This is a genomic window from Ligilactobacillus hayakitensis DSM 18933 = JCM 14209, from assembly GCF_000615845.1.
Lineage (GTDB): Bacteria > Bacillota > Bacilli > Lactobacillales > Lactobacillaceae > Ligilactobacillus > Ligilactobacillus hayakitensis.
This window is the reverse complement of the sequence record NZ_BAML01000012.1, coordinates 1-41,010: the sequence shown is the minus strand read 5'-3', so window position 1 is coordinate 41,010 and position 41,010 is coordinate 1. Positions and strand designations below refer to the sequence as shown.

Genomic DNA, 41,010 nt, shown 5'->3' with positions numbered 1-41,010 from the left:
GTTATTTTCAAATTTTAAATACTTAATTGTCTGACTAGCAGCAACATTTAAATAATATACACGAGTTTTTTTATTTCGTCAACAAAAAATTTTTATTTTTTTTATTTTTTTATTTCTTAGTTTTTAAGCTTCTTTTTTGTATACAAAAAAAAGACAGAAGCATAATTACTTCTGTCTTAATTTCTTATTTATTATCGTCTGGTCTTAATGTTGGGAATAATAAGACATCACGAATTGATGGTGCATCTGTTAATAACATAACTAAACGATCAATTCCGATACCTAAACCACCTGTTGGAGGCATCCCGTATTCCATTGCTTCAATGTAATCTTCATCGATTCCTTCAGCTTCATCGTTACCTGCTTGGCGTTCAGCAACTTGAGCTTCAAAACGTTCACGTTGATCAATTGGATCGTTTAATTCTGTAAAGGCGTTTGCATATTCACGACCTAAGATAAACATTTCAAAACGATCTGTAAAGCGAGGGTCATCTGCATTCTTCTTAGCTAACGGTGAAATTTCTACTGGGTGACCATAAATAAATGTTGGATCAATAATCTTATCTTCGCAGAATTCTTCGAAGAACGCATTAATAATGTGTCCAACCTTCCAGTATTCTTCATAGTGAACTTTGTGTTCGTCAGCCAATGCACGTGCTTCTTGGATTGTCATTTCTTTCCAGAAATCTACACCTGTAACTTCTTTAATCATGTCAACCATGTGTACACGTTTAAATGGTTTGTTAAAGTCAATTTCTTGATTTTGGTATGTCACTTTACCGTCATCTGAAACAACGGCAACTGCAGCCTTGAAAATACCTTCTGTTTCATCCATAACATCTTTAAAATCAAAATATGCTGCGTATGATTCTAACATAGTAAATTCTGGGTTATGACGAGTGTCAATCCCTTCATTACGGAATACACGACCGATTTCATAAACTCGTTCCATTCCACCAACAATTAAACGCTTCAAGTGTAATTCAAGCGCAATACGAAGATATTGGTCAATATCTAATGCATTGTGGTGTGTGATAAATGGACGTGCAGCAGCACCACCAGCTTGGTTGTGTAATACTGGTGTTTCGACTTCTAAGAAGCCATTTGTATCTAAATAATTACGCACAGCAGAAATAATCTTACTACGGTTTTGGAAACGAGCGTAACTTTCTTTGTTTGTAATCAAGTCTAAGTAACGTTGACGGTAAATTTGTTCAACGTTTGTCAAACCGTGGAACTTATCTGGTAATGGACGTAAAGCCTTTGATAAGAATGTTAATTTAGTAACCTTAATTGTAAGTTCACCCATATCTGATTTGAATAATTCACCTTCGATACCTAAGTGATCACCTAAATCAGAGCGCTTGAAGATGTGGTACATTTCTTCGCCCACTTCATCTTTACGAATATAAAGTTGCATTCTTCCTGTACGGTCTTGCAAGTCAGCAAAACCTACTTTCCCTTTACCACGTTTTGCAACCATACGACCTGCAATTGTAGCCTTAACATCTAATTCAATTAATTCTTCTTTTGTTTTTTCTCCAAATTGTTCATGAAGTTCTTGGTTCAAATAATTTCGTTCAAAACGGTGTCCAAAAGGATCAATACCTTCATCACGTAATTCTTGCAATTTTTGGCGACGAACTTTTAATTGATCGTTCATTGATTGTTGATTAGCCATTAATAATCCTCTCTTTCCAATAATATTAATATCCAATAATACATTATAGCATATAAATCTCTAGGACTCTTAGATTTATTTCATCCTATTTGCCTTCACGTTCTTTGATATCAGCAAGAAATGCATCAAAAATCTTAATCATTTCTTCTTGTGTATCAGCTTCATTTAAAGCTGCTTTCACGCGAGCTGAACGTGAAATTCCTTTTAGATAGTATGCAGCTTGTGAACGGAATTCTCTTGGTCCCATTTTTTCACCTTTTAAGTTTACTAAACGACCTAGGTGTTCCTTAGCCACTTTAATCTTTTCTTCAGGCGATGGTTCTTCAATTAATTCCCCTGTTTCAAGATATGTGTTGATTTGTTTAACAATCCATGGATTACCTAAAGCTGCCCGTCCAACCATGACAGCATCAGCACCAACTTCATCTAACATGTACTTAGCATCTTGCGGAGTTCTAACATCCCCATTTCCAATAAATGGAATTTCAGTTAAGTTACTTGCAACTTTTTTCAATAAATCCCAGTCAGAATGACCCGAATAAAGTTGTTTTCTAGTACGTCCGTGCATTGCTAATGCGCTTGCTCCTGCTTCTTGGGCTGCTAAAGCATTTTCCACTGCTAAAATGTGATCTTCATCCCATCCTGTTCTCATCTTAACAGTTACAGGTTTATCAACAGATGTACTTACAGCTTTAACCATTTCATAAACCTTATCTGGATCTAATAACCACTTAGCCCCAGCATCTGTTTTAGTAACTTTAGGAACAGGACAACCCATATTAATATCAATAATATCAGTGCGAGTATTTTCCGCTACGAATTGGGCAGCTTCAACTAATGTTTCTTTACTCCCACCAAAAATTTGGATACTTGCTGGATGCTCGCTTGGATCCACTAGAAGCATCCCTAATGTTTTTTTGTTTCTAAATTGGATTCCTTTGTCAGAAATCATTTCGTTGACCACCATTCCGGCGCCAAATTCACGTGCAATCATCCGGAAAGCAACGTTAGTAACCCCAGCCATCGGAGCTACTACAACTTGATTGGGGATTACAATATCTCCAATTTTCCATTCCATATTTTATTCCTCCATTAATTTCTTGCGTCTTGCATAATTGTTGTTAATTCTTCTTCGTTAAATTGATATTTTGAACCGCAGAAATGACATACAGCTTCTGCTCCGTGATCTTTATCAATCATTTCTTGAATATCTTCTTTAGGAAGACTTGCTAAGGCAGTTGCAAAACGATCCTTTGAACAATCACATTCATAAGCAACCGGCATCTTATCTAAAATCTTCACTTCTTCTTTAGGGAAGATTTCAAATAGGATTTCTTCAGGACTCTTGTTTTGTTCATGCATCATTTCTGAAACCATTGGAAGTTGTGCTAATTTCTTTTCTAAATCATTTAAAACTTCTTCGGTTGCATCTGGCATAACTTGAATAATGAATCCACCAGCAGATCCAATTGAATTATCATCTTCAACAAAAACTGATAATCCAACGGCAGAAGGAATTTGTTCTGATTTGGCAAGGTAGTAAGTGAAGTCTTCTCCTAATTCACCTGAAACCAATGGCACTTGCCCTGTAAATGGTTGCTTTAAGCCTAAATCTTTTGTTACTGAAAGAAAACCACTTGTTCCAACTGCACCTTTAACGTCGATTTTGTGACTATCATTTAATTTCAAATGAACATGCGGATTTTGGACATACCCTTTAACTGTCCCTTTCGCATTTCCATCAATCACGATGCCGCCAATTGGTCCATCACCATTGATTCGTACTGTCATTTTTTCTTCATCTGATAATTCACCCGCAGCAATCATTAACGTTGCTACTAAACTACGACCAAATGCAGCAGAGGCCGCACTCCAAGTATCATGAATTTCTTGGGCTTTTTTTACGGTTTCTGTCGCATCAACGGCATATGCACGTAGTTGACCACCGTAAACTAAACTTTTTACTAAATAATCAGCCATATTTCTAACTCCTCAAATATATATATACGTCTATTTTATAACAAATAACATAAAAAATACTAACAAATTGCAACTTAAATGTATATAGTAATCATTTTTAAACCTAAAAAAAGAACCAGCATTTGACTGGTTCTTTGAAAACTTAATTATTCTTCATTGTTTTCTTTTTTAGGATAAAAAGTAACAACTTGATTATTTTCTAATTCTTCTTGCTTTTGCGCTTCTTTTTTCTCAGCAGCCTTCTTAGTTTCTTCGTAAGTAGCTGCCTTTTCACTAGGAAATTCATCTTCGTTAGCTGCTGGCATCTTACCAGTCTTAAATAAGCTAAGAATTTGTTTTTCATCAAGTGTTTCGAATTCAAGCAAGGCTTTGGCAATTGCTTCATGTTGCTCACGGTGGCTTTCGATGATTTCATGTGCTTGTTTCATCGCTTCACCAGTAATGCGCTTAACTTCTTCATCAATTAAATCAGCAGTTTTTTCTGAGTATGGAGCATTTCCAGCATATTGACCTGGCATAATGCTTGCATCCCCTTCATATTGTACTTGACCTAATTTGTCACTCATCCCGTATTGAGTAACCATTGCACGGGCAATTTGAGTTGCTTGTTGGAAGTCATTTGAAGCGCCAGATGATTGTTGGTCAAAGATAATTTCTTCAGCGGCACGTCCACCCATCAAACCAGCAATTTGATCTAAGAAATTCTTCTTAGAAACAATCATTTCATCTTCTTTAGGAAGCATAATTGCATAACCGCCAGCACGTCCACGTGGAACAATCGTTACCTTATGAACTGTACGCGCTTCGTTTAAGACTAAACCAATGATTGCGTGTCCGGCTTCGTGGTAAGCAACCGTTTCACGTTGATGCTTGCTCATAACTTTATCGCGTTTAGCTGGACCAGCAATTACACGATCTTCAGCTTCATAAACATCAGAAAAATCAATTTCCTTTTTGTCACGGCGAGCAGCTAATAAAGCAGCTTCGTTAAGCAAGTTTTCAAGGTCAGCCCCAACAAAGCCTGGTGTTTGCTTGGCAATAAGTTTTAAATCAACGTCATCTGCAAGTGGCTTGTTTTTAGCGTGAACTTTCAAGATTGCTTCACGGCCTTTAACATCTGGACGACCAACTAAAATCTTACGGTCAAAACGTCCTGGACGTAAAAGCGCAGGATCTAACACATCAGCACGGTTAGTAGCTGCAATTACGATGATTCCTTCATCACCTGAGAAACCATCCATTTCAACTAACAATTGGTTAAGGGTTTGTTCACGTTCATCGTGACCCCCACCGCCACCAGCATTATTGCTACGACGACGACCCACAGCATCAATTTCATCAATAAAGATAATTGATGGGCTGATTTCTTAGCGTTTTCGAATAATTCACGAACACGAGATGCCCCAACCCCAACGAACATTTCAACGAAATCTGAACCTGAAATTGAGAAGAAAGGTACACCTGCTTCACCGGCAACGGCCTTAGCAAGTAAAGTTTTACCAGTTCCTGGAGGTCCTTCTAATAAGACCCCAGCTGGAATACGTGCGCCTAATGCTGCGAACTTACGTGGATTACGTAAGAATTCAACAACTTCAACCAATTCTTGTTTTTCTTCTTCGGCACCAGCTACATCAGAGAAACGAACTTTATTTTTAGAACCATCAACTGGTTTAGTTTTGCTACTTGCGCTTCCAAATAAACCACGAGGGCCTTTGTTTCCTTGACCAGCTTGTCCCATCATCATGTAAAAGAAGAAAATAATAAAGACTAATGGTAAGAAATTCAATAATAATTGAATCCAAATACTACTTGATTCTTCTTCTTTAGTATTATTTTTAACATTATTTTTTTGTGCATAAGTTTGAATTTGTTTAACAGCTGCGTCATTCGTTAAGACGTTAGTTGTAAATGCTGTCGCCTTACCTGTACCCCCTGCTAAAGCACCTAATGAACTATCTGCTTTAATCTTCTTAGCATGACGGTATGTCCCCGTTACTTTATAAGTGCTTCCTGAAGGTTGCATGGTAAAGTCTTTAACATTATTTTTCTTCAACTCAGTCACAAATTGACTAGATTGAATTTGTTGGGTTTGTGTACTTTGCTTATCACCAAATAGATAATACAACATACCCATAATTCCTAGGAAAACAACAATGTAAAATAAACTTTGTCGAATAATCCCATTTCCTTTATTTTTCATAGGATACCTCCCAGTTCATTATTTATAAAGACTATATAAGTACTAATAATAGCACAAAAGCTTAATTTTGACCATTATTGACTATCTTAATTATTTTCGTAAACTTCTGGTTTTAATACTCCCACGTATGGCAAGTTGCGATAGACACCAGCGTAATCTAAACCATAACCAACGATAAATTCATTTGGCACTTCAAAACCAACGTAATCAGCTTTAATATCACCTTCTGTACGACGAGCTGGCTTATCAAATAAAGTACATACTTTAATTGAGTTTGCTTCTCTCATTGAAAGGATTTCTGTAATTCGTTGTAATGTTTTACCAGTATCAATAATATCTTCAACAATTAAAACATCACGGCCCTTAACTGATTTGTCTAAATCTTTGATGATTTTAACGTCTCCAGTTGAAACGGTCCCATCACCATAACTTGAAACGTCCATAAAGTCCATTTCTAAATATGTATCAATTTCTCTTACAAGATCAGTCATAAATAAAACTGCTCCCGTTAAGATGCAGACTACCAAAGGCTTTTTATCCTTATAATCTTCAGTAATTTGCTTACCTAATTTTGTTGTCATTTCACGAATTGCTTCTTCACTATAAAGCACTGACTTGATATCGTTATTCATTTTTTTACCTCTTTTCTTAATTTTTATTTTTTCGATAAATGAGTATGTATTGCATTTTATCATTAAGATTAAAGTGTGACAAATCTGTCTTCTTTATTCCTAAGACCCACAGGATTTCGTTACTTTCATTGGCAACAACCCAACTTTGTTCTCGGAGATTTTGGGGAATTTTTTCATCAATCAACATTTTTTTTAGTTTCTTTGTTCCAAATGAAAATCGTATCTTATCACCTGGCATTCGATGGCGTAATTTTAACTGCACTGGTTTTTCAAACGCAAGATATTCATCATCAGGTTGCAAATGTTTGATATCTGAAAAATATCCAATTTTTCCGTGCGCAACTTTTTGCCATTTATCAACGGTAAGTGAAATTACCTCTTGTTTTATATTAACTTTTTTTGTGGTATTTGTGAAACCAAAAACTGAATATTCTTGATAAAATTTAATATTTTTTTGAATATCAATTTCACCTTGAGGTTTTTGCTTCATTTGTAATACTTTTTTGACAAGCGTTAATTTACTTTGCTTTAATTCAAGGGATTCTTTTTTGAAAATCGCCCGCAACACCAAATCTTGCCACCGCTCATCTAATTTTAAAAAGTCATCTTTGCGATATTGATGGGGCTTAATTTGTAGGTCCTCAACTTTTTGAGTAGCTTGTTCATCAATAATTGAGACCATCGTATCAATTTGTTCGATATAATGTTGCACATGTTCTTGCAGTTGTTCTTGTTCTTGTTTTAACTGCGGAATTACCATATGGCGGAGGCGATTTCTAAAATATTCATCCGTTTGATTTGTCTCATCTTCAAAGTATTTAATTTGCTTTTTTTGCGCGTAATCATAGATTTCTGTTTTAGAAAATGGCAGCAATAAACGAATTAATTTGCTATTTTTAAAGTCTCTTTGAAATTTCAAAGCTTCAAGTTGGCTAATATCACCGCCACGCGTTAGCTTCATTAAGAAAGTTTCTACTTGATCGTCACCATGATGGGCCGTTAGAAGATATTGCGCATGGTATTTGTCTAAGACTTGCGCAAAAAAATCATATCTAACTTTTCTAGCGGCCGCTTCAATCCCATTTTTAGGATGGTCGCCTTGATTCCAAGTAAATGTTTCTAGCGTTAACTTATGGTTTTGGCAATAAGCTTTAATGAAGGCCGTTTCTTTTTGACTTTGGCTTCGCAATTGATGATCAATATAAGCAACGATAATTTGATATTGATATTGTGCTTGAAATTTCTCCAATAACGTTAACAAAACCATGGAATCAACCCCAGTTGAAACCCCAATCACTAGTTTTTTTTGTTGGAGCGCTAACTTCTTTAATTCTGCCTTAAATTTTAATTCTAACTTTTTGACCATAACTAGTACCTCGATACAAAAAACGAGACGCCATACTTCAAGTACAGTGTCTCGTTATCTTTTTAACTACGGCGTCCGCCGCGGCCGCCACGTTTTCCTTCTGTATTACGTTTCAAGGAAGTTAAGCGTTCATCACTTTCCTTCAAGAATCCTGCTAATAAAGAATCAAAATCTTTTTTCTTATTGTCGTCATGCTTAGGTTTAAATGAGCCACCATTCGACTTGTTGTGCCCCTTATTACCGCCTTTAAAACCATCTTTTTTAAAACGACCATTTTCTTGGTTATCTTGGTTGCGTGGACGACTTTGACGTTGTGGTTTTTCTGAAGCTTGCTTAATTGATAAAGCTACCTTACCATCGTCACCAACTGAAAGTACTTTAACTTGCACTTCATCTCCCACTGATAAAACATCATTAATATCTTTAACGAAGCCATTTGAAACTTCACTAATATGAACTAAACCATTTTGCTTATCTCCTAAGTCAACAAATGCTCCGAAATTTGTAATTCCAGAAATCTTTCCGGGAAGTTTTGCCCCTACTTCAATAGACATAAAAAGTAATATCCTCCTTGATTCATCTACCATTCAGTATATCACGCACATCTTAATATTTATACCATTCTTTATAATTTTTATTTAATTAATTATTAGTATATGTGCTAATTTGATTATCTTTTTTTAATGCATCGGTCGGTAAATTATAAATTATTTCACCTTTTTTCGAATAAGAGTACTTATCACGAATGACCTTTTCAATATAATCCAGATTATTTAATTGTTTAACTTGCTCTTTTAAATCTTTTTGGCGATCTTTTTTATTTTCTAAACGTTTTTCTTGCTGAGCAATTTGTCGTTTCAAAACAACTGTTTGTCGATAATTAGTAACCATTTTTAAAATTGAAACTAAGGTTATAATCACCACAATCGTAAGTAATGCCTTCCGTCCAAAACGATAATTTTGGATAGCACGTTGTTGATTTTTAAGTTCTTTTTGCTTAGATTGTTGACTTCTGAAATATTCATTATCTAAAATCTTAATCTTACTATCTCGTTGTGGCCTCACCAATTGTTCTCCTTTCCGACGTGTGTTAAACGTTTTAATTATAGCAAAAATTTATTGATTTGATACTTTAGATTGCAAAATCTTCTTTGTATTCTTCTGCAATCACTTCAAATAAATCTTGGGCTTCATTTTTCTTCGTTGTATCTTTAATATCCAAGACTTTAACGGTTAAGGTCTTGTTTCCAAAATTAATTACCAACTCGTCGCCAATGCTAACATTCGTACTTGATTTAGCAACTTTACCGTTGACTGAAATCCGACCTTGATCAGAGATATCTTTGGCTACACTACGACGTTTGATAATGCGTGAAATTTTTAAATATTTATCTAATCTCATTTAATTCACTCATCCCTATTTAATCTATTCATTATTATACCTTGCTTACGACGGATTTAAAATAGCTTTAATCTTAATATTTTCTATAAATTATTGACTATCTTTAGAATTTTTTTGCCTCCTGGCATGTTAGAAATTTCTAGCGGCGTAAAAATTTTTAATTTCAAAGCCATATAAACAAAAACCCCTGCCCCAATGGGAATAGCTAACAATAACACTACTCCGCTTTGTAAGCGGCCTGGATTAATTACCATTTCAATTATGTTCGCCATCATTTTTGTTACCACAAACATTAAGCCACAACTGATGATTAACTTACTTAAAAAACGCTCTTCACCGATTAAATCTTTGACTGCAATCGAACTAGCCTTCATCAAATATATTACTGCAAAAAATAAACTCAAAACGGTCGCTTCACTTGCGGCGATAATCCCCAAGAAATGCAAACCGATTACATTCAAGCAATATTTGCTTACTAAACCGATAAATAAGGCCCACAACAAAACTTTAAATTCCTTTAAACTTTGTAACATCGAGCTGTAGGTATTGATAATTGTCATAAAAATCACACTTAACACATAAATTGCAATCACCTCACTCAAAGCTCGACTTCCAAACAATAAATGGTTGATTTGCGGCATCAAAGCCACCATTCCAATAGTTGCCGCGCTTCCGATTCCTAAGCTTACCTTCATTACCATCTTCGCTTTTTGCTTAAAATCATGCTGCTTATTTTGTTCCAAAGCCTGCGTTAAACTTGGCAATAGTGACGAAGCAAAACTCACTCCAATCACTAAACCTAACTGGACAAGCGGTTGAGCACGATCATAAGTTCCTTTTAAATTCTTAGCGACGGTTTCAGATAAGCCATAACTTTGCAGGCCATTTTTAATCGTAAACGAATCAATCAGCTGCATTAAAATCATTAACGAAACAAAAAAGCAAAGCATCATTCCTTCAGTTAAAAGCCGCTGAATTAAAATGCGGTACTTAACAACACTTTTAATTTTTGGCTTATTTAACTGCATGAAAAATTTCCCTAGATAAATAACTGCTGCTAATCCGCCTAAAAAAGAACTCGTCATCGCTAGCGTTCCCATTTTATAAACCGACCAGTGATATGTGACCGCCATTATCGCCACCATAATAATGACAAACACTCGGACGATTTGTTCAAGGACTTGTGAGATTGCGGTAGGCACCATTTGGAGATTGCCTTGGTAATAACCGCGACTTACAGATAAAAATGGCATCAATAAAAACATCCATGCCACACTTTTTATTAGCGCATCTAATTGTTTATCTCCCATTAAGGTTGCTAGAAAACTTGCTGATAACTGTAATCCTCCAAAAATTAGCACTGAAAAAAACGCCAATATTAAAAAAAGTTGTTTAGATATGGCTAACTTTTGTTCTTTAGATTCTTGTTCAGCAATTATCTTAGAAATAAAAATGGGAAAACCACTCAAAGCAAAGGTCATCCCAATACCATAAAGCGGATAAATTTGTTGATAAACATAAAAACCTTCATTACCAACTAAATTTTCTAAGGGAATCCGGTAGGTTGCGCTTAAAATTTTAGCAACCAAAGCGGCCACTGATAAAACAACTGCTCCTTGCATCATGTTATACGCGTTATTTTTCATTATTTTCATCCATTTCCTCAGCTAAAACCGCTAATAATTTTTGTAATTCAATTAAGATCTCTGAATCCCCCATTTTAGGTTGAATAACCAATTTTAATTTAAAACTCCCATTTTCTTCGCCCACAGTCGCATTATATTGGCTAGCTGCGGTCGCTTTTAATAACTGTTTTGCTGATAATTTTTGGCTCGCAACTTTTGATAAAGTAACTAAGATTTGATCTTTAGTTTGTTTTATCTTATCAACTAAAGCTAAATCTGCTTGCATTTTAACCACGCTAACTTCTAGTAAATTAGCTACTTCATCTGGATAATCTCCGAAACGATCGATTAAATCTTCTTGAATTTCAATATATTGTTCTTTATTTTCTAATTGGCGTAAACGCTTATAAATTTCAATTTTTTGCTTTGGATCTTCGATGTAACTTGTTGGCAAATAAGCTTCGATATCAAGGATAATTTCAGCATTACTCTTCTTGCGAACTTTCTTGCCTCGTTTTTTAGCAACGGCATCGTTCAGCATTTGGGTATACATGTCATATCCAACCGAATCAATAAAGCCATGTTGTTGCTTTCCAAGTAAATTACCCGCACCACGAATCGCTAAATCTCGCATGGCAATCTTAAAACCAGAACCCAATTCCGTGAAATCTTTAATTGCTTCTAAGCGTTTTTCGGCCACTTCTGTTAAAACTTTGTTTGGTTGATACATGAAATAAGCGTAGGCGATGCGGTTAGAACGGCCAACTCGCCCTCTTAATTGGTAAAGTTGTGAAAGTCCCATCCTATCGGCATTATCAACGAACAATGTATTTACATTTGGAATATCAACCCCAGTTTCTATGATTGTTGTGGTAACCAAAACATCATATTGTCCTTCGATAAATTCCATTAAGATCCGCTCTAGTTGTAATTCCGTCATGCGCCCATGAATGTATCCAATTCTAGCTTCTGGAACCATATCATTTAATTCAGCCGCAACACTTTCGATATCATCTACACGATTATGCAAGTAAAATACCTGCCCATCTCGTTTCATTTCCCGTCTAATCGCATCTGCAATCACCGCATAATTTTTCTCAATTACAAACGTTTGAATCGGATAGCGGTTTTGTGGTGCGGTTTCAATTACTGATAAATCACGTACCCCTAACATTGACATGTTTAAAGTTCTAGGAATTGGTGTTGCGGTTAACGTTAAGACATCCACGCTTGATTTTAATTCCTTCAAACGTTCTTTATGTTTTACACCAAAGCGTTGTTCTTCATCAATAATCAATAAACCAATATTATTGAATTTAACATCTTTTGATAATAATCGGTGCGTTCCCACAATAATATCAAGTTTCCCGTCTTTTAAAAGTTCAAGCGTTTGTTTAACTTCTTTTGCGGAATTGAAACGTGAAAGAATCCCAATTTCAACGGGAAAATCTTCAAATCTGCGCGCCATTGTATCGTAATGTTGTTGTGCTAAAACAGTGGTTGGTGCTAAAAATGCAACTTGTTTGCCATCTTGAACTGCTTTAAAGGCCGCCCTTAGCGCCACTTCAGTCTTTCCAAACCCAACGTCACCAATCAAAAGACGATCCATTGGCTTGGGTTTTTCCATGTCTTTTTTAATTTCTGCGGTACTGCGAAGTTGATCATCAGTTTCAGTATATGGAAAGGCATCTTCGAATTCGCGTTGATAAGCATCATCTTTTGAAAAAGCAAAGCCTTTTTCTGCTTCTCTTTTAGCATAAAGCTCTACTAATTCATCGGCGATATCTTCAATCTTACTTGCAACGCGACTCTTAGTTTTCTTCCATTCCGTCCCCCCTAATTTATTGATTCTTGGGGTTTTTGATTCTGAAGCCACATATTTTTGGACCTTATCGAGTTGATCAACTGGGATAAAAACTTTAGCATCGTTTTGATACATTAAAGTTAGATAATCGCGGTGTTTGCCGGAAACTTCAAGTGTTTGCAATCCCATGTAACGCCCAATCCCATGATTTTCATGAACAACATAATCGCCTTCTTTTAAATCGGTATAACTCTTCAAGCGTTCCGTATTACTCATCGTCATGCGTTTGGGTTGTTTTCTTTTGGCATGCGCAAATAATTCATTTTCCGTTAAGAAAATTAAATTCCCTAATGGAAATTCGAAGCCTTCGTTCAGATAGCCTTCAACTAATTGAGCGACTTTAGGCTTGATATCTTTTTGGGTTGTTAAAATGACATTCATATCAAAATCTAACAAGGTTTGTTCGATTTTATTAATTCGTTCTTTATCTCCCACTAAGATAACAACTGTTTGTCCTTGCTTTTCAAACCGGCTCATTTCCGTTTTTAAAAGTGGCATTTGTCCAAAGAATTTTTGAACTGAACGCGTCTTGACATCAATTAAAGAAGTAAACTTTAATCTCCCCATCCCTTTTTGAAGAAGTGTTAAAAAGACACGCGATTGCTTGATTTTCTTTTCGACATCTTTAATTTCTGGTAAAAACTCGACGTCATTTAATAATGAATTATTACTAATTTTTTCTTCAAACCATTGCTCTTTGGCCGCAGTTAATTCGCGTTGTTTTTCTAATAAATTGGGATAATCATCGAACATAATCAAAGCAGATTCCGGCACATAATCTAAAATTGTAGCGGGCTTTTCTAAAATTTCTGTTGCATATGGTAAATAATCCAACTTGATAAAGCCGGCTTCTAAATCTGCCAACATGGGTTGAACATGATTTTCTAAATTTTTTTGTTGTTCAGCAGATAACTTTTTAATTTGTTGTTGATAACGTTTTTGGAGGTTTGCTTTTGCAACTTGTAACTGTTCTTTTGATGCAATAAAGTCTGTTGCTGGAGTTAATCGTAAATGTTCAATGTTTTCAATACTTCTTTGATTGGCTAAATCAAAAGTTCTCATGGAATCAACTTCCACATCAAAAAAGTCAATCCGCACTGGATTTTCTTGGTCAAGTGGGTAAATATCAACAATTGATCCGCGAATCGCAAAATCTCCAGGCGCATCAACTAAATTATGGCGTTCATATCCCATTTCGGTTAATCTTTTTTCTAAATCTGATAACTCAAATTCATCACCTAAAACAAATTCAAGAACATGTTTTTGCCAAAATTCAACTTGTGGTAAAGGACGTTGAATAGCCGCAACTGTTGTCACGATAATGACCGGCTTTTCTTCTTTTAATGCCGTCATTGCTTGAATTCTTAATGACCGATTTTCAGGCGAACTTGTTGCCATTTGCGCTAACAACATGTCTTCAACAGGAAACAAATATACTTGATTTTCATCTAATAAATTACTTAAATCACTTACAAGGGCTTGCGCTTTATATAAGTCATCTTCGATCAATACCATTGTTGCTTGTTTTTCTTTAAAAATTGAAGCTAACAACATTGTTTTGGCTGACCCCATTAAGCCTGAAACTAAATGGCGGCCATTTTCATTTAAATTTCCAATCCAATCCTTAATTTCCGGAACTTCTAAAAAAATCTTTTGTAATTCCATACTTTTTCCTTCTATTTTTTGTTAAATTGATTCATTGTCTTCATAAAATCATCATTTTCAATCCAATGATTTAATGCGCCAATGGCTTGATCAATTCCTTCGTTTAAAGGTGCAATTTGATCGGCTTTAAATGGTGAAAGCACCCAATCAACCACTGACATTTTTTGTGGATGATCGATTCCGACACGTACACGCTTGAACTTATCTGTGCCTACATGCGCGATTAATGATTTAATTCCATTGTGACCGCCAGCAGAACCTTTTTGACGTAAACGTAATTTCCCAACTGCAAGATCCATATCATCGTAGCAAACAATAATATCTTCAACGTCAATGTCAAAATAGTCCATTAACGGACGGACACATTGCCCTGATTCATTCATATAAGTTGTAGGCTTAACGATTAAAACTTTTTGCCCATCAATAAATGTTTGGGCAACGAAGCCTTTAAATTTTTCTTTGTTTTCAAATGTGGCATTATGTTGCTTAGCAAATTCATCCACGACCATAAAACCAACATTATGTCTTGTTGCTTCATATTTTTTTCCAATATTTCCTAAACCGACAATCATTTTCATAAGTTTTCTTGTCCCTTCAAAAATTTTTCAAAATTAATTTAATACGCAAAAAAGGCTGGATAATCGCATTGTTTACCCAGTTTTCCTTCGCTTATTGGCCTCAGTATAACATATTTTAGGAAAAAATTATTTTTTAATGCCCCCTTTTTATCAAAAACATGTTATACTAAATTCGTAAAAAGCTTATTTATGAAAGGATGAAGTACTGTGTCAAAAACACAAAATCATCAAAAAGTTATTTTAGTCGGTGACGGCGCTGTAGGTTCAAGCTATGCATACGCAATGGCTTTACAAGGAATCGGTGAATCATTTGGTATCGTGGACGTTGTTAAAGAACGTACTGAAGGTGATGCCCTTGACTTAATCGATGCAACAGGTTTTAACCAACCAAAGAACATCTATGCTGCAGACTACTCAGACTGCGCTGATGCAGATTTAGTTGTTATTACTGCTGGTGCACCTCAAAAACCAGGTGAAACTCGTTTAGATCTTGTTAACAAGAACTTACGTATCTTATCAACAATCGTAAAACCAGTTGTTGACTCAGGTTTCGACGGTATCTTCTTAGTTGCTGCTAACCCAGTTGACATCTTAACTTACGCTACATGGAAATTCTCAGGATTCCCTAAGCACAAAGTTATTGGTTCAGGTCCATCATTAGATACTGCACGTTTACGTGTTGCTTTAGCAGACTTAACAGGTATCAAGGATCCTAAGTCAATGCACGCATACATCTTAGGTGAACACGGTGACTCAGAATTTGCAGCTTACTCAGCAGCAACAATCGGTGGTCGTCCATTCTTAGCATGGGCTGAAGAACACGGTGTTACTAAAGAACAATTAGACAAGATTGAAGATGACGTACGTCACAAAGCTTACGAAATCATCAACCGTAAAGGTGCTACTTTCTACGGTGTTGCTGCAGCTCTTGCACGTATTTCAAAAGCTATCTTACGTGATGAAAACACTGTATTACCTGTTTCAGCATACATGGAAGGTCAATATGGCTTAAACGATATCTACATCGGTACTCCAGGTGTTGTTAACGGTGAAGGTTTGAAGGAAATCATCGAAGTTCCTTTAAACGAAGAAGAACAAGCTAAGATGACTAAATCAGGAGAAACTTTGAAGAAAGTTTTAAACGATGGTTTAAAAGCTCTTGAAGAAGACAAATAATTAAGCTTTTGTTTTCACGAGGTCGGATTTATTCCGACCTTTTTTTATTGTCATCATTATTGAGCTTTGCCTAATTTTTATGGTATGATATTACATATGTTTTTCAGAAATAAGGGGGTAGAATTGATGATTTTAAAATCTCTAATCAAGCACAAAGAAGAGTTAGTTACAGTATCTGAAAATGAAACCATTTTAGATGCACTCAATAAATTAGAAAATGCTAATTTCCGTTGTGTTCCCATTCTTGATAAAAGTGGCAAAATCTTCCGCGGTAATATCTATAAGATGCATATTTACCGTCACCAAGCTCGGGGCGGGAATATGGATCTACCAGTTACTTATCTTTTGAAGAATGCGACAAAGTTCATTTCCATTAACGCGGCATTTTTCAATATCTTTTTTACAATTAAAGATCTCCCTTATATCTCTGTTTTAGACGAAGAAAATAACTTCTACGGGATTTTAACGCACAACTCCCTCATCAAAATGCTATCGCGCTCTTGGAATGTTGATGTTGGTAGTTATGTCCTTTCAGTTCTATCAAATGGCGAACGCGGTGATTTAATGAAAACCTCTAAAATTATTACCAAGTATACTGACATTGCATCATGTATTTCCCTTGGATTTCGTTCATGCGATCATATGCATCGCACCCTTTTTACCCTTCCATCAGGAGTTGAAGAAAGAACTTTGAATAGAATTGTTAATAACCTTGAACGTAAGGGATTCGAAGTTGAAGAAATCGAAAATTTATCTAGCAACTTTTAAATAACCATAAAAAAAAGGAACTCGGAAAAATCCGAGTTCCTTTTTACATTGCACGTAAACGTGCGATTCGTTTGTCGGTTGCTGGATGAGAATCAAATAGACTTTGCCATGACATTCCTTTAAAAGGATTAGCAAAATACATTGACGCACTACTTGGATCAGCTTGCGTCATTGGTTCTGAAGCCGTAATCTTCTCAAGTGCTCCAATTAAACCTTGGGGATTTCTTGTGAATTCTACGGCAGTTGCATCCGCTAAATATTCACGATTTCTTGATAATGCCATTTGTGCCATTGAAGCAGCAATAGGCCCTAAGATAATGGCTACAATGGCTAACACCATTGCAATAAGTTGTAAGCCGCCGTTATCACGGTCATCGTCACGATCACGGCGATATCCGCCCCACCATAAAGCATTTTGCCCCCAGTTAGCAAGAAAAGAAATTACTGCGGCTAAAGCCATGGCATAGGTTTGTAAGCGAATATCGTAATTACGGACGTGCGCCATTTCATGCGCCATCACCCCAGTTAATTCTTCGCGGTTTAAGCGTTCTAAAATCCCGGTTGTTGCGGCTACTGCAGCATGTTCAGGATTTGGCCCTGTGGCAAAAGCATTGGGACTGGGATCGTCAATGACAAAGACCCGCGGCATGGGAACATTTGCGACCATTGCCATTTCTTCTACCACATGATATAAGGTGGGGGCTTGTTGTTCGGTAATTTCAACGGCATTATTCATTGACATGACAACATCCGTTGATTGTCCTAACATGATTGCCATGTAGACTAAACCAACAACTAAAGCAATGATAACTCCAAGTTTAGCGCTTCCCATAAAAGCATAGCCCATTAGTGCTCCCAAAAATCCCACTAAAAAAATAAATCCAGCCATCACAACGACGGTTTTTCGTTTATTGCGGGCAATTTGTTGGTATAACATCTACTCACCTCATTAGAATTGTACTTTTGGTGCTACCTTTTCTTCTTGCGGTGTTTCTAAGTAGTTAACCTTAGTAAATTTGTGCATCTTAGCCACCATATTTGATGGGAAAGTCACAAGTTTTTGATTGTAAACAGCAGCTGAACTGTTAAATAATTGACGTGCATACGCAATCTTGTTTTCAGTTGTTGTTAATTCTTCTTGTAAATTCAAGAAGTTTTGGTTCGCCTTCAAGTCTGGATAACTTTCAGCAACCGCAAAAAGCGACTTCAATGAGCCAGAAAGTTGATCAGACATTTGCATTAATTGATTAGCGTCAACATTATCGGGTAAGTTAACCATTTGATTTCTTGCTTCAACCACTTGGCTTAATGTTTCTTGTTCGTGCTTAGCGTAACCTTTAACTGTTTCAACTAAGTTAGGAATCAAATCATTACGACGTTTTAATTGGACGTCAATTTGACTCCATGATTCTTCTGTATTAATCTTAGCTTTTTGTAAGCCGTTGTACATTCCGATATATACAAGGACTAAAACCACTAAGACTGCAATAACGATAATTGCTGTCATTATCAAAACCTCCTAATATTATATAAGCTTATCTTACCAAAATTATTTATTTGTTTAAAGAAATCGTCACTTTCTTTAAGAAAAATATAACTATTCTTTGGCAGCTTTCATCGCTTCCACATTAGCTTGTTTAAAATAAACTTTCTCAGCGTTACTATAAAAAATATCCGCTAATTCTGCAGCTGAAAAAATCCCACTTTCTTCTAACCATGAATAAAGCTGTTCATATTGATTAAAGGTCGCTGACCAAGGTGAGTCAGTGCCCCACATAATTCTTTTAACTCCTAAAATTTCTTTGGCTAACTTAACATCTTGTTGGCATTTAATAAATGGATAAGCCTCTGGTCCTTGTTCTTGTTCAATATCTTGAATTGCAGAAATATCCACATAGATGTTGGCATATGGAGCGAATTGATTCAAAGCACTGGTTAAAATTTGTGGATTATCAGCATCTGGAAACGATAAATGACAAACGACAAAATCCACATGTGGATAACGTTTAGCTAAAGCTACAATTGCTTCTGGTTGATAACTGACTTGTTGATAATTTCCATAATCAACCGTCACCACAAAGCCTTGATATTGGGCAATGTAGTGGATAATTTGTTGAATTTTAGGATTATTTGCCAATGAAAATGGCTGATGGAACCCATGTAAGCCCCCGCCTTGACTGATTTCAAATTTAATGGCGCGAAAGCTAATACTTCTACATGTCTTTTCACAATTTCCATCGCATTATCCACAAACGGATCTAAGGCAAATGCCGCAATGAATTGCTCTGGATATTTTTTTACTGTTTGATATGAATAATAATTTTGATAACCATTTAAAGTTCCTTGTAGTAATACGGCTTTTTTAACATCGTTAGCTTCCATTACTTCAAGCGCTTTTTCCATTAAGAAGTTTTCTTCTCCCCAACCATCTGGAATCAACTTAATTATTTCCCCATCATCCCAAATAGCCTTTCCCTTACCAAGCGGCGTCAATCTTCCTTGACCTTTAGAACCGGCAATGGCCTTAACCAAATGCAGATGTGCATCTATTTTTTTCATTAAAAATCCCCCTTTTCCATACAAAAAAAGACTGGGAATTTCTTCCCAGCCTTAAGCGACAGTACTGTTTCCAGTAAGCTAGTGCAGTTCACATCTACACTAAGCAAGTACATCACAATCCGGTGATATTCGTACTCTGTCTATGAAAAATAATCACTTGTCGCCGCAGCGAAACAATCAAAAGATTGCCTGATTTTTCTCGACTCATCGCATACTTTAATTCTAGCGCACTTTAACTTAAATTGCAAACCTTATTGCAATGTCATTACCATTTTATGGTGGGCAATTCCGGCATCTTCAAAGCCTTCTCCAACTACCTTAAAGCCTAATTTCACATAAAATTCTTGGGCTTGATCTTGAGCGCCTAAATTGATTTCAGTTACTTGGGCTTTTTTAGCATCTTCAATAATTGCTTTAATAATTTGTGAGCTGAATCCTTGCTTTCTAAATGCTTCGATAGTTGCAACTCTTTGGATATGCCAAGCACCATTTTCTTCAACTGTTACGCGCGCACAGCTGACTGCTTTTTCATTAATATAGCCGCAATAATACATTGGGCCTTCTTCGCCTTCAATTTCTAAATCAATTGGAACGTTTTGTTCTCTCACAAAAACATCTTCTCGAATTACTAAACAATCACGATAAACTTGTGATGATAATTGATTCGATTTTTCTATGTCTAACATTAAATCATCCTTAAAAAAAATCATTGAATTTCCATTTTAATAAAACTATAATGGACTTGTAGATAAGATTATTCTACACTATTTTGAATTTCATGAAAAGAGGCGACAAGTATGGCTCAAAAGTTGAGTAAGGAACAACGCAAGGCCATGGCTCGCAAAGCTATGGAAGCTCGTGCTAAAAATCCTAGCAGACCTCATGTTTCTGGATTTGCCAAGATCGACGCCGATGCCAAAAGCTTGCGCGATTAATCATGAAATTAAAAAATCCGATTGGACGTTTGTTTTTCAACAAGTTTCCAACCGGATTTTTTTAATTATCAAATTGACTATTGTAAAGGTCTGCATAGAATCCTTGTTGTTGCATTAAGGATTCATGATTTCCTGTTTCTAAAATATGCCCGTGATTCATCACAATAATATTATCGGCATCTTGTATCGTTGATAAGCGATGCGCTACCACAAAACTTGTACGGTTATGTAATAACTTGTCCATGGCTTTTTGAATCAAGACTTCTGTTCTTGTATCAACTGAACTTGTCGCTTCATCTAAAATCAAGATTTCTGGATCTGCTAAAAAGGCACGCGCAATCGTAATTAATTGTCGTTGTCCTTGAGAAATATTAGATGCCGCTTCATTTAAAACCGTATCATATCCATCAGGTAATTGGCGCACAAACGTATCCACGTGTGCTGCTTTAGCGGCTTTAATGACTTCTTCTTTACTTGCATCAGGGCGACCGTATTTAATATTGTCATAAATACTTCCCGTAAATAACCAAGTATCTTGCAAGACCATTGAAAAATGGCTACGTAAATCTTCACGTTTCATTTGATGCGTATCTTGACCATCAAGATAAATATGCCCACCTTTAAGATCATAGAAACGTTCTAATAAATTAATTAAGGTTGTTTTCCCAGCTCCTGTTGGACCAACAATCGCCACTTTTTGTCCCGCTTGAACTTGAAGGTTAAACCCATCCATCAATAACTTATCATCCGTATATCCAAATTGAACATCTTTAAATTCAATTTTTGCTTGGCTATCAATGCTTTTAGCTTCGGCTTGGTTTTTAGGTTGTGGCATTTCTGGTTCATCTAAAACTTCAAAAATCCGTTCTGCTGAAGCCACTGTCGCCTGAATTGTATTGGCAATATTAGCAATTTGCGTAATTGGTTGTGAGAATTGGTTAACATATTGCAAGAAAGCTTGCACATTCCCCAAAGTAACTTTTCCACTTGCGACTTGGATTCCACCAACAATCGCAACGGCAACATAACCTAAATTTTTAACCATCATTGTCAATGGCATAATTAAGCCTGAAATAAATTGGGCTTTCCAAGAACTTTGATAATAGCGTTGGTTTTCTGCTTCAAAATTCTTAATGGATTCATCTTCTTTATTAAAAGCTTTAATCACACTTTGACCAGCAAAGTCTTCTTCAACTTGATTATTAATTAGCCCCAAACTTTTTTGTTGCGCAGCAAAATACTTTTGTGACTTAGGTGCAACAATGCCCACAACCACAAAACTTAGCGGTAACATTAGTAATGCAATTAAGGTTAATTTCCAACTAATGCTAAACATCATCACTAACACACCAATAAACGTCACAATACTTGTCACAAATTGAGCTAAACTTTGTTGCAAAGTCCCGGCGATATTATCCATATCATTAACCGCACGTGACATAATATCTCCATTTTGGTGAGTGTCATAATAGTTAATTGGCAAGCGTTGCATCTTAGCTTTGAATGCTTTTCTTAAGCGATACACAATCTTTTGTGACACATTGGCCATAATTAATTGTTGACCAATCGCTAAAGCTGCTGAGATAAGATAAAAAGCTCCAACTGTGAGTAAGATATGTGTAATCCGCGTAAAATTAATGGGATAATGACTCATTGATTGTTTACTTGCCATCCCCCGTTTAATTCCAGCATAAATCTCGGTTGTCGCTTCCCCTAAAACCTTAGGCGTTACAATTTGAAAAATTGTTGATCCGATTGCAAAGACAAAAACTAAAGCAAACATCCATTTCCAAGGGCCCATAAATTTAATTAAGCGTTTTACGGTTCCCCAAAAATCTTTTGCGCCTTCAAAATTTTTCTTTCCGTGCATTATGCTTCACCTTCTTTCAACTGTGATTTCACAATTGTTTGATAGACTTCATTTTCCGCCATTAATTCTTCGTGCGTTCCTTGGCCGACAACTTTACCATCGTCTAGAACCAAGATTTTATCGGCATTTGTAACAGTTGAAATTCTTTGAGCAACGATAACCATCACTTTTTTCGATAGTTTTTCATCATCTTTTAATGCTTGACGTAACTTCGCATCGGTCTTGAAGTCTAAGGCTGAAAATGAATCATCAAAGACGTAAATTGACGCTTCTTTAATAAGGGCGCGGGCAATCGCCAAGCGTTGCTTTTGCCCCCCAGAAAAGTTATCCCCGTTTTGTTCCACGGTTGCATCTAACTTACCCTCTAATTCCATTACGAAATCCTTAGCTTGGGCAATTTCTAAAGCTCGCCACATTTCTTCATCAGTCGCATCTGCTTTTCCGTATGCTAAGTTTGAGCGAATAGTTCCTTTAAAGAGCACTGCTTTTTGTTGAACAAAGGCCACTTTTTCATGTAAGGCTGCTTTTTGATATGCCTTAATATCTTGGCCATCAACTTTAACACTTCCGTTAGTTACATCATAAAAACGTGGAATTAAGTTAATTAAAGTTGATTTTCCTGAACCAGTTCCCCCAATTAAAGCTAACGTTTGTCCGCCTTTAACGCTCGTTGAAAAACGCTCAAGGGCTTCTTTTTCCGCTCCAGGATATCTAAATTCGACATTCTCAAAACTTAGTTCTGGATTAGCATCTTGATTGGTTTGAGTAAGTTCTGGTTCAATAATTGAATTTTGAGTTTCTAAAACTTCATTAATTCGCTTAGCTGCGGCTGCCGCACGAGGAACGAAAACAAAAATCATTGATAACATCATAAATGAAAATAAAATCATTGATGCATATGTCATAAATGAAACTAAGTTTCCAACTTGCATGCTTTTATCAGCAATCATATGCGATCCAAACCACACAATTCCAATGTTAGTCGCATTTAAGATAATTGTCATGAATGGAAAGAGCAATGAAACAATACTAAAAACGCGAATCCCCGTTTTGGTATAGTCTTGATTAGCTTGATCAAAACGTTTTTGTTCCCGTTCATCTTGACGAAAAGCGCGAATAACTCTCACACCAGTTAAACCTTCACGAAAAACTAGGTTTATCTTATCAATTTGCTTTTGGAGTTTTTGGAATAATGGTACGGCATAATACATTGCTACTCCCACGACTACTAATAAAATTGGAATGGCAATTAAAAATAAAATCGTTAAGCGTTTTTCTGTAAAATAGGCCATAAAACTAGCCCCAAATAACATTAGCGGTGCCATCAACATCATTCTTAACATCATCACCACGACATTTTGTAATTGTAAAACGTCGTTAGTTGTCCGAGTAATAAGTGATGACGAACCAAATTTTTCAACTTCATTTCCCGAAAAATTAATCACATGTTTAAAAATTTGGCTGCGTAATTTAGCCCCTAATTTTTGAGCTTGGGTGGAAGCAAAATAAACATTTCCACTTGAAGCTAAAATACTTAAAATTGACAAGCCTAGCATCGCTAAGCCAATGTGGATAATATAATTAATATCCCCTTTCGCAACCCCATAGTTAATCAGATTTGAGGTTAATTTAGGCAATGACAAGTCCGAAATAACTTGTAAGCCTAAAAAAATGATCGCGCCTAAAACAGGCAAAATTTCTAAATTCTTTTTGAAAAGTTTTAACATTTAATTTCCCCCTTCCTTTGAAAATCCATGTTCAAACAATTCTAATGCATGATAATAAGCATTGATTTTTTCATGCACATCGATTTTTTGTCCGGCTTTGATTTCTTTTAAAGTATTATACAATGTAACTCCAAGCGGCATAAACATTGCATGTAATAACATACTTAAATCTTGCTTATTTTCAATGCGTAATTTTTCTTCATCAACCAAATCATACATCTCTTTTAAAAACACTTCTTGATGTTGGTGATGATTGCGCTGCATTCTACGATAATCTTCATTAATCGCAATTTGATAGAACAATTCAGAATCATCCCCTTGCGTAATTTTGCTTAATAACTTGGGCACGAATTCTTTAGCGGTCGCAAACAAATCTCCCTGCTTATTTTTCAAAATTACTTTGAATTCTTGCAGATTATTTTGAAACCGCTTTAGCATCATGTATGCATAGATATCTTCTTTATCTTCAAAGTACTGATAAAAACTCCCCCGTGGAATTTCTGCTAATTTAATAATTTCATTAATTGAAGCTTTATCAAATGATTTTTGCTTAAAAACTTCTTTGGCTGCATTTAAAATGCGTGCTTGCTTTTCTTCTTTTAAATTAAAAAACGTTTCTTTTGGCATGTATTCACTCCCCTTTTAAAAATAAAAGTTGGAAGTTTTCCTTCCAACCTTTATTTTTGTATTAATCTTTTCTTAAAGCTTCAACTGGATCTAATTTTGAAGCCCGGTTGGCAGGTAAAATTCCTGCAATCATACTAATGACAATACTAATAACTATTCCTGTCAAAGCAAATTGAGGCGTAATCGCAACGACATTAACATCAAATGCTTGACTAGTAAAGGTATTAATTGCCGTGCCTAAAAGATAAGTTGCTACCACACCAATAATTCCTGATGCTGTTCCAATTAAGAATGCTTCTGAAGCAAAGATGCGACGAATATCTTTTCTTCTTGCCCCTAAGGCTTTTAAGACCCCAATTTCTTTTGTTCTTTCAACCACAGAAATGTTAAGGACGACTAAAATCATAATTGCTGAAACTAGAAGTGATACTCCGGCAATTGCAGTTAAGACCCATGTGATAATATCAAGCATCTTCGTGAACATTTCTGACATTTGTTCTTGCATTGAGCCCGTAAAGCCTAAATCTTTAACCTTGTCTTTGATTTTCTTGGTATTGGCTTTATCTTTGGTATAAAGGTAAACGACATTTGGTTTGAGCTCTTGGTCGTTTTGCTTATACAAGTCATTTAAGGCATCGTAATTAAAGAATAAGGTACTTGAAATGCCTAAACCACCGTTTGTTGCTTCATATAAACCTGAAACTTTAAAATCTTGGGTAATTGTCTTTTGACCGACCTTCATTGTAACTTGAACTGTCTTACCAACAAGATTCTTGTCTAAGGTATCAGCCGTTGCACGATCTAACATGATTTCATTGCCTTTTGGTGCATTACCTTTAACAATACTTGATTTGGAAATACTTTTTGACATTGTTTGTAATTGCATCATGTTGGCTTTTTTACCATCATAAGTCACGGTATTTGTTCCCATTGTTAAGGTACTATAACCGAGATTTAAAGTATCAACATGCTTAATTGCTTTTAACTTAGCGATATCTTTTTTAGCGAAACTATTAGCATTACTTTCACCTAATAATGCAGCAATGTTATTTTGTTGTTGCTTGGCAACATCTGTTTGAGACATATTTTGCATTTGGCTTGGGTCTTGTTTGGTTGCATTAGCTTGCATCCCCGATTGCTTGTGAACTTCAGTAATATTCGGGTTCGTATATGATTTCATAGTCTTTGAAACATATGATGTCACCCCTTTTCCTAACGCTAACATCAAGACAACCGACATAATTCCGATACTTGAACCTAAAGCTACTAATAAGTTACGACTTAACTTGGCTTTCATATTTTGGAAAGCAAGCTTAATGGCTTTAGTTAAGCTCATGTTTTTAATTTCGTAATTAGATGCTGCTTCATTTACAGTATGTTCTAATGTTAATTGTTGGTTATCCGAAATCAGGTTCCCATTATCGATACGTAAAACGCGACTACAATGGGAAGCTACTTTATCGGAGTGCGTTACCATCAAGACCAACTTACCTTCTTTGGCAATATCTCTAATCATATCTAAGATAACATCAGTGGTTTCAGCATCTAATGCTCCAGTTGGTTCATCAGCAATAATCACGTCCGGATCATTGGCTAACGCTCTGGCAATCGCAACCCGTTGCTTTTGGCCCCCAGAAAGTTGGTCTGGCTTTTTATACATATGATCACCTAAACCAACATTTCGTAGCAATTCTTCTGCACGTTTCTTACGTGTACTTTCACCAATATCTGAAAGCGTCATCGCGATTGAAACATTATCAATTAAATTTAAATGGGGAATTAAATTAAAGGTTTGGAAAATAAAACCAATGTCTTTTTTATGATAATGAACTAATTCAGCAGTACTTAAATCAGCCAAATTCTTACCATTATAAATAATTTGACCATCAAAATCTGAATCTAAGCCCCCGATGGCATTCATCAAAGTTGATTTTCCTGAACCAGATTCACCGACAATGGCGACCAATTCGCCTTTATCAAAGCTGGCGTTGATACCTTTTAAGGCTAAAAAGGTTCCGCCACCTGGCATCTTATAGGTCTTTTTTACGTCTTTTAATTCCATTAAGGCCATGTTTATCCCTACTTTCTTTTGTGACAAGTTGTCATGTGACAACTTGTCATTATTTTACGACTTTTCCTAAGCTACGTCAATAAAAAAGGAACTAGCTCTCCTAGTTCCTTGACGTTGTCGATTTAATTGTTAATGATTGTTTACCAATGCTTCTTCACTGCGAATTTCTTTAATAATTCGTTGAATATTTCTTTCACTGTACCCCGTTTCAAATGCCAATTCGCGTATGCTCATAGTATCCATATGATCACGGATGTATTCTTTTTGATAATCTCTTGATAACAAGCGACTAGGAAAATTAATCTTCATCCCTTTATATTGTTGGTATAAAATTTCTGTGATCTTTTCTCCCACTAAATCAGTTAATTCATCATAAATCCCATTAAATTTCGTCATTTTCATCACCTTTATCCTTTTTTACACTTAATGTATATTTAACTACATTTAATAATATATTTCATGCATATTTCTCGCTTTTTTTATTTATCATTTCGATAAAAAACACCTTATTTTCAGCTAATAACATTAAAAATACCTTTTCAAACGTCATTTAAACATAATTCCCACATAGTGAATTCTATTTAATCCTTTTATTTTTCTAGAAATTCAACGGGCTTACTTGAAACTAGTTGCAACTTCTTAATTGGATTCCCCTTAGCGTCAATTTCACCAGCATATAATTTACCATCACTTCCAAGATAAATATATTTTCCTTCTTTAATTCCTGTAATTCAATTCGCTGATATTGTTCTTAATGAATGCAACAAATTAAAAAATAGCGCTTTTTTTATAGGAGCAATCAAAATATTTCTACAAAAAAGCTTAAACTGCAGAAATATTTTGATTGGTCCTATCTCTAAATAACAAAAAAGACCAACTAAAAAAAATTAGTTGATCTTTTTCTTAAATATTCTCAAAGCCTTCAGGTTGAACATATAATGCTGCCTGATAGCTTCCTTTTACTTGATAACCTTGTTTAAGATACATTTCTTTTGCTGGACTTTCCTTTTCAGCAACCAAAATCACTTTTTTACCGTTAGCGATTTTGATTCCAGCTTCTTGTAGCGCACTGCCAATTCCTTGGCGACGATATTCTTCGTCAACTTGGAATTCATCAAATTCAACATAATCGTCGTGTTCTAAGACATTCAATGAACCCACAATATTATTAAAGTCGTCCACCGCAATTAAGATATGTGATTTAGGCATCATGAAGAATTCATGTGTTACATCAATCATTTGACGAGCAAAGTTTTGCCCATATACTTCATGAAATTTTCTTTCATGTGCTAAGTAATCCAACATATTTTTACCATCCACTTTTTTTATTTGGATAGGCTGACGTAATCTTGAAAATGGAAAATCTTTGTTGTCATGTTCCATAAAGACATATTCACTAAATTCGAAGTTATTGGCTCTTAAATAAGCATATATCTCTTCTGGAATCTGCATACCTTCATCAAATTGAAAATGGATAAAATGATTTTCATTATTACTTTGAAGTGTTCTCATAACTTCCATATCTAATTGTAAATCTTCTTTACTTGGAACTTGGTGATATTGGACATAATTACTAAAATATCTTTCTGAAAACTTAGGCGTGAAATATAAAGTTTTCATCGTATTTTCAGCGTAAACAGTTGCTTGATTTAATATTTTGTCTTTATACATGAATTAATTTCCACCTTCTGGAGCTAAGTTTAACGGTGAAGCTGGAATTTCAAATCCAGCTTCTGTCAATGCGGTCAAATAAGCCGCCAAGAAGTCTCTTTGAATTTGGAATTGAGCCCCTGCCTTACAAAAAATTGCCACTCTTAAAGCTAAACCTTTTGGTGTATCAACCGTCCCTAAAATCTTCGGATCTTGGGAAATATCGGGATACTTCGGTCTCAATTCAGTATTAACTTCTTCAATAATTTCTTTCATTTCAGATAATTTTTGATTAGGATCAATGCGAACATCTACTAAAGCACGCATATCATGGCGTGATTGGTTATTCACGATGGTAATGCTTCTGTTAGGAATAAAAATTAAGGTTCCATCATCCGAAATAATTTGCGTTGTTCGCAAACCAAAAGCGTGAACTGTTCCTGTAACCGTCCCAATCTTGACATAATCTCCCACAACGTATTGTTGCTCCATCAAAATAAAAATTCCGGTCACAATATCGGTAACGAATCCTTGCGCTCCTAAACCAATGGCCACACTGGCTAGCCCCGCACCGGCAATTAGCGTTCCCACAGGAATTCCTAAAATCGAAAGCACAGTGTAAATGTATAAAAACAACACGGTATAATGGAAGATATTTTGAATCAGCGTATAAGCAGTATTCATTCTCCCAGTAGCGACAACGCCTTTTAACAAGTTACGCTTAAAACTATTTTTAATAATTTTCTTTCCAATTGAATGTAAAATAAAAAAAGCAATCGAAGATAAAATTAACAAGATAATAATTGTAATCGACTTGGCGAATAATGCATCCCAATCAATTCCATCCAGATACCTTTTGAAAATACTTGTCTGTCTTTCAACGACATTTGGATGTGCCGTCGCTAAGAATAATATTGGCATATTGCACCTCTTTAATTAAATCTTAGTTTCCATTGTATCATAATTATTTCTTCAGGAAATCTTTATTCATTATTATGATCGTTATTTTCAGATTCTTTCTGCCAATCCTTAGAAAATGTAATATTTTCTTAAGAAACTTTATTTTTTATATTGCGTAATATTTAACGTTTATATATCATAATATATGTAGAATTTTTTAGGGGGAAAAAACATGCAAACATGTCCAAACTGTGGTGCTTCTATGGCACCAACTGCGAAATTTTGTACTAAATGTGGTACGAAATTAGCTGTCCAAGAAGTTCCGGTTGAAAACAACCAAACTGTTACTTCCGAAACTTTTGAAAACACAAACACAGAATCACAAAATTTTAGTGATTTTCAACCAAAAGACGTTACTTCAAATAACTTTGAACAACAAACTTTTGACAACACTAAAGAAAATAATCAATTTAATGATTATCAAGCTATGTCAAAACAACAAGACTTCAATCAAGCTCAACCAACTAATGAATATGGAACGAATGCTGATTTTGGTCAACAACAAAACTTTGGTCAAACTTCAGAATTCAATCAAAACTTCAACCAAGCACAAAATTTTAATAACCAACAAAATTTTAATAACCAACAAAACTTTGAACAACAAGCTTACAATAATCAAGATAATCTTTATGGTCAACCTGGTTTCAATAATCAATTCCAACAACCATATGCGAAACCAAGAAATCCTCTAGCTGATTTCTTCAATTGGTTTGTTCTATCATTAAAACAACCATCATTAATTGTGGCTGGTGAAAAATGGTATGGCTTTGTAGCATTTGCCGTTTCAATTCTAATTTATACAATCTCATTAGGGATGTTATTCAATACTGCCGCTAATAGCAATTCTGATTTAAGAAGTGTTATTAGTGCAACAAATCTTGATAGTACTACTTTTGGTTTGTTATTCAAGCTTTTCTTATGTTTAGCAATCGCAACCATGGTGGTTGTTGGTGGCACTTACGGAATTACAAAGTTAACTCATAACGATGGAGAAGATTTCTTTACTTTCACCAATAACTTTGCCCACTTTACAAATTACACTTTAGTAATTAATTTGGTACTACTATTAGTATCGTTAGTTACTGCAAATTCTTTGGGATTCCTTATATTCCTAATGATTCTTGAATTGATTATCTTCTTTAACGGTTCTTTTGTTGCATACTTGATGGATCGCGGTAACCTTGTAAAATTAGATCGAGTATTTGGAATGTTACTTATCGCACTTCTCAACGCCTTGGTAATCTTCTTAATTACCCGTATTTTCGGTGAAATTGTTGTGAATACAATTGTTGAATTTATTCAGCAAACATATTCAAATGCTATTTCAAGTTTATTAGGTGACTAGAATTAATTAAACCTTGATAATTTACGTTTAATAAACGTCGAATTATCAAGGTTTTTTTATACAAAAAAGCCTCACCCAAAAGGGATGAGACTTAATAAACCAAAACTATATCTTAAAGTTTTGTTTTTGAAACGATGTTTAACTTGTCATCCAAGTCGTAAACAACTGGTTGACCTGTAGCCATTTCAACGTCCATGATTTCTTCGTCTGAAAGGTTTTCAATGTACTTAGTTAAAGCACGTAATGAGTTACCGTGTGCAGCAACGATTACGTTCTTACCAGCTAATAAGTCTGGTGCAATGTGGTCTTCCCAGAAAGGAATAGCACGTTCTAAAGTAACCTTTAAGTTTTCTCCACCTGGAACGATGCGTGGGTCTAAGTTAGCGTAACGACGATCGTTAGCTGCTGAACCTTCGTCATCTGCACTCATTAATGGAGGTAAAACATCGTATGAACGACGCCAGATGTGAACTTGTTCGTCACCGTATTGTTCTGCTGCTTCAGCTTTGTTCTTACCTTGTAAAGCACCGTAGTGACGTTCGTTTAAACGCCATGATTTTGTTTCTGGTACCCATAATTGACCTGATTCTTCTAATGCGAAGTGTAAAGTCTTGATAGCACGTGTTAAAACTGAAGTATAAGCTTGATCGAATTCGATACCAGCTTCTTTAAGCTTCTTACCAGCAGCCTTTGCTTCTTCAACACCTTGTTCACTTAAGTTAACATCTGCCCAACCAGTGAATAAGTTCTTTAAGTTCCATTCACTTTGGCCGTGACGAATAAATACTAATTTTGCCATATTCGTTGCAAACCTCTTTCTTAATATATAATGTTTACAAGTCAATTTTACACTGAAAATCAATAAATTCATAGTAAAATCTATAAATTTCCCTAAAAAAATAGGGACAATATTTTTGTCCCTATTTTTTCTTATTTTTCAGCTTCGATTGCAGTAATCAATGCTGCGGTTGCCTTTTCAACATTTTCAGGTACAGTTGCCATATTCATCCGAATAAAACCAAGGCCGGCTTGTCCGAACCAATCACCAAAATCAACTGCTAACTTAGCATGATCTTTAACGATTTTTTCAACTTTTTCTTTAGGCAGTACTTTGCCTAAGTTAATCCACATTAAGTATGTGCCTTCTAAATCGCTAACTTCTATTTCTGGGAATTTTGCTTGAAGGTTTTCTTTGACATAATTGAAATTGTCTTTAATTACTTCAATCATGTTATCTAACCATTCATCCCCATGACGATAAGCCGCTTCCATTGCAACCATCCCTAGCAAACTACCACTTGGGCTCGCATCAGCAGCCACTACTTCGTCATAGATATCACGGATTTGTGGATTAGCAATGACCACATGGTTGTTTAATAAAGCAGCCATATTAAAGGTCTTCGATGCTGAATCAACCATTACTAAGTTATCACGATATAAGCCATCTTTAATTTCTAACATTGAAGTAAACTTCTTATCGCCAATAATTAAGTCGTGGTGAATTTCATCGGCAATCACTCTCACTTGATTATCGTGACAGATTTCTAAGATACGTTCTAATTCAGCTTCATCCCATACACGCCCCACTGGATTATGCGGACTGCAAAAGATTAATAACTTCACGTTTTCTTCTTTCATCTTTGCTTCAATATCTTCAAAATCCATTTCATAGCGGCCATTATCGTTTTTTAAATTAGAAACTACTAATTTACGATCGTTATCTTGGATAACTTGCATAAATGGATAATAAACTGGTTGTAAGACCATCACGGCTTCTTTTGGTAGCGTTAAGGTTCTAATTAAAGCACTTAATGATTGGACAACCCCTGTTCCAAAACGCATCCATTCTTCATGCAATTCAATGCCATAACGTGATTTTTGCCAGTTAAAATATGCTTCATAATAGCTCTTTGGTGTTCTTGAATAGCCAAATGCCCCGTGTTCAATGCGGTCATTTAAAGCTTTTTTAGCTGCTTGTGGAATCTTAAATTCGGTATCAGCCACCCATAATGGCAATAAATCATCGCGGCCAAATTGCGTGGTTAAATCATCCCACTTAGCAGAATTCGTACCTTTACGCTTTACCCCATATTCAGCGATAAACTCTTCTTTATTCATTTTCACTTTCTCCTTCTTCAAGACTTAACTTACCACTATCTCTTACTTGCATAATTTCTAAGATAAATGTGAAAATCGGAATCCCTACAATTAATCCCCAAACTCCGAATATTTCTTCAGAGACAAATAACACCGCAAAAGTATAAAAAATTGGTAATTCTGTTCTTGATGACATTAATTTTGGATTCAACACATAAGCTTCAACTGCGTGGATTACACACAACATAATTACAATATAAATAATATACCGTAATCCCCCAATTGAGTATCCAATAATACACATTGGAATAGCAGAAATAATTACTCCTGCGACTGGAATTAAACTCATTAAAAAGATCAAAAGTCCTAAACTTAAAATTTGTGGCATGTGCATAAATGATAAGCAAATCGTTGTTAAAATTGTATTCACAATCGCAATGATAAATTGGGTCTCTAATACAACTCCAAAACTGTTCGTAAATGTTTTAGCGAAGTAATAAATATCTTTGAAGAACCAAGAAAACGGACCCGTTAAGAAATGCTTTGAAAACTTATACATTGAATCTTTTTCAATTGTATAAAAGAAACTAAATAATAAAGCCATCACAAAAATAAATCCCATATGCCCAATATTTGTAGCATACTCAAAGATTATCGAGACTCCGCCTTTTAGTTGCTTGTTTAATTCCGATTGATTTATAAATTTACTAATCCAAATCCAAACGTCATCAGCCCTTTTGGTGGGTGATTGTAAAAGTTAATCACGAAACTAACTAAGGATTGAATCTGTTTAATTAGCTTTGGAATATAAATCGTCGCAGCCAAATAAAGTCCACCAACAATTAATGTATATAGCGAAATCACACTAACTTTATACGGGATTTTTAAACGCTCTTTTAGAAAATTACTTATATGAATAACTAAAAATGCAAAAATAAACGTTAGCAAAAACAAACTAATCATTTTTTTAAAGCTAAACAGCACTGCAATGATAACTAACAATACTGCAAAGCGTCTCAAATGAACTGTTTCTAAGAACTTTTGCCATAAATGCATCTTCATCCCTCCTATTAAATTGTCTACCTTATCATTTTACAATTTTAATTCCCAAATGTCTTTATTTTAAAACCCTATCAAGCTATAATTTTCTAAGGATTTATTCACAATTAGAATTGAGGTGAACTTATGCAAACAAATCATCATATGCGCGGGATTATCTATGCCAGTCTAGCGGCAATTTTGTGGGGGATGACCGGAATTACTTCACAATATCTTTTTCAAGCTGGCGGCGTGAATGTCGCTTGGATGATGGGAGTCAAAATGTTTCTTGCCTCCATCACCTTGCTAATTATCGCGTACAGTAGAGAAAAAAATGCTATCTTTGATATTTTTCATTCTATTAAAGATGTTTTTTCTTTAGTTGTTTTTTCACTTTTCGGAATGGCCGGCGTTCAATTCACATATTCAATGACCGTACACCATTCCAATGCGACCATTGCAACGATTCTGCAAACTTTAGGGGTCGTTTTAGTGATCTTTTATTCGGCAGTTATTTTTAAACAATGGCCCAAACGCAAGAATGGATTGCCGTTATCACCGCATTGGTAGGCGCTTGGTTCTTAATTACCAAAGGATCTTTGACTTCGCTTGCTTTAAGTCCAATTACGCTTATCTGGGGAATATTCTTGATGATTACTCAAATGGGAAATTCCGTGCTCCCCATTAACTTATTAAAGAAATATAGTTCCGAAGTTGTCAGTGGCTGGGCGATGTTAGTTGGCGGAATTGTTTTTGAATTCATTCACCCCGTTTGGATTGAAGTACCTACATTTACACCGCTCAACATTTTTAACATGCTCTTTTTAATTTTTATTGGAACAGCCTTAGCATACTATCTATTCGTTTTAAGTTTAGAATCGATTAGTTCAACTGAAGCAACGCTCTTGGATACTTTTGAACCATTGACCGCAGCGATTTTAGACTTAACAATCATGAACATGACCTTTAATTGGGCGGAATATCTCGGAAGTTTTCTCGTAATATGTACCGTATTTATCTTGCTTATCAGCCAAAAAACAAAAAAATGTGATTTCCACAGCTATTATTTAGTCTGTGAAAATCACATTTTTTCTTTATTTAAATTGTTAATAAGTCAGTTACTTTGTCAAAAAGATAGGTTGGTTCTTCTTTTTTGAGTAATTCGATATCATAAGTATCCCAAGCGCATCCACAAGTATGTACTCCAGCAGCTTTGCCCATTTGTAAATCATACTTGGCATCCCCAATCATGATGGTTTCATTTTTATCCAAACCATGACGATCCACAATAATATTCACACCATCTGGAGCAGGTTTGTAATTTTCTACTTGATCAGAACCAATAATATCTGTAAAGTATTCACTTATCCCCAAAGTATCCAAGTTACGCTTCAAAGATGTGGAAATCTTACTTGATACCACGTATAAATCTTTGCCGTCTGCTTTAAGTTGGGCTAAAGTTTCCTTCATCCCTTCAAACAAAGTTGTACTTGATTCTTCTAATTCTTGATACGCTTGACGGAAATTATCATATAATTCTTCAATACGTTCTTCAGGAAAGTCTGGGCCGGCAAGTTCGGGGAAGAAAGCTTCAATCGGAACCCCCATATAATAACGAACTGTTCTTGCACTCGGCGCTTTTAATCCTGTTTTTTTAAAACCTTCTTGCACTGCAAGAATCGCTGTTTCTCCCGAATCAGCAATAGTTCCATCAAAATCAAATAAGAAGTTTTTCATTTTTTTTGTTTCTCCTTTTATCCACATGTTAATAACTTTTCGCTACTAAAAAAACTTGTTTTCCAGTTGTGGATAACAAGTTTTTTCTTGCATTTTCGGCAGCTTCATTAAAATTCAACCGCCATCAAATGCCTCAACCACCGCATTGGTAGCATTTTTTATTAATTAATCTCTGTCATCGTAACCATTTGGATGAGTAGTATGCCACTTCCAAGCAGTTTCGATAATCTTTTTAACATCATCAAATTGTGGCTTCCAGCCTAAAACTTTACGTGCTTTTTCTGATGCCGCAATTAATGTATCGGGATCGCCAACACGTCTTGGAGCAATTTTAGCAGGAATTTCTTTTCCTGTTACTTCTCGAGCAGCTTCTAGCATTTCAAGGTTAGAAAATCCTGTTGATGAACCTAGGTTAAAGACATCTGAGTCATTTCCTTCACGTAGGTAATCAACTGCTAAAATATGTGCATCAGCTAAATCAAATGGGTGCACATAATCACGTACGTTAGTACCATCTGGAGTATTGTAGTCATCACCAAAAATTGATAACTCATCACGTTTGCCCATTGCGACTTGTAAAACAATTGGTAATAAGTGAGTTTCTGGCCCATGGTCTTCACCAATTGATCCATCTGGCTTAGCTCCAGCAACGTTGAAATAACGTAGCGCAACAAACTTAATACCATATGCATCATCAGCCCAACGCATGATTTTTTCCATCATTAACTTACTTTCGCCGTAAGGGTTGATTGGATTTTGCGGATCATCTTCATAAATTGGCATCTTTTCAGGAATTCCATAAGTTGCGGCAGTTGATGAAAAGACAATGCGTTTAACATCGAATTCATTCATAACTTCTAACAACTTCACCATGCCGGCAGTATTGTTGTCAAAATACTTTAATGGATCAACCATTGATTCTGCAACTAATGAGAATGCCGCAAAGTGAATCACGGCATCAATATCTGGATTTTCAGTGAAGACTTTACGCATGAAATCTTTATCAGCTAAGTCGCCTTCATAAAATTTAACATCAGAATTAACGGCTGCACGGTGGCCTGTAACTAAGTTATCTACCACAACAACATCACGGTTTTCAGCTAATAAACGATCAACCGTATGTGAGCCAATATATCCTGCTCCACCTAAAACTAAAATTGACATTTTTTTACCTTCCTTTTTTGGAATTTACCCCCTTATTTTATCATTTTTACTATAACTTTGCTTTAATTTTTTCTAACTTGTTGTTTTTGATTAATTATGGTTAACTTAATAGGTAATACGCAAACGAAAAGAGGATCGAAAATGGCTGAATTAGTCTATAAACAAATTATCACTGATTTAAAGAATAAAATTTTTGCAGGTGAATTTGCAGACATGAAACTTCCCGATGAACGTTCTTTATCAGAGCATTATCAAGTTTCAAGAAGTTCCATCAAACGTGCCTTAAGTAAAATGGCCCGTGAAGGAATTATCTTCAAAAAACGTGGTTCTGGAACTTTCATTAACCCCTTATATCTCCAAAGTGAATCGGTCTTTAATTATGAAGAAGGTTCAAACTTAGGGGTTTCAGATAACTTTAAGTTAAACGGTAAAAAGCCTCAAACCAAGGTCTTGAGCTTTAAAGTTATTAGTCCTAACGACACTTTACGCAAAAATCTTTTCCTCAAACCAGGTGAATTTGTCTATAAAATTAAGCGTCTGCGCTTATTTGATGATCAGCCATTTATGATCGAAACCGGATATATTCCGATTAAAATCTTGCCGCAATTAACCCATGACCATCTTGAAAGCTCTATTTTCAAGTACGTCCAAGCTACCTTAAAACAAACCGCCAGTAAATCATTTATGTCAATTTCAGCAGAACCTTCAACCATGGAAGATCAGGCTTTATTGAAATTAAAGCCTAATGAACCAACCAGTGTGATGGAAGGCATCTTCTTTTTAGATAATGGGACACCGTTTGAATTTTCATCCATGCGCCTTCATTATAAGTTTGCGAAATTTAACACTTTTATCGATATTAATTAATTTCAAACAAAAATCCACATCAAATTCGATGTGGATTTTCTTTTTTTAGCTTAAGAATTCACGTACTAATTTTAATGTTTCTTGGCGTTGATTGCCAGATCCTCTCAATCCATGGCTAGCACCTTCAATTAAATGCAACGTTGCATTTTGATAGACTTGCGCGTATTTTTGGCTAGCAGAACATGAGACAATTGTATCCGCTAAGCCATGTACTAGTAAAGTAGGCCTCTGATAACTTTTAGCAGTTTCATAAATTTTGAGATTTTGAGCAACTCTAAAATATGCGCCTCCAACTCTAAAGCCATCGACTTCTACAATATCTGGGATATGCTTAGGATCATAGCTTACACCCTGGCAAATTCCTTTCTTAGCGTCATCAACTAGAGTTGCGGCCGGCGCTAACAAGACTAATTTTTCAATTATATCCGGATACATCGCTGCCACCATACTAGCGACGACGCCCCCTTGAGAATGTCCCACAAGATAGATTTTCTTTGGCTTAATTTCTTTTTTAATAAATTCCAACATCGCAATCGTATCTTGAATCTCATTCAAGACCGTCATATCTTCAAATTTGCCATCACTAGTCCCACAACCATTAAAATTAACCCTTAAAGTTGGCAATCCCGCCTTGTTTAATTCTTGGTTAACGTCATACAACAAATTAGTGCGTTCACTTCCAATATTCCCCTTAAATCCATGCAACAAAAGCGCGATTTCATCGCATTGCATTTGTGTGGTTCCAGTTAATTCGCCTCTTAATATAAGCCCATCTCGTTTTATTTCAACTTGCATATTAAGCCCTTCTTTCTAGTATTTTATCTTTATTTTAACACTTTCTTTATTGGTACGTTCCAATTTTCATAATGGTTGACATCAAATCAAAAAAAGCGTTATCATTATCTTATAGAAATTATTCAAACAACACGAAAAGGAGCTAAAAATATGACAGATTATTCATCAGCTCAATATTTAGATAAAGTCGATGCCTTTTGGCGCGCAGCCAACTATATTTCAGTTGGTCAATTATATTTAAAAGACAATCCCCTTTTACGTCGTCCGCTTCAAGCATCAGACGTTAAAGTTAAACCAATCGGCCACTGGGGTACAATTGCCGGCCAAAACTTCATTTATGCCCACTTAAACCGTGTCATCAACAAATATGATTTAAACATGTTTTACGTTGAAGGACCTGGTCATGGTGGTCAAGTAATGGTTTCAAATTCATACTTAGATGGTTCATATTCTGAAATTTACCCTGAAATCTCTCAAGATGAACAAGGGATGAAGCGTTTATTCAAGCGTTTCTCATTTCCTGGTGGGGTTGCTTCACACGCGGCACCAGAAACACCAGGTTCAATCCATGAAGGGGGCGAACTTGGTTATTCAATTTCCCATTCAGTCGGCGCTATTTTAGATAACCCTGACTTGATTGTAGCCGCTGTCGTGGGTGATGGCGAAGCTGAAACTGGTCCTTTGGCTGCTTCTTGGCAATCAAACAAATTCATTAACCCAATTCACGATGGTGCGGTATTACCAATCTTAGATCTTAACGGTTTTAAGATTTCAAATCCAACCCTTTTATCCCGTGAATCAAATGAAAACTTAACTAAATACTTTGAAGGAATGGGCTGGCATCCTATCTTTGTTGAAGGTGAAGATCCTAAAGTACTTCATCCTTTAATGGCTCAAGCAATGGATGAAGCGATTGAAGAAATTAAAGCAATCCAAAAGCATGCCCGTGAAACTGGAGATGATTCCCTTCCAACATGGCCGGTAATTATTTTCCGTGCGCCTAAAGGATGGACAGGTCCAAAATCATGGGATAACAAGCCGATTGAAAACTCATTTAGAGCTCACCAAATTCCAATTCCTGTTGATCAAAATGATATGACTCATGCAGATGCTTTGGTTGAATGGTTAAAGAGCTATCGTCCAGAAGAATTATTCGATGAAAATGGTAAGTTAAATGCCGACATCGCTGAAATTGCGCCTAAAGGATCTAAACGTATGGCCGCAAACGTTCATACTAACCCAGGCAGCTTAATTCGTGACGTTATTAAGCCTGATTTCCGTGATTTTGCGGTTGATACAACTACCCCAGGTAAAGTCGAAGCCCAAGATATGGCAGTTTTAGGTAAGTATCTTGAAAAAGTCCTTACTGATAACAAAAACAACTATCGTATTTTTGGTCCAGACGAAACCATGTCTAACCGTTTGGCTCCAATCTTTAACGAAACTAACCGTCAATGGTTAGCTGATATTAAAGAACCAAATGATGAATTTTTAGCTCACTCTGGTCAAGTAATTGATTCTCAATTATCAGAACACCAAGCTGAAGGTTTCTTAGAAGGTTACGTCCTTACTGGACGTCACGGTTTCTTCGCTAGTTATGAAGCCTTCTTACGTGTCGTTGATTCAATGTTAACGCAACACTTCAAGTGGCTTCGTAAAGCTAAAGAACAACCTTGGAGAACTGAAATCCCTTCACTAAACGTGGTTTCAACTTCAACGGTCTTCCAACAAGACCACAACGGCTACACGCACCAAGATCCAGGTATCTTAGGTCACTTAGCCGATAAGAAACCTGAATTTATTCGTGAATATTTACCTGCTGACGCTAACTCATTATTAGCTGTCTTTGATAAGACAATTAATGACCGCGAAAAGATTAATCTAATCGTGTCATCTAAGCACCCTCGTCCACAATTCTATTCAGCTGCTGAAGCTAAAGAATTAGTTGATCAAGGACTTAAGATTATTGATTGGGCTTCAACAGATCATGATGCTGAACCAGATGTTGTGATTGCGGCTGCTGGGACAGAACCAAACTTAGAAGCTTTAGCTGCAATTTCAATCTTGCATGAAAAGCTACCTGACTTGAAGATTCGCTTCATCAATGTGGTTGATTTACTCAAGCTTCGTAGTCCTAAGCTTGATCCTCGTGGTTTAAGTGATGACCAATTCGATATGTTCTTTACTAAAGACAAGCCCGTTGTCTTTGCTTTCCACGGATTTGAAGGGGTATTACGTGACTTATTCTTCGATCGTCATAACCACAATGTTGCTTTCCATGGTTACCGTGAAAATGGAGATATTACAACTCCATTTGACATGCGTGTTGTCAACCAAATGGACCGCTTCGACCTTGTTAAATCCGCATTGAAATCACTTCCTGATTCTCAAAAATACGGTCAAATCATCGCCGAAATGGACGCCAAAATCGCTGAACATCATCAATATATTCGCGATGAAGGTACTGATTTACCAGAAGTTGAAAACTGGAAGTGGAGGAAATTAACTGTTAACTAAAATATAGAATAAGGTAGAAAAAAGTTGAAATATAAATTATAATAAACCATAGAAATAAAAATGTAGGTGGTTTATTATGACAATGTTAAAACCAAAAGAAATGGCTGAACGCTT

The 41,010-nt window shown here is 35.7% G+C and carries 34 protein-coding genes and 3 pseudogenes; 8 read left to right on the top strand and 29 right to left on the bottom strand.

Annotated features, from left to right (window positions below):
• Positions 1–184 precede the first annotated feature (184 nt).
• The 12 genes and pseudogenes from lysS to pth all read right to left on the bottom strand — a co-directional run bounded on the left by lysS (position 185) and on the right by pth (position 14,993).
• Positions 185–1,681 (bottom strand): lysine--tRNA ligase, encoded by a 1,497-nt coding sequence (gene lysS / locus JCM14209_RS04815; protein ID WP_025022437.1) that lies wholly within the window; start codon positions 1,679–1,681, stop codon positions 185–187.
• An 85-nt stretch (positions 1,682–1,766) separates the two neighbouring features.
• A complete protein-coding gene (gene dusB / locus JCM14209_RS04810; protein ID WP_025022436.1) occupies positions 1,767–2,759 on the bottom strand; it encodes a tRNA dihydrouridine synthase DusB in 993 nt (330 codons plus the stop codon).
• A 14-nt stretch (positions 2,760–2,773) separates the two neighbouring features.
• Positions 2,774–3,661, bottom strand: coding sequence for an Hsp33 family molecular chaperone HslO (gene hslO, locus JCM14209_RS04805; protein WP_025022435.1), 888 nt, complete (start codon positions 3,659–3,661; stop codon positions 2,774–2,776).
• Between the two features lie 146 nt (positions 3,662–3,807).
• Positions 3,808–5,861 (bottom strand): annotated as a pseudogene (gene ftsH, locus JCM14209_RS09095) (ATP-dependent zinc metalloprotease FtsH).
• Between the two features lie 86 nt (positions 5,862–5,947).
• Positions 5,948–6,493, bottom strand: coding sequence for a hypoxanthine phosphoribosyltransferase (gene hpt / locus JCM14209_RS04795; RefSeq protein ID WP_025022434.1), 546 nt, complete (start codon positions 6,491–6,493; stop codon positions 5,948–5,950).
• Positions 6,494–6,509: 16 nt separating this feature from the next.
• Positions 6,510–7,859 carry a tRNA lysidine(34) synthetase TilS gene (gene tilS, locus JCM14209_RS04790; RefSeq protein ID WP_025022433.1) on the bottom strand — a complete coding sequence of 450 codons (1,350 nt, stop codon included), beginning with the start codon at positions 7,857–7,859 and terminating at the stop codon, positions 6,510–6,512.
• Between the two features lie 62 nt (positions 7,860–7,921).
• On the bottom strand, positions 7,922–8,413 hold the full coding sequence (locus JCM14209_RS04785) for a S1 domain-containing RNA-binding protein (RefSeq protein WP_025022432.1): 492 nt from the start codon (positions 8,411–8,413) through the stop codon (positions 7,922–7,924).
• A gap of 88 nt (positions 8,414–8,501) precedes the next feature.
• The gene (locus tag JCM14209_RS04780; protein WP_025022431.1) at positions 8,502–8,924 is read right to left on the bottom strand and encodes an FtsB family cell division protein; all 423 of its coding nucleotides are present in this window, start codon (positions 8,922–8,924) and stop codon (positions 8,502–8,504) included.
• A 67-nt stretch (positions 8,925–8,991) separates the two neighbouring features.
• Complete coding sequence (locus tag JCM14209_RS04775; RefSeq protein WP_025022430.1) at positions 8,992–9,261, bottom strand: RNA-binding S4 domain-containing protein; 270 nt, start codon at positions 9,259–9,261, stop codon at positions 8,992–8,994.
• An 83-nt stretch (positions 9,262–9,344) separates the two neighbouring features.
• Positions 9,345–10,916, bottom strand: a complete 1,572-nt coding sequence (locus JCM14209_RS04770) for a putative polysaccharide biosynthesis protein (protein ID WP_338033788.1) — start codon at positions 10,914–10,916, stop codon at positions 9,345–9,347.
• Positions 10,897–14,415 carry a transcription-repair coupling factor gene (mfd, locus tag JCM14209_RS04765; RefSeq protein ID WP_025022428.1) on the bottom strand — a complete coding sequence of 1,173 codons (3,519 nt, stop codon included), beginning with the start codon at positions 14,413–14,415 and terminating at the stop codon, positions 10,897–10,899. The genes JCM14209_RS04770 and mfd overlap by 20 nt, the downstream gene beginning before the upstream one ends.
• A gap of 11 nt (positions 14,416–14,426) precedes the next feature.
• Positions 14,427–14,993 carry an aminoacyl-tRNA hydrolase gene (pth, locus tag JCM14209_RS04760; RefSeq protein ID WP_025022427.1) on the bottom strand — a complete coding sequence of 189 codons (567 nt, stop codon included), beginning with the start codon at positions 14,991–14,993 and terminating at the stop codon, positions 14,427–14,429.
• Between the two features lie 207 nt (positions 14,994–15,200).
• On the opposite strand from pth, the gene JCM14209_RS04755 reads away from it, so the two are divergent.
• A complete protein-coding gene (locus tag JCM14209_RS04755) occupies positions 15,201–16,169 on the top strand; it encodes an L-lactate dehydrogenase (protein ID WP_025022426.1) in 969 nt (322 codons plus the stop codon).
• A 126-nt stretch (positions 16,170–16,295) separates the two neighbouring features.
• Entirely contained in the window at positions 16,296–16,937 is a 642-nt protein-coding gene (gene cbpA / locus JCM14209_RS04750) for a cyclic di-AMP binding protein CbpA (RefSeq protein WP_025022425.1), read from the top strand.
• A 43-nt stretch (positions 16,938–16,980) separates the two neighbouring features.
• Here cbpA and htpX read toward each other — a convergent pair whose 3' ends face one another.
• From htpX to JCM14209_RS04730, 4 genes and pseudogenes are all read right to left on the bottom strand, one after another.
• Entirely contained in the window at positions 16,981–17,874 is an 894-nt protein-coding gene (gene htpX / locus JCM14209_RS04745) for a zinc metalloprotease HtpX (protein ID WP_025022424.1), read from the bottom strand.
• Positions 17,875–17,886: 12 nt separating this feature from the next.
• The gene (locus JCM14209_RS04740) at positions 17,887–18,444 is read right to left on the bottom strand and encodes a LemA family protein (protein ID WP_025022423.1); all 558 of its coding nucleotides are present in this window, start codon (positions 18,442–18,444) and stop codon (positions 17,887–17,889) included.
• Positions 18,445–18,534: 90 nt separating this feature from the next.
• A pseudogene (locus JCM14209_RS09090) lies at positions 18,535–19,496 on the bottom strand (amidohydrolase family protein).
• A gap of 251 nt (positions 19,497–19,747) precedes the next feature.
• Positions 19,748–20,182, bottom strand: coding sequence for a GNAT family N-acetyltransferase (locus JCM14209_RS04730; RefSeq protein WP_025022422.1), 435 nt, complete (start codon positions 20,180–20,182; stop codon positions 19,748–19,750).
• Between the two features lie 111 nt (positions 20,183–20,293).
• Between JCM14209_RS04730 and JCM14209_RS10200 the strand changes: the two genes are divergently transcribed.
• Positions 20,294–20,431, top strand: coding sequence for a hypothetical protein (locus JCM14209_RS10200; RefSeq protein ID WP_164476339.1), 138 nt, complete (start codon positions 20,294–20,296; stop codon positions 20,429–20,431).
• A 61-nt stretch (positions 20,432–20,492) separates the two neighbouring features.
• Here the strand turns inward: JCM14209_RS10200 and JCM14209_RS04720 are convergent, their stop codons facing one another.
• The 7 genes from JCM14209_RS04720 to JCM14209_RS04690 form a co-directional block, all read right to left on the bottom strand.
• The gene (locus tag JCM14209_RS04720; protein WP_025022421.1) at positions 20,493–22,301 is read right to left on the bottom strand and encodes an ABC transporter ATP-binding protein; all 1,809 of its coding nucleotides are present in this window, start codon (positions 22,299–22,301) and stop codon (positions 20,493–20,495) included.
• Complete coding sequence (locus JCM14209_RS04715) at positions 22,301–24,028, bottom strand: ABC transporter ATP-binding protein (RefSeq protein ID WP_025022420.1); 1,728 nt, start codon at positions 24,026–24,028, stop codon at positions 22,301–22,303. Before JCM14209_RS04715 ends, JCM14209_RS04720 begins: the two co-directional genes overlap by 1 nt.
• Positions 24,029–24,655 (bottom strand): TetR/AcrR family transcriptional regulator, encoded by a 627-nt coding sequence (locus JCM14209_RS09675; RefSeq protein ID WP_025022419.1) that lies wholly within the window; start codon positions 24,653–24,655, stop codon positions 24,029–24,031.
• A 61-nt stretch (positions 24,656–24,716) separates the two neighbouring features.
• Positions 24,717–26,726 carry an ABC transporter ATP-binding protein/permease gene (locus JCM14209_RS04705; protein ID WP_025022418.1) on the bottom strand — a complete coding sequence of 670 codons (2,010 nt, stop codon included), beginning with the start codon at positions 26,724–26,726 and terminating at the stop codon, positions 24,717–24,719.
• 129 nt (positions 26,727–26,855) lie between these two features.
• Complete coding sequence (locus JCM14209_RS04700; protein WP_025022417.1) at positions 26,856–27,128, bottom strand: Mor transcription activator family protein; 273 nt, start codon at positions 27,126–27,128, stop codon at positions 26,856–26,858.
• Positions 27,129–27,629: 501 nt separating this feature from the next.
• A complete protein-coding gene (locus tag JCM14209_RS04695) occupies positions 27,630–28,397 on the bottom strand; it encodes a GNAT family N-acetyltransferase (protein ID WP_025022416.1) in 768 nt (255 codons plus the stop codon).
• A gap of 3 nt (positions 28,398–28,400) precedes the next feature.
• Complete coding sequence (locus tag JCM14209_RS04690; protein WP_025022415.1) at positions 28,401–29,297, bottom strand: mechanosensitive ion channel family protein; 897 nt, start codon at positions 29,295–29,297, stop codon at positions 28,401–28,403.
• A gap of 211 nt (positions 29,298–29,508) precedes the next feature.
• On the opposite strand from JCM14209_RS04690, the gene JCM14209_RS04685 reads away from it, so the two are divergent.
• Positions 29,509–30,681: a zinc ribbon domain-containing protein gene (locus JCM14209_RS04685; protein ID WP_025022414.1), complete on the top strand. Its 1,173-nt coding sequence runs from the start codon at positions 29,509–29,511 to the stop codon at positions 30,679–30,681.
• 112 nt (positions 30,682–30,793) lie between these two features.
• On the opposite strand, the gene JCM14209_RS04680 is transcribed toward JCM14209_RS04685, so the two are convergent.
• From JCM14209_RS04680 to JCM14209_RS10565, 3 genes and pseudogenes are all read right to left on the bottom strand, one after another.
• Positions 30,794–31,480, bottom strand: coding sequence for a 2,3-diphosphoglycerate-dependent phosphoglycerate mutase (locus tag JCM14209_RS04680; RefSeq protein ID WP_025022413.1), 687 nt, complete (start codon positions 31,478–31,480; stop codon positions 30,794–30,796).
• A 131-nt stretch (positions 31,481–31,611) separates the two neighbouring features.
• On the bottom strand, positions 31,612–32,799 hold the full coding sequence (locus tag JCM14209_RS04675; protein WP_025022412.1) for a MalY/PatB family protein: 1,188 nt from the start codon (positions 32,797–32,799) through the stop codon (positions 31,612–31,614).
• Positions 32,792–33,834: pseudogene (locus JCM14209_RS10565) on the bottom strand (AI-2E family transporter). Before JCM14209_RS10565 ends, JCM14209_RS04675 begins: the two are co-directional and overlap by 8 nt.
• Before the next feature lie 129 nt (positions 33,835–33,963).
• Here JCM14209_RS10565 and JCM14209_RS10265 point away from each other — a divergent pair.
• The gene (locus JCM14209_RS10265; protein ID WP_225349690.1) at positions 33,964–34,386 is read left to right on the top strand and encodes an EamA family transporter; all 423 of its coding nucleotides are present in this window, start codon (positions 33,964–33,966) and stop codon (positions 34,384–34,386) included.
• Positions 34,341–34,973, top strand: a complete 633-nt coding sequence (locus JCM14209_RS10260; protein ID WP_225349689.1) for a DMT family transporter — start codon at positions 34,341–34,343, stop codon at positions 34,971–34,973. Before JCM14209_RS10265 ends, JCM14209_RS10260 begins: the two co-directional genes overlap by 46 nt.
• Here the strand turns inward: JCM14209_RS10260 and JCM14209_RS04660 are convergent.
• Together JCM14209_RS04660 and galE are read right to left on the bottom strand one after the other, a co-directional pair.
• Entirely contained in the window at positions 34,915–35,553 is a 639-nt protein-coding gene (locus tag JCM14209_RS04660; protein WP_025022411.1) for an HAD family hydrolase, read from the bottom strand. The two genes, JCM14209_RS10260 and JCM14209_RS04660, sit on opposite strands and share 59 nt — an antisense overlap.
• A 165-nt stretch (positions 35,554–35,718) precedes the next feature.
• Positions 35,719–36,717, bottom strand: a complete 999-nt coding sequence (gene galE, locus JCM14209_RS04650) for a UDP-glucose 4-epimerase GalE (RefSeq protein WP_025022410.1) — start codon at positions 36,715–36,717, stop codon at positions 35,719–35,721.
• Positions 36,718–36,858: 141 nt separating this feature from the next.
• Here galE and JCM14209_RS04645 point away from each other — a divergent pair, with 141 nt between their 5' ends.
• A complete protein-coding gene (locus JCM14209_RS04645) occupies positions 36,859–37,584 on the top strand; it encodes a GntR family transcriptional regulator (protein ID WP_025022409.1) in 726 nt (241 codons plus the stop codon).
• Between the two features lie 45 nt (positions 37,585–37,629).
• Here the strand turns inward: JCM14209_RS04645 and JCM14209_RS04640 are convergent, their stop codons facing one another.
• On the bottom strand, positions 37,630–38,379 hold the full coding sequence (locus JCM14209_RS04640) for an alpha/beta hydrolase (RefSeq protein ID WP_025022408.1): 750 nt from the start codon (positions 38,377–38,379) through the stop codon (positions 37,630–37,632).
• A 150-nt stretch (positions 38,380–38,529) separates the two neighbouring features.
• Here JCM14209_RS04640 and JCM14209_RS04635 point away from each other — a divergent pair, with 150 nt between their 5' ends.
• Positions 38,530–40,896 (top strand): phosphoketolase family protein, encoded by a 2,367-nt coding sequence (locus tag JCM14209_RS04635; protein WP_025022407.1) that lies wholly within the window; start codon positions 38,530–38,532, stop codon positions 40,894–40,896.
• Positions 40,897–41,010: the final 114 nt, after the last annotated feature.

Bases quoted from the DNA above. Each gene is read 5' to 3' on its own strand.
- lysS (WP_025022437.1), bottom strand. From the start codon at position 1,681: ATGGCTAATCAACAATCAATGAACGATCAATTAAAAGTTCGTCGCCAA.
- dusB (WP_025022436.1), bottom strand. From the start codon at position 2,759: ATGGAATGGAAAATTGGAGATATTGTAATCCCCAATCAAGTTGTAGTA.
- hslO (WP_025022435.1), bottom strand. From the start codon at position 3,661: ATGGCTGATTATTTAGTAAAAAGTTTAGTTTACGGTGGTCAACTACGT.
- hpt (WP_025022434.1), bottom strand. From the start codon at position 6,493: ATGAATAACGATATCAAGTCAGTGCTTTATAGTGAAGAAGCAATTCGT.
- tilS (WP_025022433.1), bottom strand. From the start codon at position 7,859: ATGGTCAAAAAGTTAGAATTAAAATTTAAGGCAGAATTAAAGAAGTTA.
- JCM14209_RS04785 (WP_025022432.1), bottom strand. From the start codon at position 8,413: ATGTCTATTGAAGTAGGGGCAAAACTTCCCGGAAAGATTTCTGGAATT.
- JCM14209_RS04775 (WP_025022430.1), bottom strand. From the start codon at position 9,261: ATGAGATTAGATAAATATTTAAAAATTTCACGCATTATCAAACGTCGT.
- JCM14209_RS04770 (WP_338033788.1), bottom strand. From the start codon at position 10,916: ATGAAAATAATGAAAAATAACGCGTATAACATGATGCAAGGAGCAGTT.
- mfd (WP_025022428.1), bottom strand. From the start codon at position 14,415: ATGGAATTACAAAAGATTTTTTTAGAAGTTCCGGAAATTAAGGATTGG.
- pth (WP_025022427.1), bottom strand. From the start codon at position 14,993: ATGAAAATGATTGTCGGTTTAGGAAATATTGGAAAAAAATATGAAGCA.
- cbpA (WP_025022425.1), top strand. From the start codon at position 16,296: ATGATTTTAAAATCTCTAATCAAGCACAAAGAAGAGTTAGTTACAGTA.
- htpX (WP_025022424.1), bottom strand. From the start codon at position 17,874: ATGTTATACCAACAAATTGCCCGCAATAAACGAAAAACCGTCGTTGTG.
- JCM14209_RS04740 (WP_025022423.1), bottom strand. From the start codon at position 18,444: ATGACAGCAATTATCGTTATTGCAGTCTTAGTGGTTTTAGTCCTTGTA.
- JCM14209_RS04730 (WP_025022422.1), bottom strand. From the start codon at position 20,182: ATGTTAGACATAGAAAAATCGAATCAATTATCATCACAAGTTTATCGT.
- JCM14209_RS10200 (WP_164476339.1), top strand. From the start codon at position 20,294: ATGGCTCAAAAGTTGAGTAAGGAACAACGCAAGGCCATGGCTCGCAAA.
- JCM14209_RS04720 (WP_025022421.1), bottom strand. From the start codon at position 22,301: ATGCACGGAAAGAAAAATTTTGAAGGCGCAAAAGATTTTTGGGGAACC.
- JCM14209_RS04715 (WP_025022420.1), bottom strand. From the start codon at position 24,028: ATGTTAAAACTTTTCAAAAAGAATTTAGAAATTTTGCCTGTTTTAGGC.
- JCM14209_RS09675 (WP_025022419.1), bottom strand. From the start codon at position 24,655: ATGCCAAAAGAAACGTTTTTTAATTTAAAAGAAGAAAAGCAAGCACGC.
- JCM14209_RS04705 (WP_025022418.1), bottom strand. From the start codon at position 26,726: ATGGCCTTAATGGAATTAAAAGACGTAAAAAAGACCTATAAGATGCCA.
- JCM14209_RS04700 (WP_025022417.1), bottom strand. From the start codon at position 27,128: ATGAAAATGACGAAATTTAATGGGATTTATGATGAATTAACTGATTTA.
- JCM14209_RS04695 (WP_025022416.1), bottom strand. From the start codon at position 28,397: ATGTATAAAGACAAAATATTAAATCAAGCAACTGTTTACGCTGAAAAT.
- JCM14209_RS04690 (WP_025022415.1), bottom strand. From the start codon at position 29,297: ATGCCAATATTATTCTTAGCGACGGCACATCCAAATGTCGTTGAAAGA.
- JCM14209_RS04685 (WP_025022414.1), top strand. From the start codon at position 29,509: ATGCAAACATGTCCAAACTGTGGTGCTTCTATGGCACCAACTGCGAAA.
- JCM14209_RS04680 (WP_025022413.1), bottom strand. From the start codon at position 31,480: ATGGCAAAATTAGTATTTATTCGTCACGGCCAAAGTGAATGGAACTTA.
- JCM14209_RS04675 (WP_025022412.1), bottom strand. From the start codon at position 32,799: ATGAATAAAGAAGAGTTTATCGCTGAATATGGGGTAAAGCGTAAAGGT.
- JCM14209_RS10265 (WP_225349690.1), top strand. From the start codon at position 33,964: ATGCAAACAAATCATCATATGCGCGGGATTATCTATGCCAGTCTAGCG.
- JCM14209_RS10260 (WP_225349689.1), top strand. From the start codon at position 34,341: ATGGCCCAAACGCAAGAATGGATTGCCGTTATCACCGCATTGGTAGGC.
- JCM14209_RS04660 (WP_025022411.1), bottom strand. From the start codon at position 35,553: ATGAAAAACTTCTTATTTGATTTTGATGGAACTATTGCTGATTCGGGA.
- galE (WP_025022410.1), bottom strand. From the start codon at position 36,717: ATGTCAATTTTAGTTTTAGGTGGAGCAGGATATATTGGCTCACATACG.
- JCM14209_RS04645 (WP_025022409.1), top strand. From the start codon at position 36,859: ATGGCTGAATTAGTCTATAAACAAATTATCACTGATTTAAAGAATAAA.
- JCM14209_RS04640 (WP_025022408.1), bottom strand. From the start codon at position 38,379: ATGCAAGTTGAAATAAAACGAGATGGGCTTATATTAAGAGGCGAATTA.
- JCM14209_RS04635 (WP_025022407.1), top strand. From the start codon at position 38,530: ATGACAGATTATTCATCAGCTCAATATTTAGATAAAGTCGATGCCTTT.